This window comes from Herbaspirillum frisingense GSF30 (genome assembly GCF_000300975.2).
Lineage (GTDB): Bacteria > Pseudomonadota > Gammaproteobacteria > Burkholderiales > Burkholderiaceae_D > Herbaspirillum > Herbaspirillum frisingense.
On record NZ_AEEC02000008.1, the window covers coordinates 1 to 57671 of the forward strand.

Here is a 57671-nt window from a genome sequence, read left to right on the forward strand (position 1 = left end):
CCGTCTGAGCCTGGTCGATCTGCCCACCCCGACAGCCCGACGCGGCGAGATCCTGGTCAAGGTCAAGGCCGCCAGCCTGAACTATCGCGACATCGCCATCCTCTGCGGCGGCTACATGCCTTCCCTGCCATTGCCCTATACCCCCTGTTCGGATGCCTGTGGGGTGGTCGAAGCCGTGGGCGAGGATGTCACCCGTTTCAAGCCTGGTGATCGCGTCATCCCGGTCTATATCCAGGGCTGGCGCGATGGTGCGCTCACGCCCGAGCAACGCAGCAGCGGCAGCCTGGGCGGACCGCTGACCGGCGTGCTGCAGGACTACGTGGTGGTGCCGGCCGAAGACGCCGTGGCCGCGCCGGACTACCTCTCCGACGCCCAGGCCAGCACCCTGCCCATCGCCGCCCTGACCGCCTGGTCCTGTCTGCAGCAAGGCGGCCTGCAGGCCGGCCAGACCGTGCTGGTGCAAGGCACCGGCGGAGTGGCCCTGTTCGCGGCCCAGTTCGCCCGCGCCGCCGGCGCACGGGTGATCGGCCTGACCTCGACGGACGAGAAGGCGCAATTGATGCGCGACATGGGCGTGGACACCGTCATCAACTACCGCCAGACCCCAGCCTGGGGCCAGGCCGTGCGCGCCGCCACCGCGGGGCGCGGCGTGGATATCGTGGTCGAGACCACCGGCAGCAGCCTGGGCGAATCGCTCACGGCGGTGCGCTTCAATGGCTTTGTGGGTGTCATCGGCTTCGTCGGCGGCATGGAAACTCCGCTCAACATCCGCCAGCTGATCGGCCCCATGATCCGCATGCAGGGCGTGGTGGTGGGCTCGCGTGCCGCACTGGAGGCCATGATCCGGATGATGACCATGCACCGCATCGAGCCCCTGATCGACTCCAGCTTCCCGCTGGCGCGGGCGGCCGAAGGCTTTGCCCGCATGCAACGGGGCGAACATGCGGGCAAGATCGTCATTTCCTTCGACTGAACCCACCGGCCAATCCGGTCACTGCCCGCCCGCATGCTTGGCTGCACCCGGCCAAGCGCGTACAATCCCGGCTCAAGCATGCGGACCACGGTCCGCATTTTTGATTTCTGGCGACCTGCCTGCCAGGCCGCCTGATGGACTCCCTGCCGTCAGCCCCGGCCCGTCGATCCCGCCCGATCCGGACCTGCCCGCACGGCAAGCGCCTTCCCGAACTTGCAAGACGCGATCCTCGCATCGCCATGAGTGACCAATGACCAAAGACCTCGCCGCCCACACGCCGATGATGCAGCAGTACCTGCGCATCAAGGCAGATCACCCCAACACGCTGGTGTTCTACCGCATGGGCGATTTCTACGAACTGTTCTTCGACGACGCCGAGAAGGCCTCGCGCCTGATGGGCGTGACCCTGACCCAGCGCGGCTCCTCCAACGGCAATCCGATCAAGATGGCCGGTGTGCCCTTCCACTCGGTGGAGCAATACCTGGCGCGGCTGATCAAGCTGGGCGAGTCGGTGGCGATCTGCGAGCAGATCGGCGACCCTGCCACCAGCAAGGGGCCGGTGGAGCGCAAGGTGGTACGGGTGGTCACGCCCGGCACCCTGACCGACTCTGACCTGCTGCCCGAAAAGGCCGAACGCTGCCTGCTGGCCATGCAATTGCTGCCCTCCAAGTCACGCAAGCAGATGCAGGTGGGCCTGGCCTGGCTGTCCATGGCCAGTGGCGCGCTGAAGATGATGGAATTCACGGTCGAGACCACCCTGCTGGACGGCCGCGTGAAGCAGGAACTGGAACGCATCTCGGCGGCCGAGGTGCTAGTGGCCGATGGCCAGCTGGAACTGTGCGAGCCGCTGCTGCCCAACCGCGCCGTGACGGTGCCGGATTGGCATTTCGACCAGCCCAGCGGAGAAAAGGCCCTGCTGGAACAGTTGAACGTGGCCACCCTGCACGGCTTTGGCGCCGATGGCCTGGGGCCGGCGATCTGCGCGGCCGGCGCGCTGCTGCGCTATGCGCAATCCACCCAGGGGCGCGGCCTGCAGCACGTGCGCACGCTGACGGTCGAGTCCGAGAACGAATTCATCGGCCTGGACGCCGCCACCCGCCGCAACCTCGAACTGACCGAAACCATCCGCGCGCAGGATGCCAATGCGCTGGCGCCCACCCTGTTCTCGACGCTGGATCACTGCCGCACCGCCATGGGCTCGCGCCTGCTGCGCCACTGGCTGCATCACGCGCTGCGCGACCAGCGGGTGGCGCGGGCGCGCCATGCGGCCATCAATGCCCTGATGCGCACCGATGCCTGCTCGGGCCTGTCGGCCACCTTGGCGGCCGTACCCGACATCGAACGCATCACCACCCGCATCGCCCTGCTGTCGGCCCGTCCGCGCGACCTGGCCGGCCTGCGCGCCGGCCTGCAACAACTGGGCTCGCTGCGCGCCTATGTGGAAATGTGCGGACGTGACGCCGATGCGCCACTCCTGGGCCAGTTGCATGAAGACCTGGCCACGCCGGTGGAATGCCTGGACCTGCTGGAACGCGCCATCATGCTGGAACCGGCTGCCATGGTGCGCGATGGCGGCGTGATCGCACGCGGCTTCGATGCCGAGCTCGATGAACTGCGCGGCCTGTCCGAAAACGCCGGCCAGTACCTGCTGGAACTGGAGGCCCGCGAGCGCGAGCGCACCGGCATCGCCAACCTGCGGGTGGAATACAACAAGGTGCATGGCTTCTACATCGAAGTCACGCACGGCCAGACCGACAAGGTGCCGGAAGACTACCGCCGCCGTCAGACGCTGAAGAACGCCGAGCGCTACATCATCCCCGAGCTCAAGGCCTTCGAGGACAAGGCGCTGTCGGCGCAGGAACGTTCGCTGTCGCGCGAGAAGTTCCTCTATGAACAGCTTCTCAACGACATGGGCGAGCACATCCTGCGCCTGCAGTCCATCGCCCACGCGCTGGCCCAGCTCGACACCCTGGTCGCCCTGGCCGACCATGCCGTGCGCAACAACTGGTGCGCGCCGCAGCTGGTGGACGAACCCTGCATCCAGATCGAGCAGGGCCGCCACCCGGTGGTGGAAAACCAGATCGAGCGCTTCATCGCCAACGACTGCCAACTGGCGGCCGAACGCAAGCTGCTGCTGATCACCGGCCCAAACATGGGCGGTAAGTCGACCTTCATGCGCCAGGTGGCGTTGATCACGCTGCTGGCCTACGTGGGCAGCTTCGTGCCGGCCAGCGGTGCCGTGATCGGCCCCATCGACCGCATCTTCACCCGTATCGGTGCAGCCGACGACCTGGCCGGCGGACGCTCGACCTTCATGGTGGAGATGACCGAATCGGCCTCCATCCTCAACAACGCCACCGAGCATTCGCTGGTGCTGATGGACGAGGTCGGGCGCGGCACCTCCACCTTCGACGGCTTGGCGCTGGCCTGGGCCATCGCCAAGCACCTCATCGACGTGACGCGCAGCTTTACGCTCTTCGCCACCCACTATTTCGAACTGACGCAGTTGCCGGACATCCATCCCACGGCGGCCAACGTCCACCTCTCGGCGGTGGAGCACAAGGACAGCATCGTCTTCCTGCACGCGGTACAAAGCGGCCCGGCCTCGCAGAGCTACGGCCTGCAGGTGGCGCAGCTGGCCGGCGTGCCGGCGCCGGTGATCCGCGCGGCCCGCAAGCACCTGTCGGCGCTGGAAAGCCAGTCCATGCAACCGACGCCGCAGTTTGACCTGTTCAGTGCGCCGGCCTTCATTGAATCGGAGTCGGACGTGAAGCAACAGGATGCCCTGGCTGAACGCAACGCCCTTGAGGTGGTCGAACCTGATCCGCTGGCCCAGGCCCTGCTGCAATCGCTGGACGGCATCGACCCCGATGCCCTCACGCCGCGCCAGGCGCTGGAGGCGCTGTATCAGCTCAAGGCCCTGAGCCGGGCTCAATAAGAGGCTGCCTCCGGTCAGCCCCCTACCACCGCAGAGAGACTGCATGACGAGCCGCCCGGTCCCACGCATCCTGCTGTACACCCTGCTGACCGTGGCCACCGCCCTGGTGGCCGGTCGCGGCTGGGCGGCGCCGCAGGATTTCTCGTTCGGCGTCATCAACCACGCCCTGGCTGGCAGTGCCGGCGAGGAAAAACTGCGGCGCGAGATTGCCGAGACCGATGCCGACAACCTGGCCTTTGTGGTGGTCAACGGCATCAAGTCGCCCTCGGAAAGCTGCGACGACAATCTCTACAGCCAGCGTCACGAGATGCTGTCGCAGGCGCAGAACGGTATCTTCCTGTCGCTGGCCGGCAGCGACTGGATCACCTGCCGCGACCGCGAAAACCGCTCGGATGCCATCGAACGACTGGCGCGCATGCGCGACATCTTCTATGCCGGCGAATTCTCGCTGGGGGCCACCCGCCTGCCGATGTTGCGCCAGTCGCTCACGCCCAAGTTCCGCAGCTATGCCGAAAACACCCGCTGGGAAGTCGGCAACGTGCTCTTCGCCACCGTCAATCTGCCGGCCGGCAACAATCATTTCCTGCTCGACGGCGGCCGCAACAACGAGTTCGAGGACAGGCTGATCGCCAACCGCAACTGGCTGCAGCACCTGTTCGCCTTTGCGGCATTGAAGAAGAGCGCGGCCATCGTCTTCTTCAGCGACGGCAATCCCTTTGGCCCGCCACCGCGACGCTCCTTCTTCCGCGCCCAGCGCGACGGCTTTGCGGAGACGCGGCGCCTGTTCTCCGAACTGGCCGGCAAGTTCCCCGGTCGCGTGCTGGTGGTGCATGCGCAGGCGCCCAAGGCCAAGGCCCCGGCGCACATCCTGTGGACGGGCAACCTCGGCAATGTGGGCGTGGGGGAGCGTTGGCTCAAGGTTGTGGTGGACGATCACCTGCCCCAGTTGTTCGCCGTCGCCGATGCCGATGGAGAACGGCGCTAGAAGGGCCTCCCCTTCCTTTTGATTCAGAAAAAACAAACGCCCGCAGAATAATTCTGCGGGCGTTTTGTCTTCTTGCTTGATCTGCTGCCTCAGCGTCGGCTGCCTGGATCACCCTGCAGCCATCCGTTCAGCAATCAGTTCAGCGGCTGGCTACGGAAATGATCGCCGGCTTCGCCGTCATCTTCATCATGGTGGTGATGATGACCATGGGCGCCATGCACGTGGCCGTGGGCGACTTCTTCTTCGGAGGCGGCACGCACTTCGGTCACGTTCAGCTCGAAGCGCAGGGCGATGCCGGCCAGCGGGTGGTTGCCATCCAGCACGGCCTTGCCGTCGGCCACTTCGGTGACGGTGAAGATGACCGATTCTTCGCTGTCGTCGTCGGGCGAACCTTCGAACTGCATGCCCACTTCCAGCGGCTGCGGCAGACGCTCGACGGGTTCGATCTTGACCAGCTCGGAGTCGTATTCGCCGAAGGCATCTTCCGGTTCGACCTGGATGGTGGTGCTGTAACCGGTTTCCTTGCCGTCCAGTGCTTCTTCGATCTTGGGCAGGGTGTTCTGGTAACCGCCGTGCAGGTAGACCATCGGCTCGCTGCTCTGCTCGATCAGGTTGTTCTGGGCATCCGACAGCTTGTAGTTGACGGAAACGACGGTATTCTTTGCGATCTTCATCGTAAGGGTCCTTTGTATCGATAGTGGTGCGGGAGCGGCAGGTATTGCGGTCTGGTCGCGCGGGACACCTGCCACCCGGGTTGGGGCCTAAGAACCATCCCCTTGCCATTCCCGCGAGGCAAGGACTCTTTCAAACGGTTTCTCGACCCGGGAATTATACCTGCATCAAACTTCACCACCGCCGATGCCGTACGGCCGCGCCCCGACGCCTATAATGGCGGGCATGAAAAAACTCGATCTGCTCGGCGGCATCACGCCCGCCCAATTCCTGCGTGACTACTGGCACAAGAAGCCACTGCTGATCCGCAATGCCATTCCCGGTTTTTCCCCGCCCCTGCCGCGCCAGGAACTGTTCGACCTGGCCCGGCACGAGGACGTCGAGTCGCGCCTGATCACCCATCGCGAAGATGGCTGGGACATGCAGCACGGCCCGTTCAACAAGCTCCCGCCCTTGAAGCAAAAGGCCTGGACCCTGCTGGTACAGGGCGTGAACCTGCATCACCCCGCGGCCGATGCCTTGCTGCGCCAGTTCCGCTTCGTACCCGATGCGCGCCTGGATGACCTGATGATCAGCTACGCCACCGACGGCGGCGGTGTCGGTCCGCACTTCGATTCCTACGACGTATTCCTGCTGCAGGCCCATGGCCAGCGCCGCTGGCGCATCAGCGCCCAGAATGACCTGACGCTGGAAGAAGGCGTGCCACTGAAGATTCTGAGCCACTTCCAGCCGGAAGAAGAATTCATCCTGGAACCCGGCGACATGCTCTATCTGCCGCCGCATTACGCCCATGACGGCGTGGCCGTGGGTGAATGCATGACCTATTCGGTGGGCTTCCGCGCACCGGCCTACCAGGAACTGGGCGAGTCCTTCCTGGAATTCATGATGGATACCATCGACCTGCCTGGCCGCTATGCCGATCCGGATCTCAAGACCAGCGCCCGCCCGGCCGAATTGCAGGCGGACATGATCACGCGCATCCGCGACGAACTCAACAAGATCCGCTTCACCGACGACGACATCACCATCTTCCTGGGTGAGCATCTGTCGGAGCCCAAACCCAGCGTTTTCTTCGAGCCACGCGGCGAGGAAATTTCATTTGCTCGCTTTTTCCAGGGGGCCAAGAAACGTGGTCTGGTATTGCATCGCAAGACCCGCATGCTGTATCGCGGCTCGCACGTGTTCATCAACGGCGAATCCTTCCAGGTCGGACGTCAGGACAAGACCATTCTTGCCCGTCTGGCGGACTCCCGCGCACTCGAAAAAACCGATTTCGCGCTGGCCTCGGAAGACCTGCTGGAAGCCCTCCACCAGTGGTATGAAAGTGGCTGGATCGAATTTGTTTGAGAATGCTTCAACTTTAAGTGGAAGCGACCTCGAAATCACTTTAGGAAATCTCTGGAACCGGCTCCAGCAAAGGCCTTCCGGGCGCATGGTTTTAGATGTAAGAACTTACAAATTCTTACGAAAAAGATAGGCGCCGGTGTGATTTCGGAAAAAAATAGCTATAATGATGGGCTGAGAAGTTTTCGTTGTCCGGAGATGTTTCGGCAGTAAAAAGAAGCAAGAACCGAAGCCCGACCGCAAGGTCTTAGCCTGCGGCGAAAGCCTCCCAGTAGAGCGATAATTACCGGTAATTATTCATCGCACAATTTTTAAATATTGAAGGAATATTCATGAAAAAGACTCTGTTGATCGCTTCGTTGTTGGCTGTTGCCCTGGCTGCTTGCGGCAAGAAGGAAGAAGCTCCTGCACCTGCTGCTGCTCCCGCTGCTGAAGCTCCTGCCGCTGCAGCTCCTGCTGCTGACGCAAAGCCGGCTGATGCCGCTCCTGCTGCTGCCCCGGCTGCTGACGCCGCTGCTCCGGCTGCTGACGCTGCCAAGCCTGCTGACGCTGCTCCGGCCGCTGACGCAAAGCCGGCTGAAGCCGCTCCTGCCAAGTAATCTTCGGATTATTGTCAGAAAAACCGGTCGCAAGACCGGTTTTTTTTCGTCCAGATTTTCCCCGCACTCTTCGACACGTCCAGGCCAATTCAGGCGGCGGACATCTGTCCTCCTGCCCCCCCTCGCCAATCCCTCCAGAACGCATCAGAACGCGCTACAAGCCATTGCAGCACGCTGATTGCCCCATCGGACTGACAAAGCACTGACAGCGTATCCAGCAGGCTTTGGCAATCTCTTGCTGTCGCCCGATGGACATGCGCGTCAATGCGACCAACAATGAATGAATGCGCAGCAAATGAGCAGCAGGCCGCAGGAAAGAGAAACAAATTGTTTCTGCCGCGCCGCAGGAAGATCTGACAGAACGCTGACCGGCTCGCGTTTGATCAGACGTCCAGCCAGGCGAAGCCTTCTGCCTGGCAGGCGATGCCGATGCCACCGAAGGTCGGCCCGAGGACGCTTTCGATCGCCGCGCGCGCCAGTTCCGGCGTGTTGTTCTGCTGACTGAGATGCGCGCCGATGACGCGTTTGAGCCGGCTCTTGTCGAGCAGGCGCAGGATGTCGGCGCTGGCGTCATTGGCCAGGTGGCCGTAGTCGCCGCCGATGCGGCGCTTGAGGAAGGCGGGATAGGGCGAGCGATCCAGCATCTCGCGGTCGTGATTGCATTCCAGCAGCAGCGAATCGCAAGCGCCCAGCGCCTGCACCAGGTGGGCGGTCGGCTGACCGGCATCGGTCAACACGCCCAGGCGCCGGTCACCGTCGCCGGCCACATACTGGATGGGCTCCCGGGCATCATGCGGAACGGTGTAGGGGGACAATTCAAGATCGCCGATGGCGATCTTCTGACCATCGGCACAGAAACGCACATCGACATCGGCAGCCTGCTCGGCCACCGCCTGCCAGGTGCCATAACTGAGCCAGACCGGAATGCGATAGCGTCGCGCGAACTTGAACACGCCACTGACGTGATCCGAGTGCTCGTGCGTGACGACGATGGCGGCGACGTCGGAGGGGTCCAGCCCCAGGCGCAGAATGCGCTTTTCGGCTTCGCGCAAAGTAAAGCCGCAGTCCAGCATGACCGTGGTCCCCGAGGAGGGACGCTGGTCGCCGGCTGCGGCCGAGATCAGCAGCGCATTGCCTTCGCTGCCGCTACCGAGGCTCGCGAACTTCATCTGAGCCCCGGGTCCTGATTACTTCAGTTGCTCGTTGAGCAGGCCCAGGATCTTGTCGGAAATACCCGAGGTATCCGGACCACCCTCGCCGTTCTGGACGGTGATATTGCTGCTGTCGGAACCGGCGCCCTTGACCACGATGCGGTACTTGGCGGCCTTCTTGTCCTTGTCCTTGGAGCTGAAGATGCGCGAGAAGAAACCGTCATCCTTCTTGTCCTTGGCGTCCTGGTTCTGGTCGACGTAACGGACAAAATAGATGCCCTGGCTGCGATCGCGGTCTTCCACGGTGAAGCCGACGCGATCCAGCGCCAGGCCGACGCGGCGCCATGCGCGGTCGAAGCCTTCATCGACTTGCACGCTGGTGCCCGCCACACCCTTCTGCAGACGCGAACGTGCCTGCAGCGACGGAGCATTGGCCACGGCGGCCTTGGCCTTGGTCTCTTCAGCACCCAGGCGCACCATCAGGCGCGACAGGAATTCGGCTTCCAGGCCCGGATCGGAGGGACGCGCGGTCCACACCGAGGTTTCCTTGGCCGAACCGGTCAGCACTTCCTCGGCGCCACGATGGCTGATGAAGATCTCGGTGGTGCCGTTCGGGCCACGTTCCAGACGGGTGCGGAACTTGTCACGCTCGCCGGTGGAATACAGGGAATCGAACACCTTGCCCAGCGTGTTGCGGATGAAGTCCTGGGGAATCTTGGCGCGGTTCTCGGCCCAGTCGGTTTCCATGACGCCGGTATCGGGCGATTCGACGTTGATCAGGAAACCGTTGTCCTGCCAGAAGTCCTTGATCTGCGACCACAGTTGTTCCGGGCTCTGCTTGACCACCAGCCAGCGCTGCGAACCGTCGCGTTCGATGCGGATTTCGTCGCCCTTGGCAGTCGGTGCCACGGAGGTGACTTCGGTGGTCGGCTTGTTCTGCTGCTCCAGCTGGTAGCCGGATGCGGTCGCCACGCCCTTGTTGGCCTCGGGGATGGAATAACGGTTGTCGCGCTGCAGCTGGGTCAGGTCGGGCGGCACTTCCAGACGCGGGCCACGTGCCTTTTCCGCGCTCTTGTAATCGATACGGTCCCCTTCGAGCATGTTGCCGATGGAGGAACATCCTGCCAGTCCGGCCAGCGCCAGTGCGATGACGATACTGCGTTGGGTAATTGTGTACGCGGAGCGGGATACCGGACGAACGTTCTTGCTATTAGTCATATCGTTACTATTGAAAGCGGAATCGGATTTCAGGAGACCTGCGCCAAAGCGGCCAAGCCGATTATTTTAATACACCGGACTCGCGCAGGGCCGCGCGCACGGTGTCGTGGTAAGCCGCTCCCAGCGGCGCCAGCGGCAGACGCATGCCGGAAGGAATGAGGCCCATTTCCTGCATGGCCCACTTCAGCGGCACCGGGTTGGGTTCGACGAAGAGCTTGTTGTGCAGGGGCAGCAGCTTGTTGTTCAGTTCCACGGCACGGGCGATGTTGCCGCTCATGGCGGCCACGCACAGTTCGTGCATGTCGCGCGGGGCGACGTTGGCGGTGACCGAGATGTTGCCGGCGCCGCCGTACAGCATCAGCGCGATGGCGGTGGCGTCGTCACCCGAATAGACCGCGAAGCTCTTGGGCGCCAGGCGGATCAGGTCGGTGCCGCGGGCGATGTTGCCGGTGGCATCCTTCACGCCGACGATGCCCTTGACCTGCGCCAGGCGCAGGATGGTCTCGTTGCTCATGTCGGCGACCGTACGGCCGGGCACGTTGTACAGGATCACCGGCAGATCCACCGCTTCGGCGATGGTCTTGAAGTGCAGGTACATGCCTTCCTGGGTCGGACGGTTGTAGTACGGCACCACCTGCAGCGAGGCATCGGCACCGACCTTCTTGGCGAAGGCGGTCAGTTCGATCGCTTCGGCGGTGGAATTGCCACCGGTACCGGCGATGATGGGGATGCGCTTGGCCGTGTGCTCGACCGCGACCTTGATCAGTTCGCAGTGCTCTTCCATCGAGACGGTGGGCGATTCGCCGGTGGTACCGACGATGACGATGCTGTCAGTTCCCTCGGCGATATGCCAGTCGATCAGCTTGCGCAGGCCATCGTAATCGAGGCTGCCGTCCGGATGCATGGGAGTGACGATTGCAACAATGCTACCCTTGATCATGGTGTGCGTGCTTTAGGTAATGGTCAAAATAAAGGCCTGATTGTAGCGGATAGACGCCTCAACAGGTCAATTTTGCCGGTGCTTCAGATGAAGGCCGGCGTAAAAATACGGGAAGAGCGCAGGTTTTCGCCCTCACCGGTCGGACTTGCCGGAGCTCAATAGCCCAGCCCCATCGCCTCGCGTACGTCACGCATGGTGTCCTGGGCCAGCTTGCGGGCCTTTTCGCAGCCATCGGCAACGATGGCGCGCACCAGCGAGGGATCGTCCAGATAAGGCTGCGCGCGCTCCAGCATCGGTTGCTGCTCCTGCAGGATGGCATCGATCACCGGTTGCTTGCATTCCAGGCAACCAATGCCGGCCGACCGGCAACCCTTGGCCACCCAATCCTTCACTTCCGCCGGGGAATAGACCTGGTGGAATTGCCATACCGGGCATTTCTCCGGATCGCCCGGGTCGCTGCGGCGCACCCGCTGCGGGTCGGTCGGCATGGTCTTGACCTTCTTGGTGACCGATTCCTTGTCTTCGCGCAGGGCGATGGCATTGCCATAGCTCTTGGACATCTTGGCGCCATCCAGGCCCGGCAGGCGCGAGGCCTCGGTCAGCATGGCCTGCGGCTCGGTCAGGATCAGTTTGCGGCTGCCTTCGAGATAGCCGAACAGACGTTCACGATCGATCATCGACAGGTTCTGGGCATCGTCCAGCATGGCCTTGGCCTGCTCCAGCGCCTCGTCGTCGCCCTTTTCCTGGAATTGCGTACGCAGCTCCAGATACAGCCTGGCGCGCTTGCTGCCCAGTTTGCGGGTCGCGGCCAGGGCCTTTTCCTCGAATCCCTTTTCCTTGCCGTACAGATGGTTAAAGCGGCGCGCGATCTCGCGCATGATCTCGATGTGCGGCACCTGGTCTTCGCCCACCGGCACCTGGCTGGCGCGGTAGATCAGCACGTCGGCCGCCTGCAGCAGCGGATAGCCGAGGAAACCATAGGTCGCCAGGTCGCGGTCGGCCAGCTTCTCCTGCTGGTCCTTGTAGGTGGGCACGCGCTCCAGCCAGCCCAGCGGGGTGGCCATGGACAGCAGCAGGTGCAGCTCCGCATGTTCCGGCACGCGCGACTGGATGAACAACGTCGCCTGGGCCGGATCGACACCGGCCGCCAGCCAGTCGATGACCATCTCCCAGGTGCTGGTCTCGATCACCGAGGGATCGTCGTAATGGGTGGTCAGTGCATGCCAGTCGGCCACGAAGAACAGGCAGGGCAATTCGGATTGCAACTTGACCCAGTTCTTCAGGGCGCCATGATAGTGGCCCAGGTGCAGCGCGCCGGTGGGGCGCATGCCGGAGACGACGCGATCAGGATACATGGCAGTAGGCTAGGTGGTAAGGAGGGAAAATCATGCGGATCATCACGTTGGCCGCTTCAGTCAGTGGAACAGCAAGGTGATCGGATAGGTAATGAGCTGCAGCACCAGACCGGCACCGTACATCACCGGTGCCATCCACCAGGTATAGATCACCTTGAGCAGCACCAGCGCCATGACGATGAAGAAGCCATAGGGCTCGATCTGGGCGAATTTATAGGCGTACTTGTTGGGCAACAGGCTGGTGAGGATGCGACCGCCATCCAGCGGCGGGATCGGGAACAGGTTGAAGGCGAACATCACCAGGTTGGTCAATACACCGGCCTTGGCCATGAGGGTAAAGAATTCCTCTTGCACGCCCCCCAGCGCCAGAGCGTAGATGGCAATCATCCACAGCAGTGCCATGAGGAAATTGGCAGCCGGACCGGCCAGCGAGACCCAGGCCATGTCGCGCTTGGGCTTGCGCAAGTGGCCGAAGTTGATCGGCACCGGCTTGGCATAACCGAACAGGAAGGCACCGCTGGTGGCGAAGTACAGCAGGATGGGGATGAGGATGGTGCCGAAGGGATCGATGTGCTTGAGCGGGTTCAGGCTCATGCGCCCCATGGAATAGGCGGTATTGTCGCCGAAGAACTTGGCGGCATAGGCATGCGCCGCCTCGTGCAGGGTGATGGCGAAGAGCACGGGCAGCGCGTAGACCGCGACAGTCTGGATGAGATCGTTCATGGGCGGGGATTTTATCAGAGGGGCAACATGGCGCTTGGGAATTCAAGCCCGGCGGGCTCTTGAAGCAAGAAATCGCTGGCTCAGGCGGCTTGCAGACCGAAGATGCCGGCATCTCCCCTGCCCTGGCGCACCAGCACCGGCTGTTCATCGTCGGTGAGGTCGATGACGGTAGTCGGCTCCAGGCTGCAGGCGCCGCTGTCGATGACCAGGTCGATCTGCTTTTCCAGATGGCTGCGGATATCGTCGGCGCTGGTCAGCGGCAGGTCTTCGTCCGGCAGGATCAGGGTGGTGCCCAGCAGCGGCTGGCCCAGTTCTTCCAGCAGCATGTGGGCGATGCGGTTTTCCGGCACGCGCAGGCCGATGGTCTTGCGCGAGGGATGCGACAGGCGGCGCGGCACTTCCTTGGTGGCTTCCAGGATGAAGGTATAGGCCCCCGGGGTGGCCGCCTTGAGCAGGCGGTACTGGCGATTGTCGACCTTGGCGTACTGGGCGATCTCGGAGAGGTCGCGGCACAGCAGGGTCAGGTGGTGCTTGTCGTCCACGCCGCGGATGCGACGCACACGCTCCACCGCATCCTTGTTGTCGAGCTGGCAGACCAGTGCATAACAGGAGTCGGTCGGCAGGGCCACCAGGCCGCCCTTGTGGATGATCTGCGCAGCCTGCTTGATCAGGCGCAGTTGCGGGTTCTCAGGGTGAATCTCGAAAAACTGGCTCATGATGCGGTTTCCGTTTCCATTTCCAATACCAAATCGCTTTCAATTCGTAAAAAGCACAACGGCGGTGTCGCCACCGCCGTTGTCGCTGCCCGCCGGGCTTAACGCTGGCCGCGCAGGGCGGCGATACGCTGTTCCAGCGGCGGGTGCGTCGAGAACAGTTCCATGAAGCCGGGCTTGTCACTGATGCCCAGGGCCGCCATGTTCTGCGGCAGGCCTTCGGGCGAGAAACCGCCCAGCCGCGCCAGCGCATTGATCATCGGCTGCGGCGTACCCAGCAGTCGGGCCGCACCGGCGTCGGCACGAAACTCGCGGTGGCGCGAAAACCAGGCCACGATCATCGAAGCACCGATGCCGAAGACGATCTGGCAGACCAGCACCGTCACGGTATAGCCGATGCCGGGACCGGATTCGTCGTTGTTGCGGCGCAGGGCCGAATCGACGAAGTAACCCACCACCCGCGACAGGAACACCACGAAGGTATTCACCACGCCCTGGATCAGCGTCATGGTGACCATGTCGCCATTGGCGATGTGCGCCACCTCGTGGCCCAGCACGGCTTCCACCTCGTCCTGCGTCATGCCCTGCAGCAGCCCGGTGGAGACCGCCACCAGGGCCGAGTCCTTGAACGCGCCGGTGGCGAAGGCATTGGGCTCGCCGTCATAGACCGCCACTTCCGGCATGCCGATGCCGGCGCGCTGGGCCAGCTTGCCGACGGTCTGCAGCAGCCAGGCCTCGGTGCCGTTCATGGGCGTCTCGATCACCCTGGCGCCGGTGGACCACTTGGCCATGCTCTTGCTCATCAGCAAGGAAATGATGGAGCCCGTGAAGCCGACCACCAGCGAGAACACCAGCAGCATCGGCAGGTTCAGGCCGGACCGGGTCAGGAAGCGGTCCACGCCCAACAGCGACAAGATGACGCTCATCACGACCAGCACGGCGATATTGGTCGCAATAAACAACAAGATGCGTTTCATGGGGAAAACTCCTATCGGGAAAGTGGTTATTAGATAGGAGTCCGGCCCCGGAAATCAAGGGCAAGCTCGGCCATGGGAGCAGTTTTCGCCGGCCTGCAGCCCCGGCTTGCAGCTCCGACTTACAGTCCCCAGTCGTGCCACACCGGCTTGACGCCCGTCGGCAAGGCCGGCAGACCGCCCAGGTCCACACGCGACTCGCCGGGGCCATGGAAGTCCGAGCCCATCGACGCCAGGAAGCCATAGCTGCGCGCCACCTGGGCGTATTCCTGATACTGCTCGGGGGTATGGCTGCCGGTATTGACCTCGATGGCGGCGCCGCCGAACTGCTTGAATTCATCGAACAGCGCGCCGAACTGGGTCTGGCTGTACTTGTAGCGGCCCGGATGGGCGATCACTGCCACCCCGCCGGCCCCGCGTATCCAGCGCACCGCCTCTTCCAGCGTGGCCCAGCGGTGCGGCACGTAGCCCGGCTTGCCTTCGGTGAGGTAGTTGGCGAAGACTTCCTTGGTATCGCCACACTGGCCGCACTCGACCAGATAGCGGGCGAAGTGGGTGCGCGAGATCAGGTCCGGGTTGCCCACATGCTTGAGCGCGCCTTCATAGGCGCCGCAGATGCCGTACTGGTCCAGCGCCTGGGCGATCTCGCGGGCGCGGCGCTCGCGGCCGTTGCGGGTGGCGGCCAGCCCCTCGACCAGCGCGCGGTTGGTCTCGTCGATGCGCAGGCCGACGATGTGCACCGTCTGCCCGGCCCAGGTGACCGAGATTTCCACCCCGCCCACATGTTGCAGGCCCAGCGCCTGCGCCGCCGCGCGGGCACGCGCCACGCCACCGACTTCGTCGTGATCGGTCAGCGCCCACACGCCCACGCCGTTGGCCTTGGCACGCGCGGCCACCTCCTCCGGCGGCAACATGCCGTCGGAGACGTTGGAGTGGCAATGCAGGTCGAACTTGAGCTCAGACATAGGAATGCGCGATGACTCGGGCCGGTCGCTTGTGGCTGCCGCCGATCAGGGAATGCGGGGTGATTGGAATACCTCCATTCTACGCCCTTCGTCCCTGCCCCGCTCAGGCCGGCCGTGCCAGGAAGGTCTCGATGAGCTGCGCCAGCCGCTCGGGCTGGTCGTGGTGCAGCATGTGGCCGGCCTGGTCGATCATCTCGACCCGGGTGCGCGGGATGCAGGCGATGCGACGATCGATTTCCTCGCGCTTGAGCGAGGCCGGACCGAAGAAGCGGCCGATGTCGCTGTCGGTCGCTTCGATCCACAGCACCGGCGCGGTGATGCGGCGCCAGCAGGCCATCATCTCGTCCACCCGATACAGGATGGGGCTGACCTGCTTGTGCGCCGGATCACCCAGGATCTGCCACAGTCCGCTGCCATCCTGCTGCGCCCAGTGTTGCGCCAGGAACGCGGCACGCTCGTCGGACAGGCGCGCATTGTTCTTCTGCAGGCGCGTGGCCACCTCTTCCAGCGTGGCATAGCCACGCAGCAGCGGCGGGCTCTTGATCTCGTCCAGCCATTGCACGAACCGGCCCGGTGCCTGCTCGGGCTTGGCCGTGGGCAGGCCCAGGCCTTCCAGATTGATCAGGCGGGCGATGCGCTCCGGGCGCAGCCCCGCATAGAGCGTCACCACATTGCCGCCCATGCTGTGGCCCAGCAGGTTGATGGCTTCCCCGGGCGCATGGTGGTCGATGATGGCCTCCAGATCGGCCAGGTAGTCAGGGAACCAGTAGGCATCTGCCGGGCTGCGCTCGCTCAGGCCAAAGCCGCGCCAGTCGGGCGCGATCACGTGCCACTCGCGCTGCAGCGCGTCGACCATGAACTGGAACGAGGCCGACATATCCATCCAGCCGTGGAACATGAAGATCTTGGGCGCCTGCGGGTCGCCCCAGTGACGGATGTGATAGCGCAGGCCGCGTACGGTAAGGAATTCGGAACGTGAAGCGTGCTTGGCGATGGTCGGATGCATGTCGTTTTCTTTGTTATCGGTGCTGCAAGGCGGGACTACGAAAGATCAAGCAGCAAAGTATAGACAAAAGTGAACGATCGTGCGCGAAGGCCCTTGATCCGGCGGCTCAGGGCAGGAAGCGTCCCAGGTCGAAGGTGGAACGGTGGCCGATCTCGGCGAAGTTCTGCTCCAGCCACTCGGAGGCGCGCTCCCGCCCCTGCTGGAACAGGCTGCCGATGAAACTGGCCTGGGTATTGAGCTTGGAGAGATTGGTCAATTGTTCCATCAGCTCGTTGGCATCGATCATGTGGATATTGAGCTGGCGCAGGCGCCGCTCCAGCGCACCGAAGGCCAGGGTGGAATTCTCGGCTTCGCGCTTGGCCAGGGCCAGTCCGCTCAGTTCGGTGAAGAAGGCCGAGCTGAAGCTGATTTCCGAAAGACGCTGGCCGATGTCGTGACTGCTGGTGGGCGTCCCCGCGCGGCGGCTGGGGTGCAGCAGCACCACCATCACATCGCGCGCGGCGCAGGCATGCAGCAAGGGGAAGATCGGGGGATTGGCGGTGAGACCCCCATCCCAGTAGGCCTCGCCATCGATCTCGATGGGCCGGTGCAGCGAGGGCAGGCAGGCCGAGGCCAGCAGCACCTCCACCGACAGGTCGGCATTGCGGAAGATCTTCAGGATGCCGGTGCTGACCTGGGTCGCGGCGATAAAGAGCTTCAACTCGCGCTGCCGGCGCAGACGCTCGAAGTCCACCTGCTCCAGCAGGATGTCGCGCAGCGGGTTGATGTCCAGCGGATTGAGTTGCGTGGGCGAGAAGAAGCGGGTCATCGCCAGCAAGGCCTGCATGCCCGGCATGGGCGTGGGATTGGCCACCACCGGCGCGCCCTCGGCATTGAGGTAGTCCAGCGGCGCACCGGTGGACAACGCGGTCCAGAAGCGCTCCAGCGCGGCCCGCGCACCATCGCGACCGTCCTGTACATAGCCCTGGGCCAGCACCGCCGCATTCATGGCCCCGGCGGAGGCACCACTGATGCCTTCCATGTCCAGCCGCCCGTCTTCCAGCAGGCGGTCCAGCACGCCCCAGGTAAAGGCGCCATGGGAGCCACCACCCTGCAGAGCCAGACTGACGATCTTGTTCGACATGATGTCCTTTTCCTCGGTCACATCCTGCGGGCTGTCATGCCCGGGTCACCACATAAGCTTATGCTGCACTGCACTATCATGGTATAACACGAATACCGCGCTGCCGAAAAGTGGCTGCCAGATGGAAACAAATTGGCAACAAAAAGCAACATGCCGGCACCCACAGGAAACAGCTCGGCCATTGTAACGAAGTAAAGACGTCACGACGGACACTGCAGAGGACACATGAAATCGATTTGCGTATATTGCGGCTCTTCCCCCGGTGCATCGCCCGCCTACGCCGAGGCGGCGCGCAAGCTGGCGCAGGAAATGGTGAAGAACAACATCGCCCTGGTCTATGGCGGCGGCAATGTCGGCCTGATGGGCATCATCGCCAGCGAAGTCATGAAACTCGGGGGCGAAGCCACCGGCGTCATCCCCAAGGCCTTGCTGGACAAGGAACTGGGCCACCACGGCCTGACCCGTCTGCACATCGTCAAGGACATGCACGAACGCAAGGCCATGATGGCCGAGCTTTCCGACGGTTTCGTTGCCATGCCCGGTGGCATGGGGACGCTGGAAGAACTGTTCGAGGTGCTGACCTGGGCGCAGCTGGGCTTCCACTACAAGCCGATCTGCCTGTACAACGTGGAAGGCTTCTACAACAACCTGATCGCCTTCGTCGACCATCTGGTGTCGCAGCGTTTCGTCAGTTCCGACCAGTCCGGGCTGATGATGCATGAAGCCGATCCGGCCACGCTGATCGAGCGCTTCCAGAGCTTCAAACCGACCTACAAGACCAAATGGGCCGATCGCGAAGCGGTGGCCAATCTGGTGCCTTGATCCAAACCCGGTCGCGCCTGCGGCCCTGGAGCGGCTGCAGGTTTTGCAGGATTCATTTCCGTTTCTTCACATTCCTGCGGCAAGCAAAACGCCCGTCCCTCTTGCGAGGCGACGGGCGTTCTCATTTCTTCACTTTTGGCCCAAATCGGGACCTAAGCAGGCTTTTAGGCTCTCAGGCCTCCAGTGCCTGACGGAAGTCGGCCACCAGATCCTCGGTATCTTCCAGGCCCACCGAGACGCGGATGAGCGACTCGGCAATGCCCATGCTGGCACGGCGCTCGGCACCCATCTCGTAGAAGATGGTGTGGGCCACCGGGATCACCAGGGTGCGGGTGTCGCCCAGGTTGCTGGCGGCCACCGCCAGATGCATGCGGTTGAGATAGTCGAAGCAGTCGATGCCGTCCTTCAGTTCGAAGGACATCAGGCTGCCGAAGGAGCGGAACAATGCCTTGGACAAGGCATGCTGCGGATGGGACTCCAGCCCCGGGTAATAGACGGCTGCGACGCGCTCATCGGCTTCCAGCATCTGCGCCACGGCCAGGGCGTTCTTGCATTCGCGCTCCTGGCGCAGGGCCATGGTCTCGGCACCGACGGCGATGTGATGCGCCGCTTCCGGCCCCAGCGTGGCGCCGAAGTCGCGCAGCGCCTTGGCGCGGATCTGCGCCATGCCCCATTGCGGCGCCGGGTTCTTCTTGTAGTTGTCGGCGATGTGCGGATAGCGGGTCCAGTCGTATTCGCCGGTATCGGTCAGCGCGCCACCCAGCGCATTGCCGTGACCACCGATGGACTTGGTCAGCGAATTGACCACCAGCCCGGCGCCCACCGTCTTGGGACGGAACAGGTAGGGCGAGGTCATGGTGTTGTCCACCACGTAGAGGATGCCGCGCTCACGGCACAGCTCGCCGATGCGCTTCAGGTCCGCCACCTGGGTGCGCGGATTGGCGATGGTCTCGACGAACACCAGGCGGGTCTGGGGCGTGATGGCCGCTTCCACATTCTTCACATCGGTGGCGTCCACCATGGACACCTTGGCGCCCTGCGCGCCGACTGTCATCCACAGGCTATTGGTATTGCCGAACAGGAAAGCCGAGGACACCACATGGTCGCCCTCGCGCAGCAGACCCTGAACGATGGCGCCGATGGCGGCCATGCCGGTGGCGAAGCAGATGGTGGACTTGCCGTCTTCCATCTTGGTGATCTTCTCTTCCAGCGCCGACACTGTCGGGTTGCCCTGGCGACCGTAGCGATAGCCCGGCTGCTTGCCCTGGAAGACTTCGGCCAGCTGGCGCGCGTCTTCATAGCCGAAGGTCACGGAAGTGTGGATGGGCTTGTGCAGCGAGCCATGCTCGATGCCCTTCTGGCGGTCGCTGTGGAGGATGGTGGTGGTAAAGCCGTAGGTCTTTTTATCGTTCATCGCGGGAGTCGGAAATACAGGGTGGGCAGGGGTGGGCAGGATGGCCCCGGCAGCGGCAAGCACGGGCCAAAGGCAAAATGATAAGCCAGTTTCCCACCGGCTGCGCATGAAAGAAAAACGCCGGCGCCGCAGAAGCGGCCACCGGCGTGCTGTTCCAGCCTCTGGTCAGGCGCGGATCAATCCACGCGGGCCAGGTTCAGGTTCAGCTGCGAACGTACTGCATCTTCCAGTGCCGGCTTGGGATTCTTGCGGGCATATTCGATGCGGTCCAGGTATTCCTGGGTGATGTCGCCGGTGATGTAGTGACCGTCGAAGCAGGATGCCTCGAAGTTGCGCAGGGCCGGGTTGGAGTCGGCAATGGCGCGCTTCATGGCTTCCACGTCCTGGTAGACCAGGGCATCGGCGGTGATCTCGCGGCACACTTCCTCTTCGCTGCGGCCGAAGGCGATCAGCTCGTCGCGGGTCGGCATGTCGATACCGTAGACGTTGGGGAACTTCACCGGCGGCGCGGCCGAAGCGAAGATCACGTTCTTGGCGCCGGACTCGCGCGCCATCTGCACGATTTCGCGGCTGGTGGTGCCACGCACGATGGAGTCATCCACCAGCAGCACGTTCTTGCCCTTGAATTCGCTGCCGATGGCATTGAGCTTCTGGCGCACCGACTTCTTGCGCAGGGCCTGGCCCGGCATGATGAAGGTACGGCCGATGTAGCGGTTCTTGATGAAGCCTTCGCGGTACTCGATACCCAGCTTCAGCGCCAGTTCCATGGCGGCCGGACGCGAGGAATCGGGGATCGGCATGACCACGTCGATCTCGCCGTGCTTGAACTGCTTGCGGATCTTCTCGGCCAGGAACTCGCCCATCTTCAGGCGGGCGCCGTAGACCGAGGCGCCGTCGATGATGGAGTCCGGACGGGCCAGGTAGACGTATTCGAAGGCACAGGGGTTCAGCGACGGGTTCTCGGCGCATTGCTGGTTGTACAGCTTGCCGTCGTTGTCGATGAAGATCGCTTCACCCGGGTTGACGTCGCGCAGGAAGCGGAAGCCCATGCCTTCCAGGGCCACCGATTCGCTGGCCATCATGTATTCGATGCCCTTGTCGCTTTCGTTGAAGCCCAGGCACATCGGACGGATGCCGTACGGATCGCGGAAGCCCAGGAGACCGTAACCGGCGATCTGCGCCACCACGGCGTAGGAGCCGCGCACGCGCTTGTGCACCATGGCCACGGCCTTGAAGAGTGCGGCCGGGTCCAGCGAGTAGCCGGTGGTGGCCTGCTGGATTTCGTGGGCCAGCACGTTCAGGAGCACTTCGGTATCGGAATCGGTGTTGATGTGGCGGCGATCGTTCTTGAACATCTCGATCTTCAACTGTTCCGCATTGGTCAGGTTGCCGTTGTGCGCCAGGATGATGCCGAAGGGGGCATTGACGTAGAACGGTTGCGCCTCTTCTTCCGAGGAAGAGCTGCCAGCGGTCGGGTAACGCACCTGGCCGATGCCGGTGTTGCCGGGCAGCGAGCGCATGTTGCGGGTACGGAACACGTCGCGCACCAGGCCATTGGCCTTGTGCATCGAGAAACCGTTGCTGTGGTTGGTTGCGATGCCCGCTGCATCCTGGCCGCGGTGCTGCAGCAGCAGCAGCGCGTCATACAGCATCTGGTTGACGGGGCTATGAGAGACGATACCGACGATGCCACACATGGTGGACTCCTAACGAAGAACGAAAACGAAAATGAACCACGACTGCAAGCGACGACCGATGCGCCCTGCCACGGGATCTGCCCGCGGCAGCGGCATCAGACAGGGGGTGAAAAATTCACATGCTCGGCCAGTTTTCCCGGCAGGTAGGGCAGCACGGCCTGCGCACCCTGTTCAACCCAGGGGCTGAACCTGGCCTCTTTCCAGAACGGCTGTTGCGGAATCGAGGTCGTGCCGCACAGCAATGCCACCGCCACCACCAGCAGGACGCCACGCGCCACGCCGAAAATACTGCCCAATGTCCTGTCCAGCATGGTCAGGCCGGTCGCCTTGACCAGCTCACTCAATGTCTTGGCCACCAGCGCCATCAACAGGCGCGTCCCGATGAACAAGGCCACGAAGGCGACGATGAGTCGCGTCAATTCGCCCGGCACCACATCCGGCAGCATCGTCGAAAGCGCCTCGCCATACATGTTGGCCACCACCAGCGCCACGATCCAGCCGGCCAGCGACAACACCTCGCGCACCAGTCCGCGCAGGGTGCCGATGATCACGGAACACGCCAGGATCAGCAGCACCAGGTAGTCAAATATCGTCACGATGACAACAATATGCGGCTATCTGCAGCCAATTTCAAGCAGGAACAATAGTAGCATTCAAGCCCAGCTTCTTGATTCGGCTTCCCATGCGTTCGGCTTCATCGCGGCTGCCGAAGGGACCGACGCGGATGCGCGTGCGTTCGCCGGCCTGGGTCGCGATCTTTTGCGTGTAGGAGTGAATACCTGCTGCGTTGAGCTTGTTGCGCAATTCATTGACCTTGTCCTGGGTCGCCAGCGCGGCGACCTGGATGACGAACTTGCCCCCGGTGGCGGCCGGCTTCTTCTCTGCCGGCGCAGCAGCTGCACCGCCCGCTGCACCGGACTTGCCTTCCAGGATCGCCAGCGCACGCGCCGAATCGTCATGGGCGGAGGGCGCTGCTGCCGGCGGGGTGGAGGCCGGGGCCGGGGCCTTGGGCTTGGCGGCTTCCTTCTTCGGCTCTTCCTTGTGCTCGACTGCGATCGGCTTCTTTTCCTCGACCTTGGCCGCAGGCTTGTCGATCACCTTGGGGGCCACGGCCGCCACCGGCGGGCTGGCCGGCTGTGCGGCCGGGGCAGTGGCGGGTTCGGGCGCGATGCTGGCCGGCTCGACGATCTCTTCCTTCTGGTCCAGCGAGGCCTGCTTGGCATCGCCCGCAGAGGCTGGCACCGGGGCCGAGGTTCCGGCCGAGGCCGCCTGGTCCTTGGATGGGATCTGGATGGCGATATCGTCGTTGAGCGGCTTGGGCTCGGAATCGAGGATCATCGGCAACACGATCACCACCGCCAGCGCCAGCGCGACGGCACCGATCAGGCGGCGGCGCGCACGTTTCTTTTCCGGCAACAAGGGATCGGCGGCGGCGTCCTTGCCGGCCTTGGCCCGTCCCCCTGCGGCACGGCCGGAGGTATTGGCGGCGCTACGGCTGCCGCGGCTGCGAATGACGGAAGATTGCTCGTCGGAACGCGAACGGAAAGTACCTTGGTCGGAAGCAGAGTCCTGCTTGTTTTTGCGGAAAAACGAGAACAAGCCCATGCGGAGTCGTCTTGAATTGATCTGAAAATCTTGGAAAACCTGCCCGACCCATCAGGTCGGGGCGCCGCCGGGCGTGGCGGCCGGCTCCGGAAATCGGCTACGGGTTCAGTGCAGACCGGGGCGGCGCGCCTGCATGACGCCGGCCACGGTGAGGAAGGACCCGAAAACCACAATTCTATCATTCTCCCCTGCTCTGCTTAATGCATTTGCATACGCGTCGGCCGGCGAAGTGAAGGTTTCGATGCTGCGCGCCGCGTCCCGCCTGAATTCCGGCGCCACGCCGGCACCCAGCAGGGCGTCCTTGAGCTGTTGCGCAGTGGCCGCGCGCGGCAGCGGCAGGTCGGTCACGCACCAGTGGTCGATCTTGTCCTTCAGATGACCGATGACGCCTTCGATGTCCTTGTCCAGCATGGAGCCGAACACCGCATAGGTGTAGGGGTGAAAGCCCATGTTGTCCAGGTTCTGCGCCAGTGTGGCGGCCGCATGGGGGTTGTGCGCCACGTCCAGGATCACCAGCGGCTGGCCCGGCAGGACCTGGAAGCGGCCCGGCAGCTCCACCGTGGCCAGCCCGGTGCGCACTTCCTGCGCACCTACCGGCAAGACTTCACGCAAGGCTTCCAGCGCGGCCAGGGCGGCCGAGGCGTTCAACAGCTGGTTGGCGCCGCGCAGGCTCGGATAGGCCAGCGAATTGCGACGCATGCCGCGTCCACCGTAGGCCCACTGCTGCTTGTCGCCCTGGTAGTTGAAGTCGCGCCCCATCAGCCACAGGTCGGCGCCGATCTTCTCGGCATGCGCGATCAGGGACTTGGGCGGCAGCGGGTCGCCGCAGACGGCGACCTTGCCGGGACGGAAGATGCCGGCTTTCTCGAAGCCGATTTCTTCGCGGGTCTCGCCCAGGTATTCGGTATGGTCGATGTCGATGCTGGTGACGATGGACACATCGGCATCGATCACGTTGACCGCATCCAGGCGGCCACCCAGGCCGACCTCCAGGATCACCACGTCCTGCCCGGCATCGGCCAGCAGCTTCATGATGGCCAGGGTGGTGAATTCGAAATAGGTCAGGGAGATGTCACCGCGCTGCGCCTCCACCGCCTCGAAGGCCGCGATCAGTTGCGCATCGCTGGCCATGTCGCCGCTGATGCGGGCGCGTTCGTTGAAGTGCAGGAAATGCGGCTTCATGTACAGGCCCACGCGATAGCCGGCGCGCAGCAGGATCGATTCCAGCATGGCGCAGGTGGAGCCCTTGCCGTTGGTACCGGCCACCATGATGACCGGGCAGTCGAACCGGATGTCCAGCTTCTGCTTGACCTGCATGACCCGCTCCAGGCCCATGTCGATCTGCTTGAAGTGGCGTTGTTCCAGCAGGGCCAGCCATTCGCTCAAGGTGGCGGGGGTAGCAGGGCTCGGGGAAGCTTGGGAAGTCATGGCGCGTCTCGGTCGGTGAAGCTACAGCACAAAAACGAAATACGGATTACTGGACAGCTGTTCCGAATGAGGATGACACAAGTGTCCGTTCGTCCTGAGTAGCGGCATCGCCGCGTATCGAAGGCGCTCCGTCCTAGTCCTTCGGCAAGCGCGGGAGCGCCTTCGATACGGCCCTGACCGGGCCTACTCAGGCCGAACGGTAGTCAGACATTCGAAACATGCATGAAAAAACAAGGCCCGGATTTGCACTTCTGCAAATCCGGGCCTGAAGTATATCCGCTTATCAGGAAACCGTTTCGGCAGCCTGGTTTTGCAGCAGGGCCAGCAGACGGGCGATTTCCTCGCGCATCTTGCGGCGGTCGACGATCATGTCGATGGCGCCCTTGGTGACCAGGAATTCGGCACGCTGGAAGCCTTCCGGCAGTTTCTCACGCACCGTGTTCTCGATCACGCGCGGGCCGGCAAAGCCGATCAGGGCGCGGGGTTCGGCCATCACCACGTCGCCCATGAAGGCGAAGGATGCCGACACGCCGCCCATGGTCGGGTCGGTCAGCACGCTGATGAAGGGCAGCTTCTTTTCCGACAGCTTGGTCAGCATGGAGGTGGTCTTGGCCATCTGCATCAGCGACAGCAGGCCTTCCTGCATGCGGGCGCCGCCGGTGGCGGTGATGCAGATGAAGGGGACCTTCTGTTCCAGCGCCGCCTGGGCGCCGCGGGCGAAGCGCTCACCCACCACCGAGCCCATGGAACCGCCCATGAATTCGAATTCGAAGCAAGCCACGACAACCGGCAGGGTCATGATGGCGCCGCCCATGACCACCATGGCATCGGTTTCGCCGGTGGATTCCATGGCGTCCTTGAGACGATCCGGATACTTCTTGCTGTCCTTGAACTTCAGGGTGTCGACCGGCAGGGCTTCCTGGCCGATCTCATAGCGGCCGCCTTCGTCGAGCAGGGCATCGAGACGAGCGCGGGCGCGGATGCGCATGTGGTGGCTGCATTTGGGGCAGACGTGGAGATTGGACTCCAGGTCGGTACGGTACAGCACGGCCTCGCAGGAGGGGCATTTGACCCACAAACCTTCCGGGATGGCCTTGCGGCTGGTGGAGCCGCGTTGAATCTGGGGTGGCAGTAACTTCTCGAGCCAGCTCATAGATACCTCATAGATTTTTCCGGTGGCGCGCATTGTACCAGAGCCGACCGGGGCGGGACGTAAAGCACGGTCATGCTTTCCACCCGGCAAGAAATGAAGGATAGGCGGCTTGCGCCTTATCAAAAGACAAGGCCTCCGGGCGCAGTTCGGTGCACCCGGAGGCCTTCTGTCCGATTACTCCTGCCGGCCAGGCTCAGGCATCGAGCGCCTGGCGAATGCCGGTGACGAAGGTCTGCACCGCCTCGCAGGCTTTCTCCTGCGGGGTATTTTCGAGCTCGGCGATGATGCGGCTGCCGATCACGACCGCGTCGGCCACGCTGCCCACGGTGCGGGCGGTGGCACCGTCGCGGATGCCGAAGCCCACGGCGATGGGCAGCTTGACGTGCTGGCGGATGGCGGCGATGCGCTCGGCCACTTCGGCAGTGTCGATATGGCCGGCACCGGTCACGCCCTTGAGCGAGACGTAATAGCAGAAGCCGCTGCTCACGGCCGCCACCTGGCGGATGCGCTCTTCCGACGAGGTCGGGGCCAGCAGGAAGATCGGGTCCATGCCATTGGCCTGCATCTTCTGGGCGAATTCTTCACATTCCTCGGGCGGATAGTCCACCACGATGGTGCCGTCCACGCCCGCCTCGCTGGCAGCGGCGATGAAGGCATCCACGCCGAAGCGTTCGATGGGGTTGGCATAACCCATCAATACGATGGGGGTATGGGTATTGGTCTTGCGGAATTCGCGCACATAGCCCAGCACGTCATGGGTGCTGATGCCGAACTTCAGGGCCCGCTCGCAGGCGCGCTGGATCACCGGGCCTTCGGCCATGGGGTCGGAGAACGGCACACCCAGTTCGAGGATGTCGACGCCGCCGGCCACCAGCGCGTGCAGCAGCGGCACGGTCAGCTCCGGGGCCGGGTCGCCGGCGGTGATGAAGGTGATCAGGGCCTTGCGCTTCTGCTCGGCCAGTTGGGAAAAGGTAGTCTGGATTCTGGACATGATGGTGAAGTATTTTGTCGAACCAGCCGGCCACCCGTCGGGCAGCCGGCACGCGTCAGGCAGGGTCGGCGATCAGCCCTGGCGCTGTTGCACGGTATGCATGTCCTTGTCCCCACGGCCGGACAGGTTGACCAGCACGATCTGGTCCCGGGGCAGGGTCGCCGCCAGCTTGGCCGCATGGGCCAGGGCATGGCTGGACTCCAGCGCCGGGATGATGCCTTCGATGCGGCAGCAGGTGTTGAAGGCCTGCAGCGCCTCTTCGTCAGTGATGCAGGCATAGCTGGCGCGACCGCTGTCCTTGAGCCATGCGTGTTCCGGCCCCACGCCCGGATAATCCAGGCCGGCCGAGACCGAGTGGGTCTCGATGATCTGGCCATTGGCATCCTGCAGCAGGTAGGTGCGGTTGCCGTGCAGCACACCGGGCGAGCCCAGGGTCAGCGAGGCCGAATGGCGACCGGTATCAAGCCCGTCACCGGCGGCTTCCACGCCGACCAGCTTCACATCGGCATAGTCGATGTAGGGATAGAAGATACCCATGGCATTGGAGCCGCCACCGACGGCCGCCACCACGTAGTCCGGCTGGCGCGAGGCGATCTCGGGCATCTGCTGGATGCACTCGTTGCCGATCACCGACTGGAAGTCGCGCACCATCATCGGGTAGGGGTGCGGCCCGGCCACGGTGCCGATGATGTAGAAGGTGGTCTCGACATTGGTGACCCAGTCGCGCATGGCTTCGTTGAGCGCATCCTTCAGGGTCTTGGAGCCGGATTCCACCGGCACCACCTTGGCGCCCAGCAGGTTCATGCGGTACACGTTCTGCAACTGACGCTTCACGTCTTCCGCGCCCATATAGACGATGCATTCCATGCCGAAACGCGCACAGATGGTGGCCGTGGCCACGCCGTGCTGGCCGGCACCGGTCTCGGCGATGATGCGCTTCTTGCCCATGCGCTTGGCCAGCAATGCCTGGCCGATCACGTTGTTGATCTTGTGGGCGCCGGTGTGGTTGAGGTCTTCGCGCTTGAAGTAGATCTGCGCACCGCCGGCCTGCTCGGACCAGCGCTTGGCGTGGTACACAGGGCTGGGACGGCCGACGAAATGCTTCAGTTCGGTGTGGAATTCGGCGAGGAATTGTTCATCGTGCTGGTAACGGGCATAGGCCTCGCGCAGCTCGTTCAGGGCCAGGGTCAGGGTTTCGGAGACGAAGCTGCCGCCGTAGGGGCCGAAGTGGCCACGCGCGTCCGGCAGGTTGTAGTGGGCCGACTGGTGCAGGGCGGCGACGGGAACGGCCTGGCGCTCGGCAAAGCTGCCGAGGGGGTTCAATTCTTTCATGGGTTTCCTCTGAATCTCGTACTGCGTACTGTATGGGGAGTGCTACGCCGGGGTAGCGTCCGCCAGACGCACGGCCTGGATGAAGGCCTCGATCCTGGCGGCATCCTTGATGCCCTTGGCGGCTTCGACACCACTGCTGATATCGACCGCGTAGGGACGAACGCGGGTCACCGCCTCAGTGACGTTGTGTACGCTCAAGCCACCACTCAAAACGGCCCGAGGCGCGAGTTCTTTTGGAATGAGAGACCAATCGAAAACCTTTCCACTGCCGCCGTACTCCTCGACCAGGGTGTCGAGCAGCAGTCCGGTGAAAAACGGACTGGCGGAGCGATATGCCTGTTCATATTCTAACAAATCCGAGGGCTGCGTCGAACTTCCTATTCTGGCCGCGCGCATGAAGGGTCTGACAACGGCGCGAGCGATCGCGGCGCAGTTCTCGGGCGTTTCGTCGCCGTGGAACTGCAATATCGTCAGGGGCGCCTCGGCCAACACCTGTTGCACCTCTTCCAGGGTCGGGTTGACGAACAGGCCGACGATGCTCACCAGCGGCGGCACCGCCCGCGCCAGCTCGCCGGCACGTTGCGGCGTGACATAGCGCGGGCTTTTTGGATAGAACACCAGGCCCAGCGCATCGGCGCCAGCGGCCACGGTGGCACGGACATCCTCTTCGCGGGTCAGTCCACAGATCTTGATACGGGTACGCAAGCTCATCGATATTGCCTTTTTGCAAGAATTTCAGGGGTGCGCGCAGCGGCCCAACGCGCTACAGCCAGGGCCAGGAGCGATTCTCCTGCGGCAGCGCCCAGGCATCCGGATAGTCTACCCGCGCCAGGTAGAGGCCGTCCGGCATGAAGGTCGGGGCGGCCCGGCTGCGGTCGCGCAGGGCCAGCACCTGCCCTATCCACTCCGGCCCCTGCTTGCCGCTGCCGACCACGATCAGCGAGCCGACGATGTTGCGCACCATGTGATGCAGGAAAGCATTGGCCTTGAGCGTGAAGACGATCATGTCGCCATGGCGACGCACGGCGATGCTTTCCATCTTGCGCACCGGCGACTTGGCCTGGCACTCCACGGCCCGGAAGCTGGTGAAATCGTGCTCGCCAATCAGGTGCTGGGCCGCGCGGTGCATGCGGTCGGCGTCCAGCGGGCGGAAGGTCCAGCCGGCCTTGCCGGCCAGCAGCGGCGAACGGACCGCATGGTTGTAGAGCACGTAGTGATAGGTACGGGCGATGGCCGAAAAGCGCGCATGGAAACCGAACTGCGCCAGCTGCGCCGCCCCTTCGCGCTCGGCGCCATGCAGCGCGGCGACCTCGCCAGTGCCGACACCGGCAGCGGCGCTGGCGTCGGCAATGGCCGCATCATCCACGTAAGGCAGCTCGCAAGCCCAGCGCACTGCAATCGTCGGCGGCAGGAAGGCGTTGGTGCCGCGTACCCAGGAAAAGCTGTCGCGGGCGATGGCGGTGTCGAAATGGACCACCTGCTCCAGCGCATGCACGCCGGAGTCGGTGCGGCCGGCGCAGGTAGTGGCGATGGGCTGGGTGCTGAAGCGCAGCAGGGCCGCTTCCAGCTGATCCTGCACGGTCTGGCGGTGCGGCTGGGTCTGCCAGCCCTGCCAGCAGGCGCCGTCGTATTGCACGCCCAGTACCACGCGGCGCAGGCCGTCGGCCTGGGGGGGAATGTCTGTCATGGTGATCACTGCAGGCCGCCCTTGCGCTGCTTGCCAGGCTCAGGCGGCACGATGAAAACAAACGGGCAGCTCATGCGAGCTGCCCGCGAGATGAAGCTATTGTAATCGCTGCGGCCGTGGGCTTCAGCCCAGGGCGGCCATCATTTGCTTGGCACGTGCGATCTGGGCATCGTTGCCGCCGCGCATGACTTCTTCCAGCAATTCGCGAGCACCTTCCTTGTCGCCGATTTCCTCATAGGCGGCAGCCAGGTCGAGCTTGGTCGTCATCTCGGCCTCGAAGGCGGACTCTTCATCTTCTTCCAGCAGGTTGGTGGACGCTGGCGCTGCGTCCTCCTCCGGCAGGCTCAGGTCCAGATCGGCCAGATCCGTAGCGGGAGCGGGAGCAGGTGAAGCGGGCGCCTCATCCAGGCTGTCCAGCAGGGCCGATGCCGAGGTGGCGCCGCTCGATGCCGGCAGGATGGGCTCGTTGGCGTCGGGCTTGGCACCGTTTTCCAGGTCCAGGTCGAAATCGATGTCCTTGCCCAGGTCCATGGCCGCGCCTGCCGGCGGGGTCGACGTGGCTTGCAGCTCGGCGCCCTTGAAGTCGCTGAGGTCGAACTCCATGCCCTGCTCTTCCTCGCTGCCGAGGATCGGTTCCTCTTCGGCCGGGACACCACCGTACAGCGGATTGGTGGGATCGACTTCCAGGCCCAGGGCTGCGGCCTTGACCCAGGTTTCGTTGAGCCCACCGCTGAGCTGATGCAGGTCGAGCGCGACCTTGTTGAAGTTCGCCACATCGCCGCGCTTGGCATAGATTTCCAGCAGCTTGGCGTGCAGCGCCTGGCGCTCGGGCGTTGTCTGCAGGGCCAGCTTGAGAATGTCCTCGGCCTGCTCGTCACGGCCATAGGCGATGTACATGTCGGCTTCGGAGATCGGATCGACCGGCTCTTCCGGAACCACGGCGGCCACCGGAGCTGCCTCCTCGACCACGGGCGCGACGACCGCTACGGTCGCCGGAACCTCGGGTTCTGCTTCAGGCTCCGTTGCAACCACCGCTGCCGCAGCCGCTGCTGCAGGTGCAGGCGAAGCAGGCTCGGGTTCGACGGCAGGTTCGACGGCGCCTTCCTCGGACTTCTTCTTGCGACGACGCATGGCCAGCACACCACCACCGGCGGCCAGCAGCGCGACCAGCACACCGGCACCGATCAGGAAGGCGGGATTTTCCTTCACCTTGTCAACGAAGCTGCCACCGTTCTTGTCTGCCGGTTTGGCGCTGGCTGCCGGCGGCGTAGTCGACGAAGCGACTGCTGCAGCCGGCGCCGTTGCAGGTTCAGGCGCAGGGGTTGCGGGCGCATCGGCCGGCTTGTCCTCGGCCTTGGGTGCGGCGGCGTCGGCGGCCGGCTTGGCGGCTTCGCCCTCCTTCGGTTGTTGCGCGCTCAGTTCGGCGATGGTCTTGTTCTTCAGCTCCAGCAGTTTCTGGAGGTTGTCGACGTTCTTTTCCAGGTCCTTGACGCGGTCATTGGCCTCGGCCAGTGCGCGCTCGCTGGCGGCCTTGTCTTCGGCAGCAGCGCCGGCGCTGCCGGTCTTGCCATTGCCCTTGTTGGCGCGGGACAGCTCCAGGCGATCACGCGCCGACTGGGTGCCGGAACGTTCTTCCACCCGCGTGGTGATTTTGCCGCCGCCACTCTGGCGGCTGGTGCCGGGCTTGCCGGCCGGTGCGTTGGCGACCTGGCCGGCCAGCTTGTTGCGGTAGGCGTTGAAGTCCTGCGCCTGCGCCACGACCATGCCGCGTGCCTCATCGCGGTCGACGGCGGCGGCGGTGGGCTGATCGGGAATGCTGAGGATCCTGCCGGCGCGCAGGCGGTTGATGTTGTTGCCCTGGAAGGCGTCGGGATTGGCGCGATACAGGGCGATGAGCATCTGGTCCAGCGAGACATTGGCCGGCTGGTTGCGGGCGGCAATCGCGCCCAGGGTATCGCCCTGCTTGACGCGGTAGTCGGCGCTCTTACCGGCAGCAGCCGGCGCAGCGGCCGCTGACGGACTAGACGCGGCCGGCTGGGCCACCGTCCCCGTGGCGCTTTGCGTCGCCGGCCGGGAAGCGGCAAGCGCGTCCGGGCTGGCCGAGGCCGGGGTATCGGCAGGCGATGCCTGCTGGCGACGGATCAGTTCCTCGGCCAGGGCCGATGGTGCAGGCCGCTGGACGATGGTGGTCGCGGGCTCTTCGCCGCTGACCGGGATCGGGGTGCTGCTGGCGGCAGGGGCGGCAGGAGCGGCAGCGGGTGCAGCAGCCTGTGCTGGTGCTGGTGCTGGCGCGGGGGTCGGCGCGGCAGTGGCGGCCGGTGCAGCCTGGGCAGCGGTCGGTTCAGAATCGGCAGCCGGGGCAGCCGATGCAGCCGGCGTGGTCGCCGCAGCAGGGGCTGTGGGGGCGGCCGCAGCGCTTGCTGCAGCCTCGCTACGGGAGGACGAACCGTTGGTCGCGCCGGCATTGCCCGGCGTCAGCGGTGCCACCTGGGCGTTGCGCGGTGCCTTGCTGTCAGGTGGATCAAGCAGGAAGGTATATTCACGCAGCAGGCGGGAATCGCCCGCGCTCAATTCCATCAGGAGGTCGACAAACGGATCACTGACCGGCTGGGAAGAGCTGATACGGATGAAGTGACGCCCCTGGCGCTGTTCGACCACGAAGGATAGCGAACCCAGTACCGGGTTGTAATCCATGTTGGCGCGGCGGAAGGCCTCGGCCGGTGCCAGGCGGGCCGACAGCTTGCCGGCCTCGTCTGCGCTCACGGAAGTGACCTCGATCTCGGCCCGCAACGGCTGGCCCAGCGAGGACAGCACGGTCAGCTTGCCCAGTCCGGCCGCCTGCGCGCCCAGCGGCAAGGCCAGGGCCAGCGCAACGGCGGCGCTCAGGGTCTTCATCTGGGACAGGGGAAGCTTCTTGTTAGTATTCAGAGGCATGTTTTATATGGCTTAGAGAAACGTTCCGCTTGAAACCCGTCACGCTCGCGTTCTACCCGGTGGAAGCCGTGAATGGGGCATGTGCCGCGCAGCCTTGCTGTGGGCCGTCGCTGCTGCTGTCCCTGCAGCCCTTGCTGTCTTGAAAGCATTCTTTTGCAGCTCAGGGAACGGAAATGCAGATCCATTTCATCAAATCCAGCAGGCGCCCGGCGGTGGCGCTGCCATGTTGGTTTTCATGAAATGAATGGGCTTTTCAAATTAACATCAAGAACTTACACCCGCAAGTGTACTTAACTTCTCAAGATGAGAAAAACCCGCCAGCTTCTCCCTGGGGAAAAGCTGGCGGGCTATTGTTGCAGACTGACAACGGGATAGGCAAGCCCTATTCGCATTGCAGCAACGCACGGCGGTTGCCGGCCGGATATATTTCCGGCCGTCGCATTACTCCAGGTTGCCCAGGATGATGCGCAGCATGCGGCGCAGCGGTTCGGCCGCGCCCCACAGCAACTGGTCGCCGATGACGAAGGCGGAAATGTATTCCGGGCCCTGGTTCAGCTTGCGCACACGGCCCACGCCGATTTCCAGGCCGCCGGTGATGGCTGCCGGGGTCAGTTCCTTGACCGTGATGGCGCGGTCATTGGGAACCCACTTCACCCACTGGTTGCCGGCACGGATGATGGACTCGATCTCGGCCAGGGGCAGGTCGCGCTTCAACTTGATGGTCAGCGCCAGGCTGTGGCAGCGCATGGCACCGATACGCACGCACAGGCCGTCGACCGGGATGATCTTCTCGTTGCCGAGGATCTTGTTGACTTCGGCCTGGCCCTTCCATTCTTCCTTGGACTGACCGTTTTCCAGCTGGGCGTCGATCCAGGGGATCAGGCCGCCGGCCAGCGGCGCGCCGAAGAACTCGGTGGGCACGTCTTCACGGATGGTCTTGGCAACCTTGCGGTCGATGTCCAGGATGGCCGAGGACGGTGTAGCCAGCTCTTCGGACACGGCGGCGTTGATGACGCCCATGCCCTTCAACAGTTCGCGCATGTGGTTGGCGCCGCCACCGGAGGCTGCCTGGTAGGTCATGGAGCTGACCCACTCGACCAGGCCTTCCTTGAACAGGCCACCCACGCCCATCAACAGGATGGAGTTGGTGCAGTTGCCACCGATGTAGTTCTTCACGCCCTTGGCCAGTGCGTCCTTGATGACGTTGTTGTTGACCGGGTCCAGCACGATCACGGCATCATCCTTCATGCGCAGCGAGGAGGCGGCGTCGATCCAGTAGCCGTCCCAGCCGGCTGCACGCAGCTTGGGGAAGATCTCGTTGGTGTAGTCGCCACCCTGTGCGGTAATGATGATGTCGCATTTCTTCAGCTCATCGATGCTGTTGGCGTCTTTGAGCGTCGTTGCCGTTTTGGCAAACGACGGCGCTTTGCCGCCCGCATTCGAAGTCGAGAAAAATACCGGTTCGATGTGATCGAAATCACCCTCGTCCTGCATGCGTTGCATCAGGACCGAACCCACCATTCCACGCCAGCCAACCAAACCAACCAGTTTCATCATCTTTCCCTATTTAGAACATCCATGGTGAACAACTCAGATTGAACACATATGCGCCGGACCATCCGGCATTCCAGGCGCCCCGCCCTGCCCGGCTTGTGCGGGCAGACGAGGCACTGAGCTTACGCGAGGGCCTTGACCACGGCCTCGCCCATCTGCTGGGTGTTGACCTTGGTGCAGCCTTCTTCATAAATATCGGCGGTGCGCAGACCTTGCGCAAGCACTTTCTTCACGGCGTTCTCGATACGGTCGGCCTGTTCGGCACGGTTCAGCGAGAAACGCAGCATCATCGCCGCCGACAGGATGGTCGCCAGCGGATTGGCGATACCCTTGCCAGCGATGTCCGGTGCCGAGCCGTGCGAGGGCTCGTACAGGCCCTTGTTGTTGGCATCCAGCGAAGCCGAGGGCAGCATGCCGATGGAACCGGTCAGCATGGCGGCGGCGTCGGAGAGGATGTCGCCGAACATGTTGCCGGTGACGATGACGTCGAAGTTCTTCGGCGCCTTCACCAGTTGCATGGCGGCGTTGTCCACGTACATGTGCGACAGCTCCACGTCCGGGTATTCCTTGCCCACTTCGGTGACGACGTCTTTCCAGAACTGGAAGGTCTCCAGTACGTTGGCCTTGTCCACGCTGCACAGGCGCTTGCCGCGCTTGGCCGCGGCCTGGAAGGCGACATGCGCGATACGGCGGATTTCCGGTTCCGAATAGCGCATGGTATCAAATCCTTCACGTGCACCCTTGAAAGGACCGTCCGGCGCTTCGCGCATGCCACGCGGCTGGCCGAAATAGATGTCGCCGTTCAGTTCGCGCACGATCAGGATGTCCAGGTTGGCCACCAGCTCGGGCTTCAACGACGAAGCACCGGTCAGTTCCGGATAGCAGATGGCGGGACGGAAGTTGGCAAACAGCTGCAGGTGCTTGCGCAGGCCCAGGATGGCCTGCTCCGGACGCAGGGCGCGCTCCAGCTTGTCGTACTTCCAGTCGCCGACTGCGCCGAAGAGGATGGCGTCGGCTTCCTTGGCCAGCTTCAGGGTGCCATCCGGCAGCGGGTGGCCGTGGGCCTCGTAGCCGGCGCCGCCGACCGGGGCCGATTCCATCTCGAACTTCTCGTCCAGTGCATTGAGCACACGCACGGCTTCATCGACGATTTCAGGACCGATGCCGTCGCCCGGCAGGATAGCAATCTTCATGGCTTCTCTTTCTCAGTTATGCAGCGAATTCGGGTTATCAATGACAAGGGCGGTCATCTGACCGCCCTTTGCTGTTGTTTCAACGATCCTGTCAGATCGTGTTGCTCAGCCAGGGCTGTTCGTGCAGGTGTTTCTCTTCGTAGGCACGAATGGTGTCGGCTTTGCGTAGGGTCAGGCCAATGTCGTCGAAACCGTTGAGCAGGCAATACTTGCGGAACTCGCTGATCTCGAACGGGAAGGCCTGGCTGCCATTGGTGGTGCTGACGACCTGCTTTTCCAGGTCGATGACCAGGCGGTAACCCGGGAAGGCCTTGACTTCATTGAACAGGTGATCGACCTGTTGCTCGGTCAGGACGATGGGCAGCAGACCGTTCTTGTAGCAGTTGTTGAAGAAGATGTCGGCAAAGCTGGGCGCGATCACCGCGCGGAAGCCGAACTGGTCCAGCGCCCACGGCGCGTGCTCGCGCGAGGAACCGCAGCCGAAGTTCTTGCGCGACAGCAGGATCGAAGCGCCCTGATAGCGCTCCTGGTTGAGCACGAAGTCCGGGTTCAGCGGGCGCTTGCTGTTGTCCATGCCCGGCTCGCCATGATCCAGGTAACGCCATTCGTCGAACAGGTTGGGGCCGAAGCCGCTGCGCTTGATCGACTTCAGGAACTGCTTGGGGATGATCGCATCGGTATCGACGTTGGCGCGATCTAGCGGCGCCACCAGTCCTTCGTGCAGGATAAATTTATTCATGGTCTTGACCTTGGGTCGGACGGGCGATCCGGCCGCCCAGTCCTTCCTGATTTCTGTTCAAAAACTGAAGCGACGGGCCACATGGCCCGCTTCCGGCGCTTACAGCGAGCGCACATCCACAAAGTGACCGGCGATGCCGGCCGCCGCGGCCATGGCCGGGCTCACCAGGTGGGTACGGCCACCGGCACCCTGGCGACCTTCGAAGTTGCGGTTCGAGGTCGAGGCGCAGCGTTCGCCCGGTTCCAGGCGGTCGGCGTTCATGGCCAGGCACATGGAGCAGCCCGGTTCGCGCCATTCGAAGCCGGCGTCGCGGAAGATCTTGTCCAGGCCTTCGCGCTCGGCCTGTTCCTTGACCAGGCCGGAGCCCGGCACCACCATCGCCAGCTTGACGTTGGAGGCGCGGAACTTGCCGCGCACCACCTTGGCGGCTTCGCGCAGGTCTTCGATGCGGGAATTGGTACAGGAGCCGATGAAGACCTTGTCGATGCGGATATCCTCGATCGGGGTATTGGGCTTCAGGGCCATGTAGGCCAGGGCCTTTTCCATACCGTCGCGCTTGGTGGCATCCTTTTCCTTGTCCGGATCGGGGACGCGGGCATCCACGGCCACCACCATCTCGGGCGAGGTGCCCCAGGTGACTTGCGGCTTGATGTCGGCAGCATTGAGCGTGACCACCATGTCGAACTTGGCACCCTGGTCGGAATGCAGCGTGCGCCAATAGGACACGGCGCGCTCCCAGTGCGGGCCGGAGGGCGAATAAGGACGGCCCTTGAGGTAATTCAACGTGGTGTCGTCGAAGGCCACCATGCCGGCACGGGCACCGGCTTCGATGGCCATGTTGCAGACCGTCATGCGGCCTTCCATGGACAGCGAGCGGATGGTCGAGCCAGCGAATTCGATCGCATAACCGGTACCACCGGCCGTGCCGATCTTGCCGATGATGGCCAGCACGATGTCCTTGGCGGTCACGCCGGCCGGCAGTGCGCCGTCGACCTGGACCAGCATGGACTTGGACTTGCGCGCCAGCAGCGTCTGCGTGGCCAGCACGTGTTCCACCTCGGAGGTACCGATGCCATGGGCCAGCGCGGCGAAGGCGCCGTGGGTGGAAGTGTGCGAGTCACCGCAGACCACCGTCATGCCCGGCAGCGTGGCGCCCTGCTCGGGGCCGATCACGTGCACGATGCCCTGACGCTTGTCGTTCATGCCGAAGTAGGTCAGGTTGTATTCCTTGGCGTTGCCGTCCAGCGTCTCCACCTGCAGGCGCGAGATGGGGTCGGCGATGCCGTGGGCGCGGTCGGTGGTGGGGACGTTGTGGTCCGCCACCATCAGGTTGGCCGAATTGCGCCAGGGTTGACGACCGGCTAGCTTGAGGCCTTCGAAGGCTTGCGGGCTGGTCACTTCATGGAGCAGGTGGCGGTCGATATACAGGATGGCGGTGCCGTCATCTTCCGTATGAACGACGTGCGACTCCCAGAGTTTGTCGTAGAGCGTCTTGAGCATGTTGCGGTCCGGCGGAACTGGAAAGGGGTGCTGATCGGGAAAAATAGCTTTTGATTATGCCATAAAGCGAAGGGTCTGACCTCCTTGCCGTGTTTTCCGCCGCGTCGCCACAACAGGCAATAATGCTGCAAGGCAGCAGAAAAAGCGCAGAAGTTGCGGCCCACATGAAAAATCCGGCATTTCCCCATCCCGTCGGGGCCATGCCGGATTGCGATACCGTCTGCAGCGAGGTTCAGTGCTCAGCGCTTGCGGGTCTGCTGGTACAAGGGATCGACACGCTGCGCATAGACCGTCAGGTCGGCAATGCGCTCACTGCTGGAGGGGTGGGTCGACATGAACTTCATCGGCTCGTCCCCGCCCAGGCTGGCCATCTTCTGCCACAGGGTCACCGCCGCCTTGGGATCATAGCCGCCACGTGCGGCCAGTTCCACGCCGATGCGATCGGCCTCGGTCTCGTTGGCGCGCGAATTGGGCAAGCCCATCAGGCCCATGTAGAGATACTGGCCACCCTGCTTGCCCACGTCGCCCAGCCCCAGCAGGGCCGCACCGATGGAAATGGCCGAATTGGCCACTACCTGCTGCGAGGCGCGCTCGCGGGCATGCTCGCGCAGGGCGTGGGCGATCTCGTGGCCCATCACGGCGGCCAGTTCATCGTCGGTGATCTTGAGCTTGTCGATCAGGCCGGTATAGACCGCGATCTTGCCGCCCGGCATGCACCAGGCATTGGTTTCGTCCGAGGTCAGGACATTGACTTCCCAGTTCCACTTCAGCGCATCGGGGCGGAACACCCCGGTCTGCGGGATCAGGCGATTGGCGATGGCGCGCACCCGCTGCACTTGCGCGGCGTTGCGGTTGAGCAGGCCCTTGCCCTTGGCCTCGGCCAATACCTGCGCATATTCCTTGCTGGATGCCGCTTCCATCTCGGCCGAGGACACCAGCATCTGCTGCTTGCGCTCGATGCCCACGGCACCGCCCTGGGTGGTCTGTACGGTCTCGCATGCCACCAGGCCCACCAGGGCTGCGGCCAGCAGACTGTTCTTGATGATAGGTTTGAGCTTCATGCCCGCCTCCATTGAATAATTGATCTTGATTCCGGGTCAGCCGGTGGGCAGGCCAGCACGCGCCCGCCCACCGTGAGCGGCTTCGACCCGGACAGCCGCAAATTGTTTCAGGCAGGAAAAAGCCGGCGACCGCTTGCGCGATGGCCGGCTTGCGCTCGGTCCTGCCCGGTTCAGCGCAGCGCCGGTGTATCGACCTTCACATCACCGCACTGGGCGCGGTTGCGCAAGGCGTGGTCCATCAGCACCAGGGCCAGCATGGCTTCGGCGATGGGCGTGGCGCGGATGCCCACGCAGGGGTCATGGCGACCGAAGGTTTCCACCGCGATCGGCTGGCCGTTCTTGTCGATGGAAGGGCGCGGGGTGCGGATGCTGGAAGTGGGCTTGATGGCAATGGAGGCCGTGATGTCCTGGCCGGTCGAGATGCCGCCCAGGATGCCGCCGGCGTTGTTGCCGACGAAGCCTTCCGGCGTGAGCGCATCGCCGTGCTCGGAACCCTTCTGCGCCACCGAGCGGAAGCCGGCGCCGATTTCCACGCCCTTGACGGCGTTGATACCCATCAGGGCAAAGGCGATCTCGGCGTCCAGCTTGTCATACAGCGGCTCACCCAGGCCAACAGGCACGTTCTGCGCCACCACGTCGATGCGCGCACCGATGGAATCGCCGTCCTTGCGCAGGGCGTCCATGTAGTCTTCCAGGCGCCCGATGATGCTGGCATTGGCGGCGAAGAAGGGATTGTTGGGTACATGCTCCCAGGATTCGAAGGGAATCGCGATCTCGCCCAGCTGGCTCATGCACCCCTTGAAGGTGGTGCCGTACTTCTCGAACAGCCACTTCTTGGCGATGGCCGCCGCGCCCACCACCGGTGCGGTCAGGCGTGCCGAGGAACGGCCACCGCCGCGGGGATCGCGGATGCCGTACTTGTGCCAGTAGGTGTAGTCGGCATGACCGGGACGGAAGGTGTCGAGGATATTGCCGTAGTCCTTGCTGCGCTGGTCCTGGTTGCGGATCAGCAGCGCAATCGGGGTACCGGTGGTCTTGCCCTCATAGACACCGGAGAGAATCTCGACGGTATCGGGCTCCTGGCGCTGGGTGACGTGGCGCGAGGTACCAGGCCGACGACGATCCAGTTCCGGCTGGATATCGGCTTCCGACAGCGTCATGCCCGGGGGGCAGCCATCGATCACGCAGCCGATGGCCGGGCCGTGGGATTCGCCGAAGGTGGTGACGGTGAAGAGCGTGCCGAAGGTATTGCCGGACATGATGGAATTCGCGCAAAAGGGGAGAAAGACGCGATTTTACCAGCCTCGGGCGCCGCCGACGAGCCACGGCACCCTCCCCGCCTGCCGCCTACTTCCAGTCGCCGCGCAGTTCGCGCACCTTTTCCTGCAGCAGCTCGGGGCTGACCTGCTCGGCCGGGATGGGCTCGCCGGCCACCAGTTCCAGCCGCGAGAACAAGCCGCGCCGGAAGGTGCGCGTGACCGGGTTGCTGGGATCGCGCGAGAACAGGCTACCCCACAAGCCGCGCAAGGCCAGCGGCACCACCGGCACCGGGCTGCGGTCGATGATCTTCTGCACGCCGCCCCGGAAGGGGTTGAGCTCGCCATCACGCGTCAGTTTTCCCTCAGGGAAGATGCACACCAATTCACCCTCGTGCAAGGCCTGGGCGATATCGACGAAGGCCTTCTCGGTCAGCCAGGGGTCGGCCTTGACCGGTGCAATCGGGATCGCCCGCACATTGCGGAACAGCCAGGCCATCACCGGTATCCGGAAGATCTGGTAATCCATCACGAAGCGCACCGGGCGCGGGCTGGCCGCCATGATGGCGATGGCATCGACATAGCTCACATGGTTGCACACCAGCACCGCCGCGCCCTGGTCGGGAATGGCCTGGCCATTGACGATGCGCACCCGGTAGAAGGTATGGATCAACAGCCAGGCCAGGAAGCGGATCAGGAATTCCGGCACCAGCGAGAAGATGTAGACCGCCACCACGCCGTTCATGATGGCCGTGGCCAGGAAGATCTGCGGAATCGTCATCCCTGATTTCAGCATGACCATGGCCACCAGCGCCGACACCACCATGAACAGCGAATTCATGATGTTCATCCCGGCGATGGTGCGCGAGACGTGGGCCGGATCGCAGCGGGTCTGGATCAGCGCAAACAGCGGCACGATGTAGAGCCCGCCGAACAGGCCGATGCCCAGGCAATCACCGAGGATGCGCCAGCTGCCGCCGTGCGCCAGGAAACCGCCGAGGTCCAGCATCGCCGCCGGCGTCACGTAGGCCTGGCTGGCAAAATACAGCTCCAGCCCGAAGACCGACAGGCCGATGGAGCCGAAGGGCACCAGTCCGATTTCCACCTTGTGGCCCGACAGCCGCTCGCACAGCAGCGAACCCACGCCGATGCCCACCGAGAACACCGCCAGCAGCAGCACGAAGACGCTGTGATCGCCGTGCAGGTAGTTCTTCGCATAGACAGGGAATTGCGCCAGCATGATGGCGCCATAGAACCAGAACCAGGAATTGCCCAGCAGCGACAGGAACACCGGCCGGTTGCGGCGCGAGAAACCGAGATTGCGCACCGTTTCCGTGAAGGGATTCCAGTTCACCCTCAGCTCCGGCGCCGGAGCCGGCGAAAGCGGAATGCGCAGGCTGGCCAGCCAGCCCAGCACGGCAATGCCGATGGTCACGCCAGCCACCAGTTGCAGCCCCCAGGGCTTGTGCACCACCAGCACCGCGCCCAGGATTTCCCCCAGCAGGATGCCGACGAAGGTCCCCATCTCGATCAGGCCATTGCCGCCGATCAGTTCCTCGCGCTTCAACTGCTGCGGCAGGTAGGCATACTTGACCGGCCCGAACAGCGTGGAATGGATGCCCATGCCGACCACCGCCGCAATCAGCAGCCACAGGTGGTGCGTCATCCAGCCATAGGCGGCGATGCCCATGATGACGATTTCCAGCAGCTTCACGAAACGCGCCACGCGGCCCTTTTCCAGCTTGTCGGCCAACTGGCCGGAGGTGGCCGAGAACAGGAAGAACGGCAGGATGAACAAACCCGGGATGAGGTTGTTGAGCAGGCCCGGATCCATCTCGGTCCAGGACAGGGCGTCATAGGTGAGGATGGTCAGCAGCGCGGTCTTGAAGACATTGTCGTTGAGCGCGCCCAGGAACTGGGTCCAGAAGAAGGGAGCGAAACGCCGTTGGGAGAAAAGCGAGAACTGGCTGTTCTTTTGCATGGGCAATCAGGTCAGGGAAACGGAACGCGCAGCCTACGCAGGCCGGGCCGAAATGACAACAACCTCAATGGACAATAAAAAACCGCTCCAGCAGGAACGGTCAGGACCAGGCCGCCTGCGGTGGCAGGCGGCGTCAGCGCAGGAAACGGCAACCGCGACAGCGACGCTCAGGCGTTGCCTTCGCGCTCTTCTTCCTCGGCCGGCCAGTCGCGGATGTAGGCCTTAAGCATCTTGTTCTCGAAGCCTTGCGCATCCAGCACGGCCTTGGCCACGTCGTAGAAGGACATCACGCCCAGCACGGTGCGCGCTTCCATCACGGGCACGTAGCGTGCGTGCTTTTCCAGCATGATGCGGCGCACTTCGTTCAGATCGGTATCGGGGGTGACGGTGATGGGGGCGTCGTTCATGTGCTTGCGCACGGTCGAGCCACCCAGGGCGCCGCCGTTCTTGTGCAGCGTCAGCAGCACTTCGCGGAAGGTCAGCATGCCGACCAGGTCGCCATATTCCATGACCACCAGCGAGCCGATGTCTTTCTCTGCCATCGCGGCGACCGCCTCCTGAATCGGGGTGTCCGGCGTGACGGTGAAGAGAATGTTGCCTTTGACCTTGAGGATTTCAGAGACTTTCATGATGTCGTCCTAGTTGTATGAAGCTGTTTTGACTGTAGGCGATGACGCCCGGAAAATCCAATTCATGGGGGCAACAGGATAACTGATCCTGGATGCCGCCGCTGGCGGGGGCGCGATGCATGCACATGGTACGGTCAAGCGCGCCCTTTGGGCAACCGGCAATCGCGCTGCCATGCAGTATTTCCAGCAATCATGCGAAGCTTGCTTCAGCACAAGGTTTGCATATGCGCGCTGCGCTGACTAAGCTGGAATCGTCAGGACCACCTGGAGAAGCCCATGGCCGCCACCCTGCCCGACCGACACTACGCCAGCTTCAGCGAGTTCTATCCGACCTACCTGAGCGAACATGCGCACCGGGTCAACCGGCAGCTGCACTTCCTGGGGTCGACGCTGGCACTGCTGAGCCTGTTGCTGCTGCTCATCACCCATCAGTGGTGGTGGCTGGCGGTGGCCCTGTTCTGTGGTTACGGCTTTGCCTGGGTCGGGCATTTCATGGTGGAGAAGAACCAGCCGGCCACCTTCCGCCATCCCCTGTATTCCTTCATGGGCGACTGGGTCATGTACTGGCAGATGCTGACCGGGCAGGTCTCGTTCTGAGTGCTCAGCGCTCCCACATGCGGCGCCGCTCATCCAGCGGCACGGCGGCATAGGGCATGGCAGCCACGGTGCTTTGCGCCTGCGCGTCGACGCTGGCAAGGCCTGCGGGGCTGCAGTAGTCATCCAGCGACTGGCCGAGCACGCCGTCGATGGCATCTTCCACCCGCCTCACCAGCGCCTCCTCGTCGCCCGCCTGCGCCAGCACGGCGGGATCGAACACGAACAGCCGATACACCTGGGCCAGCCGGATCGTGCTGGGGTTGGCCACCAGTGTCCAGCGGTCCATGTCATCGGTGATGCGGCGGTTCCAGCCGGTGCGGCGGCTGGTCTCCGGCTTGACCGAGGCCACCCAGCCTTCTTCACTCATCCGGCTCAGCAACTGTTGCAATTCGCCCAGCCCCAGTCGCGTGGCGCGACGCACCTCATCCATGCTCACCACCGCCGACTCCACCCCCACGCGGGCCGCATGCAGGAATTTCAGGACCTTCACCGCATCGATGAACTCCGCCCCCGGCGAGGCCACATGCCACCAGCGCTCGTAGCGCACCACCGGCAGCGCCGCCGTCAGCAGGGCGCCAAACAGGGTGATCATCCACATCATGTAGATCCACACCAGGAAGATCGGCAGCACCGCCACCGTGCCATAGACCATGGTATAGGTCGGGAACTGCATGATGTAGACCGCGAAGAGGCGCTTGGCGATTTCCAGGCCGACACCGGCCAGCAGGCCGCCAGCCAGGGCGTCGCGCCAGTCCACGGTCTGGTTGGGTACGGTGCTGTAGAGCAGCGTATAGGCCAGCGTCGAAAACATCAGCGAGACCAGCGTATAGAAGCCCGCGCCCAGCCACGGCAGGCTCTTGACCGCACCACCGGTGGCGCTGGAGAGGTAGGAGGTCACGCTGATGGACACCCCGATCAAGAGCGGACCCAAGGTGATGATGGCCCAGTACACCAGCACCCGCTGCACCAGCGGACGCGACTTCTTGACCCGCCAGATCTGGTTGAACACGCTCTCGATGGTGGACATGGTCAGCACCGAGGTCAGGATCAGCACCACCCCGCCCACCGCCGAGATGCGTGCCGACTTGGCCGCGAACTGGTTCAGGTAACCCAGGATGGTATTGGCCACCCCCTTGGGCATGAGGTTTTCGACGAAATAGGCTTCCAGCGAAGCGCGGAAGGTCGAGAACAGCGGGAAGGCCGTAAACAGCGCCAGCGCGATGGTCAGCACCGGCACCAGCGAGAGGATCGTAGTGAAGGTCAGGCTGCCGGCCACCTGGGGCAGGCGATCCTCGCGCAGTCGCCGGCCGGCGAAGCGCAACAGATCGCTCAACTGTTCTCGGGACAGACCACGCATACGGGAAAAGGGAAAACGCAAAGAGGGCATCGGTTCGACTTCATGGGGTGACGGCAAGCAACAGCGCCACACCCGGGTTCTTTCCCGCCGCCAGGCGGCAGGATGACAAGTTTGGCGATTATCGCCCAAGCCGCCGGCAAAATCCCGCAAAAATCAAAGCTGAATCCTAAAGTTGCAGTTATGACCTCAATGATGCGCAGCAAAAGGCAGCAGTCGAGGAGATTTCTCTCTTTTTCCCTCACGCTGGGAGGAAAAAAACGGAAATATAATAAGTTACATGATGACCAGCTCCTCCCCCTCTTCCGTGAACGCTCCCCCCAACGCCACCATCCTGGTGCTCTACTATTCGCGCCATGGCGCCACCCGCAAGCTGGCCGAACTGATCGCCCAGGGCGTGGAAAGCGTCCCCGGCTGCGATGCCCGCCTGCGTACCGTGCCGGCGGTCTCCACCGTCACCGAGGCCGTGGAGCCGGACGTCCCCAGCTCTGGCGCGCCCTATGTGGAAGCGGCCGACCTGGCGCAGTGCGACGGCCTGGCCCTGGGCTCGCCCACGCGCTTTGGCAACATGGCCGCGGCCATGAAGTATTTCTGGGACGGCACCTCGCCGCAATGGCTCTCCGGCACCCTGACCGGCAAGCCGGCCTGCGTGTTCACCTCCACCGGCAGCCTGCATGGCGGCCAGGAGTCGACGCTGCTGACCATGATGATTCCCCTGCTGCATCACGGCATGCTGTTACTGGGCCTGCCCTATGCGCATCCCGAACTGATGAATACCCACAGCGGCGGCAGCCCCTACGGCGCCAGTCACTGGGCGGGCGTCAACGGCAACCAGCCACTGTCGGACGACTCGCGTACCCTGGCCATCGCGCTGGGCAAACGGCTGGCAGAGACCGCATTAAAACTACGGAGACCATCATGAACAGCAGCGCGCGCTATTTCCACCTGGGAGCCAGTTCCAGCCTGGTCGTCCTGATCCTGCTCTGTGTGGCATGGGAACTGGCGCTGGCGCCGCTGCGCCCGGGCGGCTCGTGGATGGTGCTCAAGGTGGTGCCGCTGCTGCTGCCCTTGCGCGGCATCCTCAAGCGCGACGTCTATACCCTGCAATGGTCATCCATGCTGATTCTGGTCTACCTGGCCGAGGGCCTGGTACGCGCCACCAGCGATGCCAATCACACCTCGGTCTGGCTGGCCTGGGTCGAGGTGGCATTGACCACGATCTATTTCATCTGCGCGCTGGCCTACCTGCACCCCTTCAAGAAGGCCGCCAAGGAAATCGCCCGCCAGGCCATCCACAAGGCCTCGCGCTGATCTTCGCCAACGCGATCAGTTGCTCCAATCCGCTCCAATACGACGCGCCGCCCCGGTGGCGGCGCGCACCTGTTGCCATGACCGCCATGACCGACACCACCACTGAATTCCTCGCCGCCTGCCGCGCCGCCATCGGCGCCGCCCATGTCCTCACCGAACCGGCCGACACCGGCGGCTACCTGACCGACCAGCGCGGCCGCTACACCGGCCGTGCCCTGGCCGTGCTGCGTCCGGCCGATACCGGCGAGGTGGCCGCCATCGTCAAGCTTTGTGCGCACTATGCGGTGCCACTGGTACCGCAGGGCGGCAACACCGGCCTGGTGCTGGGCAGCGTGCCGGACCAGCAGGGCAATGCGGTGCTGCTGTCGCTGCGGCGGCTCAGCCGCATCCGCACCGTCGACCCGATCAACAATACGATGACCGTGGAAGCCGGCTGCGTGCTGCAGCATCTGCAGGAGCAGGCTGCTGCCGTGGGGCGACTGTTCCCGTTGTCGCTGGCGGCCGAGGGCAGTTGCACCATCGGCGGCAACCTCTCCACCAATGCCGGCGGCACTGGTGTGCTGCGCTATGGCAATACCCGCGAACTGTGCCTGGGTCTGGAAGTGGTCACCGCCGAGGGCGAGGTGATGAGCAGCCTGAAGGGCTTGCGCAAGGACAATACCGGCTACGACCTGCGCGACCTCTTCATCGGTGCCGAAGGCACGCTGGGCATCATCACCGCCGCCGTGGTCAAGCTCTTCCCGCAACCGCTTGCGCAGGTGACGGCACTGGTGGCGCTGGACACCCCGGCCCAGGCCCTGCAGCTGCTGCAACTGGCGCAGTCACGCTGTGCGTCGGCACTGACCGGCTTCGAGCTGATGTCGGACTTCTGCCTGCAGCTGGTCTGCAAGCACTTCCCCGAGCAGCGCCTGCCCTTTGCCCAGCGGCATGCGCAATACGTCCTGCTGGAACTGTCGGACAGCGAATCGGAAGAGCACGCCCGCGCCCTCTTCGAAAGCGTCATCGGCGACGCCCTGGAACAGGCCCTGGCCAACGATGCCGTGATCGCCGCCTCGCTGGCGCAATCGCGGGCACTGTGGCAATTGCGTGAAAGCATCTCCATGGCGCAGGCGCACGAAGGCAAGAACATCAAGCACGACATCTCGGTGCCGATCTCGCGCATCGCCGACTTCATCGCCACCACCGACGTGCTGGTGCAGCAGGCCGCGCCCGGCTGCCGCATGGTGACCTTCGGCCACCTGGGCGATGGCAACCTGCACTACAACGTCTCGCCACCGGTGGGCGTGGCCGACAGCGCATTCCTCGGCCAGCAGTCAGCCATCAACCTGGTGGTGCATGACAGCGTGGACCGCTTCGGTGGCTCGATCTCGGCCGAGCACGGACTGGGTGCGCTCAAGCGCGAGGAAATCCTGCGCTACAAGTCGCCGGTGGAACTGCGGCTCATGCGTGCCATCAAGCAGGCGCTGGACCCGCAGCAGCTGATGAACCCGGGCAAGGTGCTATAGCCGCCAGGGCAGTACGGGCCGGCAAACAAAAAGGGACGGACGCTATCACGAGCCGTCCGCCCCAACCTCCCCCTCAGGAGCCTGCCTGAAACGCTTGCCGCAGCAAGGTTTCCCTATGTGGTCATCTTTACATCTGGCACCGCTGGGCAATCCGAAGAATAGCGAGCAATGCCACGGCCAATTTCCCGGATCAGACGGAGCAGGCCGATCAGGCCGCGCTCTTGTGCTGCTCGCGCATGGTCTGCAGGAACAGGTCGGGCGCCATCGGCCGCCCCCTGAGATAGCCCTGCAGGGCGTCGCAGCCCACCGAGGCGAGGAATTGCTGCTGGCGCTCGGTCTCCACGCCCTCGGCCACGATGCGCAGGTTCAGCGTGCGTCCCAGGGCCACGATGGCCGAGACGATGGCCGCATCCTCGGTGCCGTCGCTGAGATCACGCACGAAGCCGCGATCGATCTTCAATTCATTGGCCGGCAGGCGCTTCAGGTACAACAGGCTGGAATAGCCGGTCCCGAAGTCATCGATGGAAATCTCCACCCCCAGGTCGGCAATCTTCTGCAGGGTCAGCAGGCTGGCCTCGGTATCGTGCATGGCGGTCGATTCGGTGACTTCCAGCGTCAGGCTCTGCGGCGGCAGCTGATGGCGCTCCAGCGCGGCGCGCACCACCTCCACCAGATGCGGATCGGCAAATTGCACCGCCGACAGGTTCACCGCGATCTTCCAGTCGGCATAGCCCAGGGTCAGCCACTCATGCATCTGGCGACAGGCCTCGTCCAGCACCCAGGCACCGATAGGGATGATCAGCCCGGAGCGCTCGGCCAGGCCGATGAATTCATCCGGCCCCACCAGGCCACGTTCGGGATGCTGCCAGCGCAGCAGCGCCTCGGCGCCCAGCACCGGGCCATCGGGCAGGCTGAACTTGGGCTGATAGACCAGCCGGAACTGCTTGCGCTCCAGCGCCACCCGCAGGTCTTGCAGCCACTGCAGCTGATGGTGGGCATTGGCATTCATCGACGGCTCGAAGAAGTTGTAGCCGTTGCGGCCGGCGCGCTTGGTGTGGTACATCGCGGCATCGGCGTTGATGACCAGGTCATGGCGGGTATTGCCGTCTTCCGGATAGATGGCGATGCCGATGCTGGCCGAGACCCGCAACTCGTGCTCGCCCACACAGAAGGGCTGGTTGACCGCCTCCACCAGCTTCTCGGCCACCGGCATGGCGTCATCGGGCAGCGTCAGGTCGACCAGGATCACGAACTCGTCCCCGCCCAGGCGCGCCACCGTATCGTGGGCGCGGGTGGTGGCCGTGAGACGGCGCGCCACCTCCACCAGCAGGCGGTCGCCCACATGGTGACCCAGCGAATCGTTGATGGCCTTGAAGCCGTCCAGGTCCATGAACATCAGCGCGAAATGGCCGTTGCTGCGAGCCGCCTTGTTGATCGCCTGGGTCAGGCGGTCCTCCAGCAGGGTGCGGTTGGGCAGCTTGGTGAGATGGTCGTGCAGCACCATCTGTGTCAGTTCTTCATTGGCCTCGGCCAGCGAGCGGGCCAGCTTGGCGGTGCGCGACTCCAGCCGTGCATCCAGCACCGAGGTCAGCAAGGCAATCGTCAGCACCGCCAGCGTGACCACGATGATCAGGATCGCCAGCCAGCCGATGCCCACACCTTCGCGCGCCGACATGCAGACCGAGCCGCTGGGGAAACTGGCCGCCGCCATGCCGGTGTAATGCATGCCGACGATGGCCACGCCCATCACCACCGAAGCACCGGCGCGCGCGGCCTTCACATGCGGCGTATTCTTGCGCAGGCTGAAGGCGATCCATAGCGCAGCAGCCGAGGCCGCGATGGCGATGAATACCGACACCAGGAACAGCGCCACGTCATAATCGATGCCCGGTTGCATGCGCATGGCGGCCATGCCGGTATAGTGCATGCCGGCGATACCCGCCCCCATCAGCAGCGCACTGCCGAACAGGCGCCGCAGTGGCAGGGCCGGAAGGGTGACGATCCACAGCGCAAAGCCGGAGGTGGCGATGGCGATCAACAGCGATACCGCCGTGATCCACGCGTCATAACCCAGGGCGATCGGGAGGCGGAAGGCCAGCATGCCGATGAAGTGCATGGACCAGATCCCTACGCCCATGGCGATGGCGCCGCCGGTCAGCCAGAAGCGGGCCACGCGCGGATGCTGGTTGCTGGTGGTATTGATACGCTCGGCCATGTCCAGCGCCGTATAGGAGGCGAGGATGGCAACCAGCAGTGAGACGACAACCAGCAACTTGTCGTAGGTGGCGATGAGCATGGCGAACGATACGGCGTATCAGTATCAGGACAGGAACAGGACGAAAATCGCGGAAGGCAACCAGGAAGATCAGGGAAATTCAGTCAATCTCAGGAGTTAGCAAGCGATATCAGTGACCCAGGATGCCCATGGAACCCAGCTTAGAAGGCGCAGCATTGTCCCACAATCAGGAAATACCCGTTGTCATACTGATATCTTTCGGAGGCACTTATCAGCCCGGGAGCAACAAGCTGCTAGCTATCGGCAGCTGATCTCCAAGTGATTGGCAACTTTATCGGGCGCAACCGATCTGTTCTCACTGCAGTGCGCCTGCCGGCCAGCCTTTGCGTCCCTGTTTCCCGGTTTTCTGGAGGGCGCTGCCCTCCCCGGCCCGCCCGCGCAGCAAGACAACATGCAAAATGAAAACAAAACACAACAAATCGACAACAAGGACATCATGCTGAGCTTACCCCAAACCCGTCCGCGCCATCGGAAAAACTGCCTGACCCCACGCTGGAAACGCACTTCCCGCCTGATTGCCCTGGCTTTGTGTGGCATCGGCGCAGCGCTGCTCTGGAGCAGCCCGGCCCAGGCAGGCATCTCCATGGTGCAGCCACCCAAGCGCATCGATGCCAGCAAGCCCCTGGAACTGACGCTGCTGGTGTCCGAGGATGAGCAGGCCGAACGCAGCTACAGCCTGCCGCCCACCCTGCTGGTGGCGGCCTCGGCCGATATGATCCCGCCCCAGCAGATCACCCTGCAGCGGGTCGATGGCGAGGACCGCCTCACGCTGCGGCAAGGCGAGTTCCGCAAGGTGCGCTATCGCGGCGTGCTGCCGGAGCGACTGCGCGGCATGGTGCGCATCGAGCCGATCGGCATCGACGCCTCGCCGGTGCTGGTGGCGGTGGTGCGTCCGGATGCCAGCCTGGGGCCGCTGCCGGAGTCGCCCGACCTGATCAACACCCCGCTGGCGGACTCCAGCAGCAAGGTGGCCCCGGTGGCGCCCTCGGCCACGGTGCTCACGCCCGGCACCAATGCCTCGCCCATCGACAGCGCACCGGCGGCCGAAGACATCCTCTCCAATAATCGCCGCCTGTCCTTCAACGAGCCGATGTACTTCACGGTCGGGCATAACCACGGCGATACCAATGCCCGCTTCCAGTTCAGCTTCAAGTTCCGTGTCTTCGTGCCGGACGATCCGCGCTCGCGCGGCCTGCTGGACAATCTCTACCTGGGCTACACCCAGTTCTCGCTGTGGGACCTGTCGGCGCCTTCCGCGCCCTTCCGCGATACCAGCTATCGCCCCAGCCTCTACTACTACCTGCCGGACCTGGGCATCCAGAACGGCGTGTTCAGCCGCATCGGCATCGCCACCGGCCTGGAGCACGAGTCCAATGGCCGCGACGGTACCGAATCGCGCAGCATCAATACCTATTTCATCGAACCGACCTTCAACTTCGGCAACCTCAACGACTATCACTTCAAGGTCGCGCCCAAGGTCTACGCCTATCTCGGCCCGACCCGCGACAATCCGGACATCGCCGACTACCGCGGCCACCTGGACCTGAAGCTGGCCTATGGCAAACCGGATGGAGTGGAAGTGGCGACCATGCTGCGCAAGGGCAGGCTGGGCGGCAAGTACAGCGCCGAGACGCAGATTTCCTATCCACTCTCGCGCCTGCTGCCCGGTACCGCCGGCTATCTGATGGCCAGCTATTTCTCCGGCTACGGCGAAAGCCTGCTGACCTACAACCAGAAGGACAGCCAGCAATTGCGCATCGGCTACGCCTTGTGGCGATAGGACCGGGCCCGATCACTGGCCACTAAAAGCACAACGGGGATGCACTGCATCCCCGTTGTTCATTGTTGCAGCGGACCTGCGTCGCTCGTCAGGCCACCGGCGTGCGCATGGTGACGAACTCCTCGGCCGAGGTCGGATGGATGCCGATGGTGGTATCGAACTGCGCCTTGGTGGCACCACACTGCAGGGCCACGGCGAAACCCTGGATCACTTCACCGGCGTCGCCGCCCACCATGTGCACGCCCAGCACCCGGTCACTGGCGGCATCAACCACCAGCTTCATGAAGGTTCGTTCAGTATTGCGCGAAAGCGTGTTCTTGAGCGGCTTGAAATCGGTCTTGAAGATCTTCACCGCGCCCACTTCCTTCCTGGCCTCTTCCTCGCTCATGCCGACGGTGCCGATGTTGGGGTGGCTGAAGACGGCGGTAGGGATGTTGCGGTAGGACATGCTGCGCTCGCCCTTTCCGAACAGGCGCGCCACCACCACCATGGCCTCGGCCAGCGCCACCGGCGTGAGCGCCACGCGGTCGATGACATCGCCCACGGCCAGGATGGAGGGTACGCTGCTCTCGAAGTTGTCGTTGACCGGGATGGCACCGTTCTTCGCCAGCGCGATACCGACCTTCTCCAGCCCCAGCCGGCCCGTATTGGGCGTGCGGCCGGTGGCGAACAGCACGCACTCGGCCTGCAGGGTCTCGCCATTGGTCAGGCGCACCTGCTTGACGCTGTCCTCCGTGGCTCCTGCGGCATCTTCGGCTTCAATGGCATCGATGCTGGCATTGAACACCAGGCGGATGCCCTTCTTGGCCATCTCGTCGGCCAGGTGTACGCCGAGGTCGGCATCCATGTTGCGCAACAGGCGCTCGCGGCGATAGACCAGGGTCACCTCGCTGCCCAGGCCGTTGAGGATGGAGGCGAGTTCCACTGCGATATAGCCGCCCCCCAGCACCACCGCGCGCTTGGGCAGGCCCTTGAGGTGGAAGAAGTCATCCGAGGTGATCCCAAGTTCGCTCCCGGGAATCTGCGGCTTGTCCGGATGGCCACCGGTGGCGATCAGGATGTGGCGGGCGGTGAAGCGCTGGCCATCGACGTTGACCGTATGGGCATCCTCCACCGTGGCAAAGCCGCGATGCAGCTTGACGTTGGCCCCATCCAGCAGACGCTGGTAGATGTCGTTGAGGTGGGCGATCTCGCGATCCTTGTTGGCAATCAGGGCCGACCAGTCGAAACTGGGCTTGCCGTTGAGGGTCCAGCCATAGCCGGCGGCGTCGGCGAAGTCCTCGTGGTAATGCGCACTGTAGGACATCAGCTTCTTCGGAATGCAGCCCACGTTGACGCAGGTGCCGCCCAGGTCGCCCTTCTCCGCCAAGCCCACGCGGGCGCCGGTCTGGCCGGCGAAGCGCGCAGCGCGCACGCCACCGGACCCGCCGCCGATGGTGAAGAGGTCGTAATCGTATTGGCTCATGGTTTCTCCATTGCATGGACGCTGCCCCCTGGCGGCGTCCGTGTTCTATCTGGTCGGTCTGTTCGGTCTGACCGTTATGCGGGCGTACTGCCGCTTTGCAAGGGTGCCCGGCGCCGGCCGTCCAGCGCGCGCATCACCAGCAGCACCGGTGCCAGCCCCACCAGCACGATGGACAGCGCCGGCAAGGCCGCTTCGCCCAGGCGCTCGTCACGCGCCAGGTTGTGCGCGATCACCGCCAGGGTGTCGGTATCGAAGGGACGCAGCAGCAGGGTCGCCGGCAATTCCTTGACCACATCGACGAACACCATCAGCGCTGCCACCGCCAGCGAACGCCACAGCAAGGGCAGGTGCAAACGCCAGGCGATCGCCGCGCGCGAACTGCCCAGGGTGCGCGCCGCTTCATCGAGACTGACCGGGATGCGGGTATAGCCGGACTCCACCGACTGCACCGCAACCGCCGTGAAGCGTACCAGATACGCATAGATCACGCCCAGGGAGCTGGCCGTGAGCAGCACACCCAGACCAGCCGCCGGCCACCGCGCCTGCAACCAGGCCACCGGCAGCAGGATGCCCACCGCGATCACCGATCCGGGAATCGCATAGCCCATGCCGGCCAGCCGCGCCGTCAGGCGCAACACCGCCCCCTGCAGACGCGGCAGACCACCGGCACGCAGCGCAAAGCACAGGGCCAGCGCCAGCACGATGGCCGCCAGCGCCGCCATGCCCCCGAAGCGGAAACTGTTCCACACCCAGCCGGCATAACGAGCCAGGTCGAAGGCGACGCCGGCTTCATGACCCACGTCACGCCCCGCCTCGCCCCACCACAGGTGTAGCAGGATGCCCACCGGCAGCAGGAACCCCGCCACCACCGGCAAGCCGCACACCAGCCAGGCCAGCACCGTCGGTCCGCGCGTCAGGTGCGGGCGGGTACCCTCGGCGCTGTCAGCGGCATCGGCGCTGCGCGCACCACGGGTGGCGGCAAAGCGCATGCGGCCCTGCTCGCGGCGCTCCAGCCATAGCAGCACCGCCACGAACAGCAACAGCAGCGAGGCATACTGGGCCGCCGCGATGCGGTCGTCCAGCACCACCCAGGCCTTGTAGATGCCGGTGGTAAAGGTGGTCAGGCCGAAATAGGCCGACACGCCATAGTCCGCCAGCGTCTCCATCAGCGCCAGCGCGGCGCCGGCCGCCAGTGCCGGCCGTGCCAGCGGTAGCGCCACGCGCACGATGCGCTCGGCCAGCGGCGTACCCAGCATGCGGGCCGCCTCCATCAGATGGTTGCCGCGTTCGGACAGCGCATTGCGCGCCAGCAGATAGGCATAGGGATAGAGCGTGAAGACAAACATGCAGATCGCCCCCGGCAGACCGCGCACATCCATGCGCCAGCCCGGGAACCAGCCACGCAGCGTGCTCTGCACCAGCCCGGCGTACTGCAGGAAATCGGTATAGGCATAGGCCGAGACATAGGCCGGCATTGCCATGGGCAGCAGCAAGGCCCAGGACAGCCAGCGCCGTCCGGGAAATTCGAACAGGCTCACCGTCACCGCCGCCGCACCACCCACCAGCACCACCCCCAGCGGCACCATCAGCGCCAGCCAGCCGGAGGTGGCCAGGTAACTGGGCAGGACGGTCTGCATCTGCTGGCGCAGGCTGTCCACGCCGGCCGCGTCCAGCCCGAACCAGGCGGCGAGGATGCCCAACAGCGGCAAGGCGATCAGGACTGCAAGCAAACCGATGATATGCATGACAAGGAAACGGTGAAAATGGACTACCCAGGTGGAAGACGCAAGGGCTTGCGCTACACTGCACACCCTCAGGCAATCGCGAATTGTAACCATTTCACCGGGCATCTCCATGTTTCTGGAAGTCGAGCACCTCAGCATCCGCTATCCCCGTACTCCCTCCGCCGCCGTCGACGACGTCTCGCTGCGCCTGCAGCCCGGCGAGCTGGGTGCGCTGATCGGTCCCTCCGGCAGCGGCAAGACCAGCCTGCTGCGCGCCGTGGCCGGGCTGGAGCCGGCACAGGCCGGCCGCATCCGGCTGGCCGGGACGTTGCTGGAAGGCGATGGCATCCGGGTAGCGGCCGAGGAGCGGCGCATCGGCATGGTGTTCCAGGATTTCGCGTTGTTCCCGCATCTGGATGTGGCAGCCAATATCGGCTTCGGCCTGCGCAGCATGGCACGCGGCCAGCGCGAACAGGTGGTGACGGCCATGCTGGAGCTGGTCGGTCTGTCGGGTTCGGGTGGCAAGTTCCCGCACCAGCTTTCCGGCGGCCAGCAGCAACGCATCGCCTTGGCACGGGCGCTGGCACCGCAGCCACGCCTGCTGTTGCTGGACGAACCGTTTTCCAGCCTGGATGTGGAATTGCGCGAACGTCTGGCGCACGACGTGCGCGACATCCTCAAGCGCACCGGCACCACCGCCCTGATGGTCACGCACGACCAGATGGAAGCCTTTGCCGTGGCCGACGTGGTGGGCGTGATGCGGCAAGGCCGCCTGGAACAGTGGGATAGCCCCTACGCCCTCTATCACCGCCCGGCCACCCGCTTCGCGGCCGATTTCATCGGGCACGGCGTGCTGCTGCAGGGAACACTGATGCAGACATCTGCCCCGGCCTCAGGCAGGGAAGGGAGCGAGGGAGAAATCGAAGTGCAGACCGCAGCCGGCCTGTTGCGCGGCATGCCCTTGCACGATCAGCCCCAGCCGGCAAATGCGCAGGTGGACGTGCTGCTGCGGGCTGACGACGTGATGCATGACGACGCCTCACCCTTCAAGGCAAGAGTCGTTCGCAAATCATTCAGGGGAGCGGAATTTCTCTACACGCTGGCGCTGGAGAACGGGCAGCAACTGCTGTCGCTGGTCCCTTCCCACCACGATCACGCGGTGGGCGAGTGGATAGGCATCAGGCTGGACGTCACGCATCTGGTGACCTTCCCCAGCATGGAGTCGTCGTTGGCGGCGGCCGCAGAGGCCGGCACCGCCAGTGCTGGAGTGGTCACACGCTGATCCACGCAGACCACCCGGCCCAGCGCATCCACCACCAGCCAGTCGAGGGCGCGCCGCATCAGTAGCGGGCTTTCGACAGCACCACCAGCCAGCGGCGCAGCAGCAGGATTTCCACATGGCCGGGCTCGATGCCGGCGCTGCACTCGATCACCGGATTGACGCGATAACGGCGCACATAGGTGTCACGGCAGATGAAGATTTCGCGACGACCCAGGCGGATCGCCAGCGAAGACGGGCTGGAAGATGCAACAGCGAAGCGAGCGTCGGAAGCAAGATCAAAGTGTGTCATGGCAGCGATTCCTCTTCTTGTCGATTGGAGGCTTCACTTTAGCACAAGCACTGTATGAATACACAGTATTTTTTATACAGTACTGCATGCGCCATGGCGAGCATACAACAGCCGGCCCATCCTGCATTTCCCGCCGTGGCGCCTAAGCCACACCGGCCGCCAGGCGCGCCCGCACGAAGCCGATGTGTTCCCGCAGCACATAGAACTGGTCGGCAAAGGCCAGCGGCATCTTCATCCGGTTCACCGCGATCTCGATCTCGTCCAAGCGCCTCAGCATCTCGGCCTGGTCTTCCGGCGATTCGCGGGACAAGCCGCGTTCCAGCGAAATCAGCTCGCCATACCAGCGATAGATGCGCGAACGCACGCGCCAGCCATAGAGCATCGGCACCAGGCGGATACCCGGGATGAGCAGCAGGATCACCGGCAGCACGATCACCACCGCCCGGTCCACCAGGCTGGCCATCCAGAACGGCAGGGTGCGGTAGAAGAAGGTCTTGCCGGACTTGTAGTAGCGCGCTGCATCGTCGCTGATCGGATATTCATGCTCCAGCGGCGCCGGGAACTCCCCTGCCTTCTGCATCACGTTGGCCTTGCCATGCACTTCGCGGGCGGCCGCGATCAGCAGGTCCGACAACGCCGGATGCAGGTCCTCGCGCGCCACCAGTTCGGCCGTGGGCGCGATCAGCTGGGTATCGCGGGCCGGCAGGTTGCGCGCCAGGTCGAACACGCCCATGGGCATCTTCAGGGTATTGAGATAGCGGAAACGCCGCACATAGGCATCGGCCTGGGAGAAATCCAGCAGGCGGATGCCGGGGGCACGCAGCAGCTTGCCCATGGTCGCCACCGATACCGAATCGCCCATCAGGAAGGCCACATCGATCTTGCCACCGGTCAGCGCCTGGGCCGCCTCGTCGCCGCCGATGTTCAACAGCTGGGTGCTGCCGCCCTCTTCCACACCGTTGGCCTTGAGCAGGGTCGCGGCCAGCACGCTGGAGCCGCTACCGGCGCCACCGATGGCGATGCGCTTGCCGGCCAGCTCCGACAACTGGCGCAGCGGCGGGACCGGCTTGCCGTCCTCGCGTGGCGGCGGCGTGCGGTAGTACACCGACACCGGCACATAGGAAATGCTGCCCAGCGACACCAGCGGTGCCAGCGCCTCGGCCGGCACCGCACCGGCCAGGCCGCCCTGCACGAAGCCGACGTCCAGGCTCTGGTCGGGATCGGCCAGGCGCTTCAGATTGTCCAGTGAACCGCCGGTCTCGACGATATCGAGGCGGATGCCATCGCGCGCCAGGATGGCCTTGTAGCGTTCGGCCACGCGCCAGAAATTGCTGTCCTTGGGACCGGCAGCGATCGTGATCGAAGACGGCGGGGCCGGGCGGATCAGCCAGATCACCAGCCAGGCGCCGATCA

At 63.9% G+C, this 57671-nt stretch carries 48 protein-coding genes (1 of these 48 running past the window's edge); 12 read left to right on the forward strand and 36 right to left on the reverse strand.

Annotation, left to right across the window (positions count from 1 at the left end):
• The 3 genes from HFRIS_RS07525 to HFRIS_RS07535 all read left to right on the forward strand — a co-directional run.
• The coding region (locus tag HFRIS_RS07525) for a zinc-dependent alcohol dehydrogenase family protein (protein ID WP_006462691.1) at positions 1-973 on the forward strand (973 nt) is incomplete at its 5' end.
• Positions 974-1223: 250 nt separating this feature from the next.
• Positions 1224-3911, forward strand: a complete 2688-nt coding sequence (gene mutS / locus HFRIS_RS07530; RefSeq protein ID WP_006462692.1) for a DNA mismatch repair protein MutS — start codon at positions 1224-1226, stop codon at positions 3909-3911.
• 43 nt (positions 3912-3954) lie between these two features.
• Positions 3955-4896 carry a hypothetical protein gene (locus tag HFRIS_RS07535; RefSeq protein WP_006462694.1) on the forward strand — a complete coding sequence of 314 codons (942 nt, stop codon included), beginning with the start codon at positions 3955-3957 and terminating at the stop codon, positions 4894-4896.
• Positions 4897-5030: 134 nt separating this feature from the next.
• On the opposite strand, the gene HFRIS_RS07540 is transcribed toward HFRIS_RS07535, so the two are convergent.
• On the reverse strand, positions 5031-5570 hold the full coding sequence (locus HFRIS_RS07540; RefSeq protein WP_006462695.1) for an FKBP-type peptidyl-prolyl cis-trans isomerase: 540 nt from the start codon (positions 5568-5570) through the stop codon (positions 5031-5033).
• A 223-nt stretch (positions 5571-5793) separates the two neighbouring features.
• Here HFRIS_RS07540 and HFRIS_RS07545 point away from each other — a divergent pair, with 223 nt between their 5' ends.
• Positions 5794-6915 carry a ribosomal protein uL16 3-hydroxylase gene (locus tag HFRIS_RS07545; protein WP_006462696.1) on the forward strand — a complete coding sequence of 374 codons (1122 nt, stop codon included), beginning with the start codon at positions 5794-5796 and terminating at the stop codon, positions 6913-6915.
• 329 nt (positions 6916-7244) lie between these two features.
• Positions 7245-7511, forward strand: coding sequence for a hypothetical protein (locus HFRIS_RS25805; protein ID WP_039874891.1), 267 nt, complete (start codon positions 7245-7247; stop codon positions 7509-7511).
• Between the two features lie 383 nt (positions 7512-7894).
• Here the strand turns inward: HFRIS_RS25805 and HFRIS_RS07555 are convergent, their stop codons facing one another.
• The 10 genes from HFRIS_RS07555 to HFRIS_RS07600 all read right to left on the reverse strand — a co-directional run bounded on the left by HFRIS_RS07555 (position 7895) and on the right by HFRIS_RS07600 (position 17679).
• Positions 7895-8680, reverse strand: coding sequence for an MBL fold metallo-hydrolase (locus HFRIS_RS07555; protein WP_006462698.1), 786 nt, complete (start codon positions 8678-8680; stop codon positions 7895-7897).
• A gap of 18 nt (positions 8681-8698) precedes the next feature.
• Positions 8699-9880, reverse strand: coding sequence for an outer membrane protein assembly factor BamC (gene bamC, locus HFRIS_RS07560; protein WP_039874893.1), 1182 nt, complete (start codon positions 9878-9880; stop codon positions 8699-8701).
• A gap of 61 nt (positions 9881-9941) precedes the next feature.
• Entirely contained in the window at positions 9942-10820 is an 879-nt protein-coding gene (dapA, locus tag HFRIS_RS07565; protein WP_006462700.1) for a 4-hydroxy-tetrahydrodipicolinate synthase, read from the reverse strand.
• 155 nt (positions 10821-10975) lie between these two features.
• A complete protein-coding gene (locus tag HFRIS_RS07570) occupies positions 10976-12175 on the reverse strand; it encodes a tryptophan--tRNA ligase (RefSeq protein WP_006462701.1) in 1200 nt (399 codons plus the stop codon).
• Between the two features lie 60 nt (positions 12176-12235).
• Positions 12236-12898: a site-2 protease family protein gene (locus HFRIS_RS07575; protein WP_006462702.1), complete on the reverse strand. Its 663-nt coding sequence runs from the start codon at positions 12896-12898 to the stop codon at positions 12236-12238.
• 80 nt (positions 12899-12978) lie between these two features.
• Complete coding sequence (locus tag HFRIS_RS07580) at positions 12979-13614, reverse strand: L-threonylcarbamoyladenylate synthase (protein WP_006462703.1); 636 nt, start codon at positions 13612-13614, stop codon at positions 12979-12981.
• A gap of 98 nt (positions 13615-13712) precedes the next feature.
• Positions 13713-14588: a protease HtpX gene (htpX, locus tag HFRIS_RS07585; RefSeq protein WP_006462704.1), complete on the reverse strand. Its 876-nt coding sequence runs from the start codon at positions 14586-14588 to the stop codon at positions 13713-13715.
• Positions 14589-14707: 119 nt separating this feature from the next.
• On the reverse strand, positions 14708-15550 hold the full coding sequence (locus HFRIS_RS07590) for a 3',5'-nucleoside bisphosphate phosphatase (protein WP_006462705.1): 843 nt from the start codon (positions 15548-15550) through the stop codon (positions 14708-14710).
• Positions 15551-15653: 103 nt separating this feature from the next.
• Positions 15654-16556 (reverse strand): alpha/beta fold hydrolase, encoded by a 903-nt coding sequence (locus HFRIS_RS07595; RefSeq protein WP_006462706.1) that lies wholly within the window; start codon positions 16554-16556, stop codon positions 15654-15656.
• Positions 16557-16662: 106 nt separating this feature from the next.
• Entirely contained in the window at positions 16663-17679 is a 1017-nt protein-coding gene (locus HFRIS_RS07600; RefSeq protein WP_006462707.1) for a patatin-like phospholipase family protein, read from the reverse strand.
• A gap of 225 nt (positions 17680-17904) precedes the next feature.
• Between HFRIS_RS07600 and HFRIS_RS07605 the strand changes: the two genes are divergently transcribed.
• Entirely contained in the window at positions 17905-18501 is a 597-nt protein-coding gene (locus HFRIS_RS07605; protein ID WP_006462708.1) for an LOG family protein, read from the forward strand.
• 172 nt (positions 18502-18673) lie between these two features.
• On the opposite strand, the gene HFRIS_RS07610 is transcribed toward HFRIS_RS07605, so the two are convergent.
• The 19 genes from HFRIS_RS07610 to HFRIS_RS07700 form a co-directional block, all read right to left on the reverse strand.
• A complete protein-coding gene (locus HFRIS_RS07610; RefSeq protein ID WP_006462709.1) occupies positions 18674-19915 on the reverse strand; it encodes a cystathionine gamma-synthase family protein in 1242 nt (413 codons plus the stop codon).
• A 176-nt stretch (positions 19916-20091) separates the two neighbouring features.
• Positions 20092-21612 carry an amidophosphoribosyltransferase gene (purF, locus tag HFRIS_RS07615; RefSeq protein ID WP_006462710.1) on the reverse strand — a complete coding sequence of 507 codons (1521 nt, stop codon included), beginning with the start codon at positions 21610-21612 and terminating at the stop codon, positions 20092-20094.
• 95 nt (positions 21613-21707) lie between these two features.
• Positions 21708-22208 carry a CvpA family protein gene (locus tag HFRIS_RS07620; RefSeq protein ID WP_006462711.1) on the reverse strand — a complete coding sequence of 167 codons (501 nt, stop codon included), beginning with the start codon at positions 22206-22208 and terminating at the stop codon, positions 21708-21710.
• Between the two features lie 34 nt (positions 22209-22242).
• Positions 22243-23217 (reverse strand): SPOR domain-containing protein, encoded by a 975-nt coding sequence (locus HFRIS_RS07625; protein WP_006462712.1) that lies wholly within the window; start codon positions 23215-23217, stop codon positions 22243-22245.
• Between the two features lie 105 nt (positions 23218-23322).
• Positions 23323-24645 (reverse strand): bifunctional tetrahydrofolate synthase/dihydrofolate synthase, encoded by a 1323-nt coding sequence (gene folC / locus HFRIS_RS07630; protein ID WP_039874898.1) that lies wholly within the window; start codon positions 24643-24645, stop codon positions 23323-23325.
• 283 nt (positions 24646-24928) lie between these two features.
• Positions 24929-25798 (reverse strand): acetyl-CoA carboxylase, carboxyltransferase subunit beta, encoded by an 870-nt coding sequence (gene accD / locus HFRIS_RS07635; RefSeq protein ID WP_006462714.1) that lies wholly within the window; start codon positions 25796-25798, stop codon positions 24929-24931.
• A 193-nt stretch (positions 25799-25991) separates the two neighbouring features.
• Positions 25992-26789, reverse strand: a complete 798-nt coding sequence (gene trpA, locus HFRIS_RS07640; protein WP_006462715.1) for a tryptophan synthase subunit alpha — start codon at positions 26787-26789, stop codon at positions 25992-25994.
• A 72-nt stretch (positions 26790-26861) separates the two neighbouring features.
• Entirely contained in the window at positions 26862-28121 is a 1260-nt protein-coding gene (trpB, locus tag HFRIS_RS07645) for a tryptophan synthase subunit beta (protein WP_006462716.1), read from the reverse strand.
• A gap of 42 nt (positions 28122-28163) precedes the next feature.
• Positions 28164-28832 carry a phosphoribosylanthranilate isomerase gene (locus tag HFRIS_RS07650; protein WP_006462717.1) on the reverse strand — a complete coding sequence of 223 codons (669 nt, stop codon included), beginning with the start codon at positions 28830-28832 and terminating at the stop codon, positions 28164-28166.
• Between the two features lie 52 nt (positions 28833-28884).
• A complete protein-coding gene (locus HFRIS_RS07655) occupies positions 28885-29808 on the reverse strand; it encodes a tRNA pseudouridine synthase A (RefSeq protein ID WP_039874960.1) in 924 nt (307 codons plus the stop codon).
• Between the two features lie 123 nt (positions 29809-29931).
• Positions 29932-32742: a motility hub landmark protein FimV gene (locus HFRIS_RS07660; RefSeq protein WP_039874900.1), complete on the reverse strand. Its 2811-nt coding sequence runs from the start codon at positions 32740-32742 to the stop codon at positions 29932-29934.
• Positions 32743-33183: 441 nt separating this feature from the next.
• A complete protein-coding gene (asd, locus tag HFRIS_RS07665) occupies positions 33184-34296 on the reverse strand; it encodes an aspartate-semialdehyde dehydrogenase (protein WP_006462720.1) in 1113 nt (370 codons plus the stop codon).
• Positions 34297-34418: 122 nt separating this feature from the next.
• Positions 34419-35489 (reverse strand): 3-isopropylmalate dehydrogenase, encoded by a 1071-nt coding sequence (gene leuB, locus HFRIS_RS07670; RefSeq protein WP_006462721.1) that lies wholly within the window; start codon positions 35487-35489, stop codon positions 34419-34421.
• 91 nt (positions 35490-35580) lie between these two features.
• Positions 35581-36228 carry a 3-isopropylmalate dehydratase small subunit gene (leuD, locus tag HFRIS_RS07675; protein ID WP_006462722.1) on the reverse strand — a complete coding sequence of 216 codons (648 nt, stop codon included), beginning with the start codon at positions 36226-36228 and terminating at the stop codon, positions 35581-35583.
• 99 nt (positions 36229-36327) lie between these two features.
• Positions 36328-37728, reverse strand: a complete 1401-nt coding sequence (gene leuC, locus HFRIS_RS07680) for a 3-isopropylmalate dehydratase large subunit (RefSeq protein ID WP_006462723.1) — start codon at positions 37726-37728, stop codon at positions 36328-36330.
• Positions 37729-37967: 239 nt separating this feature from the next.
• The gene (locus HFRIS_RS07685; RefSeq protein WP_006462724.1) at positions 37968-38789 is read right to left on the reverse strand and encodes a M48 family metallopeptidase; all 822 of its coding nucleotides are present in this window, start codon (positions 38787-38789) and stop codon (positions 37968-37970) included.
• A 170-nt stretch (positions 38790-38959) separates the two neighbouring features.
• Entirely contained in the window at positions 38960-40048 is a 1089-nt protein-coding gene (gene aroC / locus HFRIS_RS07690) for a chorismate synthase (protein WP_006462725.1), read from the reverse strand.
• An 88-nt stretch (positions 40049-40136) separates the two neighbouring features.
• Positions 40137-42026 carry an MFS transporter gene (locus HFRIS_RS07695; RefSeq protein WP_006462726.1) on the reverse strand — a complete coding sequence of 630 codons (1890 nt, stop codon included), beginning with the start codon at positions 42024-42026 and terminating at the stop codon, positions 40137-40139.
• A gap of 167 nt (positions 42027-42193) precedes the next feature.
• The gene (locus tag HFRIS_RS07700; RefSeq protein WP_006462727.1) at positions 42194-42655 is read right to left on the reverse strand and encodes a CBS domain-containing protein; all 462 of its coding nucleotides are present in this window, start codon (positions 42653-42655) and stop codon (positions 42194-42196) included.
• 276 nt (positions 42656-42931) lie between these two features.
• On the opposite strand from HFRIS_RS07700, the gene HFRIS_RS07705 reads away from it, so the two are divergent.
• Complete coding sequence (locus HFRIS_RS07705; RefSeq protein WP_006462728.1) at positions 42932-43252, forward strand: Mpo1-like protein; 321 nt, start codon at positions 42932-42934, stop codon at positions 43250-43252.
• A gap of 4 nt (positions 43253-43256) precedes the next feature.
• Here HFRIS_RS07705 and HFRIS_RS07710 read toward each other — a convergent pair whose 3' ends face one another.
• Positions 43257-44609, reverse strand: coding sequence for a YihY family inner membrane protein (locus HFRIS_RS07710; RefSeq protein ID WP_167331819.1), 1353 nt, complete (start codon positions 44607-44609; stop codon positions 43257-43259).
• 280 nt (positions 44610-44889) lie between these two features.
• On the opposite strand from HFRIS_RS07710, the gene wrbA reads away from it, so the two are divergent.
• From wrbA to HFRIS_RS07725, 3 genes are all read left to right on the forward strand, one after another.
• On the forward strand, positions 44890-45528 hold the full coding sequence (wrbA, locus tag HFRIS_RS07715) for an NAD(P)H:quinone oxidoreductase (protein WP_039874963.1): 639 nt from the start codon (positions 44890-44892) through the stop codon (positions 45526-45528).
• A complete protein-coding gene (locus HFRIS_RS07720) occupies positions 45525-45917 on the forward strand; it encodes a DUF2069 domain-containing protein (protein WP_006462731.1) in 393 nt (130 codons plus the stop codon). The genes wrbA and HFRIS_RS07720 overlap by 4 nt, the downstream gene beginning before the upstream one ends.
• A 77-nt stretch (positions 45918-45994) precedes the next feature.
• Positions 45995-47422 (forward strand): FAD-binding oxidoreductase, encoded by a 1428-nt coding sequence (locus tag HFRIS_RS07725; protein WP_006462732.1) that lies wholly within the window; start codon positions 45995-45997, stop codon positions 47420-47422.
• 208 nt (positions 47423-47630) lie between these two features.
• Here the strand turns inward: HFRIS_RS07725 and HFRIS_RS07730 are convergent, their stop codons facing one another.
• Positions 47631-49718, reverse strand: a complete 2088-nt coding sequence (locus HFRIS_RS07730; RefSeq protein ID WP_006462733.1) for a putative bifunctional diguanylate cyclase/phosphodiesterase — start codon at positions 49716-49718, stop codon at positions 47631-47633.
• A gap of 436 nt (positions 49719-50154) precedes the next feature.
• Between HFRIS_RS07730 and HFRIS_RS07735 the strand changes: the two genes are divergently transcribed.
• Positions 50155-51498, forward strand: a complete 1344-nt coding sequence (locus tag HFRIS_RS07735) for a phospholipase A (RefSeq protein WP_244436270.1) — start codon at positions 50155-50157, stop codon at positions 51496-51498.
• An 88-nt stretch (positions 51499-51586) separates the two neighbouring features.
• Here the strand turns inward: HFRIS_RS07735 and gorA are convergent, their stop codons facing one another.
• Together gorA and HFRIS_RS07745 are read right to left on the reverse strand one after the other, a co-directional pair.
• Positions 51587-52963, reverse strand: a complete 1377-nt coding sequence (gene gorA, locus HFRIS_RS07740; RefSeq protein ID WP_006462735.1) for a glutathione-disulfide reductase — start codon at positions 52961-52963, stop codon at positions 51587-51589.
• A 74-nt stretch (positions 52964-53037) separates the two neighbouring features.
• On the reverse strand, positions 53038-54708 hold the full coding sequence (locus HFRIS_RS07745; protein WP_006462736.1) for an ABC transporter permease: 1671 nt from the start codon (positions 54706-54708) through the stop codon (positions 53038-53040).
• 109 nt (positions 54709-54817) lie between these two features.
• On the opposite strand from HFRIS_RS07745, the gene HFRIS_RS07750 reads away from it, so the two are divergent.
• Positions 54818-55969 carry an ABC transporter ATP-binding protein gene (locus HFRIS_RS07750; RefSeq protein ID WP_006462737.1) on the forward strand — a complete coding sequence of 384 codons (1152 nt, stop codon included), beginning with the start codon at positions 54818-54820 and terminating at the stop codon, positions 55967-55969.
• Between the two features lie 58 nt (positions 55970-56027).
• On the opposite strand, the gene HFRIS_RS07755 is transcribed toward HFRIS_RS07750, so the two are convergent.
• Positions 56028-56258, reverse strand: a complete 231-nt coding sequence (locus HFRIS_RS07755; RefSeq protein WP_006462738.1) for a hypothetical protein — start codon at positions 56256-56258, stop codon at positions 56028-56030.
• A 142-nt stretch (positions 56259-56400) separates the two neighbouring features.
• Positions 56401-57671: the 3' portion of a TAXI family TRAP transporter solute-binding subunit gene (locus HFRIS_RS07760; RefSeq protein ID WP_006462739.1), read on the reverse strand. It continues 121 nt past the right edge of the window; 1271 of the gene's 1392 nt are visible here — the last part of the coding sequence; its start codon lies off the right edge, out of view — the gene reads right to left on this strand; the stop codon is at positions 56401-56403.

Coding starts and splice junctions, on each gene's coding strand:
- dapA (WP_006462700.1), bottom strand. CDS start 10,820: ATGATCAAGGGTAGCATTGTTGCAATCGTCACTCCCATGCATCCGGAC.
- HFRIS_RS07660 (WP_039874900.1), bottom strand. CDS start 32,742: ATGCCTCTGAATACTAACAAGAAGCTTCCCCTGTCCCAGATGAAGACC.
- HFRIS_RS07625 (WP_006462712.1), bottom strand. CDS start 23,217: ATGGGCTTGTTCTCGTTTTTCCGCAAAAACAAGCAGGACTCTGCTTCC.
- HFRIS_RS07725 (WP_006462732.1), top strand. CDS start 45,995: ATGACCGCCATGACCGACACCACCACTGAATTCCTCGCCGCCTGCCGC.
- HFRIS_RS07700 (WP_006462727.1), bottom strand. CDS start 42,655: ATGAAAGTCTCTGAAATCCTCAAGGTCAAAGGCAACATTCTCTTCACC.
- HFRIS_RS07535 (WP_006462694.1), top strand. CDS start 3,955: ATGACGAGCCGCCCGGTCCCACGCATCCTGCTGTACACCCTGCTGACC.
- aroC (WP_006462725.1), bottom strand. CDS start 40,048: ATGTCCGGCAATACCTTCGGCACGCTCTTCACCGTCACCACCTTCGGC.
- HFRIS_RS07590 (WP_006462705.1), bottom strand. CDS start 15,550: ATGTCTGAGCTCAAGTTCGACCTGCATTGCCACTCCAACGTCTCCGAC.
- purF (WP_006462710.1), bottom strand. CDS start 21,612: ATGTGTGGCATCGTCGGTATCGTCTCTCATAGCCCCGTCAACCAGATG.
- trpB (WP_006462716.1), bottom strand. CDS start 28,121: ATGAAAGAATTGAACCCCCTCGGCAGCTTTGCCGAGCGCCAGGCCGTT.
- trpA (WP_006462715.1), bottom strand. CDS start 26,789: ATGTCCAGAATCCAGACTACCTTTTCCCAACTGGCCGAGCAGAAGCGC.
- HFRIS_RS07555 (WP_006462698.1), bottom strand. CDS start 8,680: ATGAAGTTCGCGAGCCTCGGTAGCGGCAGCGAAGGCAATGCGCTGCTG.
- HFRIS_RS07610 (WP_006462709.1), bottom strand. CDS start 19,915: ATGAACGATAAAAAGACCTACGGCTTTACCACCACCATCCTCCACAGC.
- HFRIS_RS07750 (WP_006462737.1), top strand. CDS start 54,818: ATGTTTCTGGAAGTCGAGCACCTCAGCATCCGCTATCCCCGTACTCCC.
- HFRIS_RS07600 (WP_006462707.1), bottom strand. CDS start 17,679: ATGTCGAACAAGATCGTCAGTCTGGCTCTGCAGGGTGGTGGCTCCCAT.
- HFRIS_RS07580 (WP_006462703.1), bottom strand. CDS start 13,614: ATGAGCCAGTTTTTCGAGATTCACCCTGAGAACCCGCAACTGCGCCTG.
- HFRIS_RS07540 (WP_006462695.1), bottom strand. CDS start 5,570: ATGAAGATCGCAAAGAATACCGTCGTTTCCGTCAACTACAAGCTGTCG.
- HFRIS_RS07735 (WP_244436270.1), top strand. CDS start 50,155: ATGCTGAGCTTACCCCAAACCCGTCCGCGCCATCGGAAAAACTGCCTG.
- mutS (WP_006462692.1), top strand. CDS start 1,224: ATGACCAAAGACCTCGCCGCCCACACGCCGATGATGCAGCAGTACCTG.
- wrbA (WP_039874963.1), top strand. CDS start 44,890: ATGACCAGCTCCTCCCCCTCTTCCGTGAACGCTCCCCCCAACGCCACC.
- HFRIS_RS07705 (WP_006462728.1), top strand. CDS start 42,932: ATGGCCGCCACCCTGCCCGACCGACACTACGCCAGCTTCAGCGAGTTC.
- HFRIS_RS25805 (WP_039874891.1), top strand. CDS start 7,245: ATGAAAAAGACTCTGTTGATCGCTTCGTTGTTGGCTGTTGCCCTGGCT.
- HFRIS_RS07695 (WP_006462726.1), bottom strand. CDS start 42,026: ATGCAAAAGAACAGCCAGTTCTCGCTTTTCTCCCAACGGCGTTTCGCT.
- HFRIS_RS07685 (WP_006462724.1), bottom strand. CDS start 38,789: ATGAAGCTCAAACCTATCATCAAGAACAGTCTGCTGGCCGCAGCCCTG.
- folC (WP_039874898.1), bottom strand. CDS start 24,645: ATGACTTCCCAAGCTTCCCCGAGCCCTGCTACCCCCGCCACCTTGAGC.
- HFRIS_RS07710 (WP_167331819.1), bottom strand. CDS start 44,609: ATGCGTGGTCTGTCCCGAGAACAGTTGAGCGATCTGTTGCGCTTCGCC.
- HFRIS_RS07595 (WP_006462706.1), bottom strand. CDS start 16,556: ATGCATCCGACCATCGCCAAGCACGCTTCACGTTCCGAATTCCTTACC.
- gorA (WP_006462735.1), bottom strand. CDS start 52,963: ATGAGCCAATACGATTACGACCTCTTCACCATCGGCGGCGGGTCCGGT.
- HFRIS_RS07755 (WP_006462738.1), bottom strand. CDS start 56,258: ATGACACACTTTGATCTTGCTTCCGACGCTCGCTTCGCTGTTGCATCT.
- HFRIS_RS07605 (WP_006462708.1), top strand. CDS start 17,905: ATGAAATCGATTTGCGTATATTGCGGCTCTTCCCCCGGTGCATCGCCC.
- HFRIS_RS07545 (WP_006462696.1), top strand. CDS start 5,794: ATGAAAAAACTCGATCTGCTCGGCGGCATCACGCCCGCCCAATTCCTG.
- accD (WP_006462714.1), bottom strand. CDS start 25,798: ATGAGCTGGCTCGAGAAGTTACTGCCACCCCAGATTCAACGCGGCTCC.
- HFRIS_RS07655 (WP_039874960.1), bottom strand. CDS start 29,808: ATGACAGACATTCCCCCCCAGGCCGACGGCCTGCGCCGCGTGGTACTG.
- HFRIS_RS07575 (WP_006462702.1), bottom strand. CDS start 12,898: ATGAACGATCTCATCCAGACTGTCGCGGTCTACGCGCTGCCCGTGCTC.
- HFRIS_RS07570 (WP_006462701.1), bottom strand. CDS start 12,175: ATGTATCCTGATCGCGTCGTCTCCGGCATGCGCCCCACCGGCGCGCTG.
- leuC (WP_006462723.1), bottom strand. CDS start 37,728: ATGCTCAAGACGCTCTACGACAAACTCTGGGAGTCGCACGTCGTTCAT.
- leuB (WP_006462721.1), bottom strand. CDS start 35,489: ATGAAGATTGCTATCCTGCCGGGCGACGGCATCGGTCCTGAAATCGTC.
- leuD (WP_006462722.1), bottom strand. CDS start 36,228: ATGAATAAATTTATCCTGCACGAAGGACTGGTGGCGCCGCTAGATCGC.
- HFRIS_RS07720 (WP_006462731.1), top strand. CDS start 45,525: ATGAACAGCAGCGCGCGCTATTTCCACCTGGGAGCCAGTTCCAGCCTG.
- HFRIS_RS07650 (WP_006462717.1), bottom strand. CDS start 28,832: ATGAGCTTGCGTACCCGTATCAAGATCTGTGGACTGACCCGCGAAGAG.
- HFRIS_RS07730 (WP_006462733.1), bottom strand. CDS start 49,718: ATGCTCATCGCCACCTACGACAAGTTGCTGGTTGTCGTCTCACTGCTG.
- asd (WP_006462720.1), bottom strand. CDS start 34,296: ATGAAACTGGTTGGTTTGGTTGGCTGGCGTGGAATGGTGGGTTCGGTC.
- htpX (WP_006462704.1), bottom strand. CDS start 14,588: ATGAAACGCATCTTGTTGTTTATTGCGACCAATATCGCCGTGCTGGTC.
- HFRIS_RS07745 (WP_006462736.1), bottom strand. CDS start 54,708: ATGCATATCATCGGTTTGCTTGCAGTCCTGATCGCCTTGCCGCTGTTG.
- bamC (WP_039874893.1), bottom strand. CDS start 9,880: ATGACTAATAGCAAGAACGTTCGTCCGGTATCCCGCTCCGCGTACACA.